Raw genomic sequence first — 57,671 nt, 5'->3', positions numbered from 1 at the left:
CTCTCCAACCCTAATGTCCTTTGGTGTATGTATGCCAGGATCTTGTTCAAACGTTCCTTTCTCAAATAACAATACAACCGTAGATCCGAAACTAAAATAAGCCATTTCCTCACCCTTATGAAGGGTCATTCCTTTATGTGTCTTCTCAATGGAATTGACAAACATGGCTCCAACTTTCACGATGGCGATATGCCCTCTCGCTGTTTTAACTTCTGTAATCATTCGGTAGTTTTTAGCTAATGTTCTAACACCATACTTTAAGCCCATTTTATTAACAGGATATGATTTCCTTCCCAGCGTCCATTGTTTAACAATGGTACCTTCAACCGGACTATGTATACGATGGTAATGGCTGGGACTTAAATAAAGAATCATATAGGTCCCCTGTACATATTTATCTACTGACTCCTGACTGCCTAACATTTCTTGTACGGAATAGGTCTTACCCTTAACAATCATTTCGCTTATCTGACTAATAGGTCCGATATCCTCAATCACTGCATCTACAGGGCTTACCACTGAGTCTTCTATCGAGTCAATGACCCGTGCTTCACCTTTTAGCGTTCGTATAAATAAATCATGAAGTGTTGGATACTCATGCAGCGGCTTTTCCATTTCTTCCTGATTTAGTTTATACATTTTCGCGAACGAAGGGACAACAAACTTGCTGATTCTAGATCGGGCAAAACGGTGGAGCAAGACTGATGTCCACTTCCCATTTGTAAGTTCTATCATAAGACGGTATACGTGCTTAAACATTACATGACCCCCAAAAAGTGTAAAAATACTCTTTACGAAACTGCTTAAAAAGCTTAATATTAAATATAATAGATTAACGAAAAAAAATTAAAGTTCTCTTCCGGCTTTGTTGAAAAGGAGTGGTGGAGCAAAATGTTTTTATTAGACGTTTTTGATTCTACAATTAAGAAGCTTAAGTCCCAAACAGCAAACGTTATTACCTTAACCAACCTGTCTTTTGGTGGATTTGCGATTATTTTTGCCATGGAAGGAAATCTGCGATTAAGTTTGTTATTAATTTTTATCGCCGCATTAGCCGATCGTTTTGATGGCATGGCTGCTAGAAAATTTAATATTGAATCAGAGCTGGGCAAACAATTAGATTCCATGAGTGATATTATATCATTTGGAGTGGCGCCTGCACTATTACTATATCAAGGAATCTTAAATGAATTTGGGGGACCTGGATCCTTCTTTACCGTTTTTTACATTGGATGCGGCGCTTTTAGATTAGCACGCTTTAATATCACTGAAAGTAATGGCTACTTTACCGGTCTTCCGATTACTGCAGCAGGGTGCCTGGCAACGTTAAGCTTCTTAGCGATTCCATATCTGCCGGCACAGACTTTTCTTTTCATCATCATCATTCTATCATTCCTAATGGTCAGCCCATTTAAACTTAAAAAGATGTAACATAGAAAAGCGGAAGCGCCTTGAAGGCTGGTTATGACCCCTCGACGCTAAAGCTACATCAGTAAAGCCCAGCAGGTATCTGCTGGGCTCCATTTTTTATTTATTTTCTGTTAATTGAAGGAACTCCACAATATCATCAATACAGATTTTGACTGCCTTTTCCCAGAAATCTTTTTGAACTAAGTCCACTTGTAAATGTTTAGCTGCCAAATCCTCAACCGTCATGGAAGCTGTATCTCTTAATAAGGCAATATACTTTTCTTCATACCCTTTACCTTCCTCAAGTGCCTGAGCATAGATGCCCAGTGAGAATAAATAGCCAAAGGTATACGGGAAATTATAAAACGGTACTCCTGTGATAAAGAAATGAAGCTTAGATGCCCAAAATAATGGATGATATTCATCCAATGCCTCACAATATGCTTCCCTCTGAGCCCCTTCCATGAGTTCATTTAAGGTATCAACCGATACTGGACCACCTTTTCTCTCCTCATAGAATCGAGTCTCGAATAGAAAGCGTGCATGGATATTCATTAACAGTGCAACGGTCCTCTGAATTTTATCATCTAAGAGGGCGAGCTTTTCTTCTTCATCCTTAGCATTCTTTACTGCTGCGTCAGCTACAATCATTTCCGCAAAGGTAGAAGCGGTTTCCGCAACATTCATCGCATATCCCCGGTTAAGATAATGTACACCTTTCATTGCATAGGAGTGGAAGCCATGTCCCAGCTCATGAGCCAAGGTAGAAACATTGGAAGGTGTGCCTGAATAGGTCATGAAAATACGGGATTCTTCACTTTCAGGAAATCCTGTACAGAAACCGCCGGGTGCTTTACCAGGCCGGTCTTCGGCTTCAATCCATTGATTCTCAAATGCCATCTTAGAAAATGCTGCCATTTTCTCACCAAATAGGGCAAAATTTTGTTCAATAAATTCCGCACCCTCTTGGTAGGAAACTTTTGACTCAGTTTTTCCATATGGAGCGTCTAAGTCAAACCAGCTTAACTTTTCAATACCTAGAAGTTTAGCTTTACGGTTCAAATATTCTACAAGGGGCTGCTTGTTTTCCGCGATCACGGACCACATTGTTTCTAATGTTTCTTTTTTCATTCGATTAATATCTAACGGTTCTTTTAATACATCTTCCCAGCCCCGTTTCTTATAAACATTTAAACGGAATCCAGATAGATGATTTAATGTTTTGGATAAGTAATCACTTTGTTCATTCCATGATTTTTCCCAGCTTTTAAAAACGGCTTTCCGCACTTCCCTGTCAGAACTTGAAAATCTATTAGACGCCTGCCCAACGGACAGCTGTTTTACTTCGCCATTCTCTTCAACCGGAACCTTTATTTTGCTGACAATTAGATCATACAATTGACCCCAGCTATGGTAACCATCTACACCTAGTGCACTAATGAGAGCTTCTTCCTCAATCGATAGCTTTTCTTTTGCTCTGCTTCTGAGCTCGGTAAGAGAAAATGACAATTCTTTTAGGTACTCATCCTCTAACACTTGAGCCCAAACATCATCAGTGATGGATGATAGCAAGCTGTTAAATGCACTAAGTGCAGATTGAAAAGTTGCACTTAGCCCAGTTACTGTTGCTTCAAGTGTATATGCCTTTTTATCTTCGGTATTTTGTGCTTGAAGGCACCCTACAAATGCGCCAGCCTGACGAAGCTTTTTACCAGCATGTTCAAAGTCTGATAGTAATTCTTTTAATAAGATTTTATCCTCAGCAGTATTGAGCGGGGACCAGTTTTTTACTTTGGTTTCAAATAACTCAATTAAATCCTTTGTTACCTTTAAGTGTTCCGCTAATTGTGCAGAATCGCTTCCACCTTGAAAAAATACTTCCAGATTCCAAACATCTGAATATGTAATCGCTGTCATTTTTTTACCCCCTTAACTATGTACCTTACCATTATAAGTATATAATCTGAAAAATTCTATTATTTACCTTTATGATAAAAAAATAGCTTGTGCAGGAATGGCACAAGCATAAACTATTCTTAACAGCAGGACGTATAATACCACCAGCCGCCGAAGATTAAGACTAGTATTAATAACACAATGAACAGTGCGTACCATCCGCCTCCTCCAGTTGCATAAGGTACAGGATAAACTGGATAAGGGGCTGGATAGCAACATGGATTTGGGTAGCCATATGACACAAAAATACCCCCTTTTCCTCTTTTTATTAGGGTATGTGCCTGTTTATTTTTTTGTATAGGCATCTGCACTTTTAAATAAAAACAGAGACGGAAAAATTCCGGCTCTGCCCTCTAATTCTTTTTCTTCCGCTCTTTTTCAGCACGATAAAACTCATGAAACATTTTCATCAGTGCACGTTTTTCAATTCTAGAAACATAGCTTCTTGAGATCCCCAATTCCTTTGCAATTTCTCGCTGTGTCTTTTCCTTTTGAAGGTCAAGGCCAAAACGCCCGACTATTACTTCTTTTTCTCTGTCATCAAGGACATCAATATATTTCCGGATTTTTTCAAGCTCCATGTTTAACTGAATTGTATCAATTACATCTTCTGATTCCGATTTGAGGACATCAATGAGGGAAATTTCATTTCCTTCTTTATCCTGTCCAATTGGGTCATGTAAGGAGACATCCTTTTTCGTCTTCTTCAGTGCCCGAAGATGCATGAGGATCTCGTTTTCAATACAGCGGGCTGCATACGTCGCCAGCTTTGTTCCTTTCCCTTCTGAATAGCTCTCAATCGCTTTTATGAGACCGATTGTTCCAATGGAGATTAAATCCTCTGAATCCTCACCAGTATTTTCAAACTTTTTTACAATATGTGCTACAAGCCGTAAATTATGTTCAATTAACATATTACGGGCATGCGGGTCCCCTTCCGCCATCAACCGTAAATATTTTCTTTCATCTGCAGCAGATAGGGGCTGCGGAAAAGCATTGTTTTTAACATAAGAGACAAGAAATAAAAATTCCTTAATGAGATAACCAAGTGCTGTAAGAATCCCTGCCATGCACATCCACCCCCGTGCTTTTTTAGGGCTTTGCCTATAACTAATTCCTATGTTACAAACAGGATGATTGTGTCTGTCCAAAAGATTTTATTTGAAAATAATGGCTTTTATCATGCCTATAAAAATAAGCATTGACCACGAATGGGTCAATGCTTTTTAGTTATTCTACGCTCAGCTCCGCTGTAATAACACAGCTAATCGCCCCGGTAAGGACCAAAGCCATCACAACCATGAACATATTCATCCACCCCTTTAAGATAGATCCTTTTATCTACTTCGAATTTATCATATTTTCACAGTATCTACCTTAAGGGGATGTGAACAATTTGTTAACATTCATCTATCCTTATTTACAGTTTCATTTTTATTTTTCTTTTTTGCTTTTATGAAAAGAAACAATAAAAAGTTATGCACCGGCATTTTTCAACTACCTCCTCAAAAAATTAACTAGGTGGTATCTTTCATACTCCATAAGCTTGCTCCACGTCTTTGAATTAAATATATCATTGTTAACCCACCTTTCTTGTTTTTGTCTTAGTACCTTAATACATAATGTGATGAATCGATATTTGACGATCTTTCGTTTCTTCATATATCTTTTTAATTTGTTCCTGGTGTGCTGCTTCTTCAATACTAATCTCACGTTTGTTGATGGTAATGGATAAGAATAAAATATTTAAGGTCATAACTATCACCTCCCTTAGGGGGTTTACTACATTAAATGGTACGCCGCAGCTTGACGGTCTTTGTGCTGGTCGTACAGCTTATCAACCTGCTCATTTCGAATGGCTTCCTGCAGACTTTCCTTATGTTTCTTAACTGTAATTGAAAAAAACAAAATATTAAGAGTCATTTAAGTACACTTCCTTTTTTTAAGGTTAATTTATAGTAAATGATAAACAGACAATTGACGTGCTTTATTTTGCTCAAATAGTTATTCAATCTTTTCATTTCGTTCTGCCTGTTCTAGACTTTCTTGACGTTTTTTTAACGTAATCGAGATAAAAAATACATTTAATGTCATGACCATCACCTCTCTTCCCTTTATAACCAAATTTACCAATAATATCCATAATTTCAGCACAAAAAAGCCGCAAGAAATTACTCCCTTGCGGCCTTAATTTTAGGCACAAAAATACCGCAGGGCAGCATTCACCCTGCGGCATGGATATGTTAGGTAACTAAAAAATTAGTTAAGCAATCCATTCCTGTCGGTCGAATGCAAATTTATTTTCATGTGCAGTTGTCATCCAAATAACATTACCTGTTGTAACAGCCATTAATCTCATCATCATTTTCTTCGACCTCCTTAGGAATTTTTTACTAACTACGGTAATTATATCCATCAACACACCCTTTGTAAACCACTTTATTTAAATTTTTTTAAAATTAATTATATCGCCTGGTTGATGTACAAAAAAAATAAACGTCCCTGGGGACGTTTATTTATGGTTTTCTTCCATATCCATAAGTTTAAGCTGGCACTGTTTCGATTGAATAAAAAGTAAAATCGATACTGCTAAAAAGGACATAGAGGAGATCATCATTATATTTACATCCATCTCACTCTTAGAGTCAAACGGAATAATCACACCTAAAAAGAAAAATACACCGACAGCGAGTAATACGACAGCAAATTGTTTTAAATCAACCATTTTTTCATAAAGACTTTTTGTTTGTTTATCCACTGTTGGTCACCTGCTTTTCTTAAAATCTACTAAGCTACTTTAACATAAAATACAGCTTAAAAGTGTATGTAAATTTTAGAAAAACAAAAAGCCCGGATTTTCTCCGGACTACTTTATCTGCTCATTACTCTATTGCGGCGACAATTTTCATAACTAATGTTGCAGAATGGGTGGCTGCTTTATCAATAAATTGATCAAAGGATATTTCTGATTCCTTCCCTGCAATATCAGATAAGGAGCGAATGATAACAAAAGGGACACCAAATCGATGTGCTACTTGTGCAATCGCGGCTGCTTCCATTTCAACTGCCTGCAATTGATCAAATTTTGATTGGACAAATTTAACGCGCTCAGGATCTTCCATAAATGAATCTCCAGTCACAATAAGCCCTTTTACCACTTGAAATTTATCTAGCTCCTTTGCGGCAACTTCAGCTATCTGTACTAACTTTTCATCAGCCATAAAAGCTGCTGGAAGCTGTGGTACCTGTCCATACTCATAGCCGAAGGCAGTTACATCGACATCATGATGACGTACTTCCGTAGAGATTACCGCATCGCCCACATTTAAATCAGGATTAAAGCCTCCTGCAGAACCCGTATTAATAATGTAATCCGGCTTATACTTCTCAAGCAGAATCGTCGTTGACATGGCAGCATTTACTTTACCAATTCCTGAACGCAGTAAAATGACCTCTGTCCCTTTCATTTTTCCAAAAGTAAATTCACATCCAGCAACTGTTTCCTGTGTTTGTCCTTCAATATTATCTCTTAACAACTTTACTTCTTCTTCCATTGCTCCAATTATCGCAATTTTCATTTCTAAACCTCTTTCTATATGTTTTACTTCTTTCATAATCTTCCTCGGATTGGACCATCATATCCGCAAACACTATTCTACCACCATTCGACAGAATTCTTCCATTGTGAGTAGTTCAACTCATTTTAATTACTATGAAGTTGTTATTTATTCGTTTGATTCACCAGCAGGATTTGACTAGAATGTACTTAGGGAAAGGGTGAATAAAATGATGAATTTTCAAATTGATTTTATTGAGGATAAAGTAGAATTCTTTGATGCCACAGATCTTAAAGTGTTAGAAAAGAAAATTGAAGCAAAAATCGAGGAAAACAAAGCGATACTATTAGGAGTCCATTCAGTCTCCCATCAAATGTACGTTACGGAGAAAGGGCAGACCTTTTACACTGCGGTTGTTCACTTTAAACGACAAAAATAGGATGGATTCCCCATCCTATTTTTTATTATTGTATTGCAGAAAGCTCTTCAACCTTAGTTGGTTTCCAGCCTTCTCCATCAACCCAATCAATGTAGACATTGTATTTTTGCTGTTTGTCTTTTGAGGCAACAGTACTGAATGATCCAGTACCAGTTGTTTTATCTCGACCTAACCAATATACAGTCATATTACTTTCATCTAGACCTGTTGCATACGAGATTGCCTTTAGCATTTCCTGCCAATCAACATGTGAACTATCATATACAGGAGCATGTTCACCTGTTTGCACAGTACCTACAGGCTTCCAAGCAGGGTTCTCAATCGTTCTAATTACATTAGTAGTACCGTCACCCTCGGTGATTACTGCTTGTGAATCATCCTCCTGTTCAGGTACAGAAGCTTCTTCACTTTCTTCATCCGTATTTTCTTGTGTATCACTATCTTTTTCAGTATCCTTTGCCGCATCATTTTTATCTGTATCTTTATCCTCTTTTTCTGAGGTTTGATTTGCTGTCGTTTTGGTATCTGCCTTTTCGGGAGCTGCCTTATCGTCACCAGCTAAAAAGATATTATAGGCTACAAACAAAATGAGTGCCAGTACAATGGCAATAAGACTATTCAAGATAATATTCGTTTTCTTCCTTTTTGCCCGATAACCAGATCGTGAGCCAGATTGGAAATCGTTACTCATAAAAATCCCTCCAAATAGAAAAGCGAAAGCGCGCTAAACATTTATTATGGCTGTCAACATTCTAACATGAAATGATTAGAACTTGAAGGATTTTCCCTTAAGTTAATGGTTTTGTAATCCTTTGTCATATTCATATAACATTTTTACCATATCGGCAAATAATAAATTTACACCGCCTTCTGTATCAAGAACATCTAAATTAACCGCGACAAGTGCATATTTGGGATTTTGATAAGGAAAATACCCAGCAAACCACTTGTTATGCAATTGCTTTTCATTCTGATATTTCCCTGTCTCCGCAGTTCCTGATTTCCCTGCAACCTCATAGGGAAGGTCTTGGAACCACTTTCCAGTTCCATTCGGATTTACAACGACTTCTCTTAATAATTTCTGAAGCTTCATGGCTGTGTATGGTGAAATAGTATCGCCAGATAATGGTTTTTTATCGAAAGTAACCATCGTAGTACCATTTTTATACTCAATTTTCGAGGCTGTACGGACCATTTCTTTTTTGCCGCCCCTTGCAATCGCGGCCATCATATTTGCAACGGCGAGCGGTGTCGCCCGAACCTCATGCTGGCCAATCCCAGACATGGCTGCAAAGTTTTGATCTTTCTTAGCTTCCTCAGATAAGAACACCCTGCCTTTATCTTCATCCACCAATTGTTTAAAGTTATCGGTATGATAAACTTCACCGCGCCAGCCTGCTGTACCAGTTAAAGACAATTTCTCAGCATAGTCCTCTAACATATTTTTATCCTTTTTTTGAAGTTCCTTTGCCAGTTCTCCAAAGGTTCGGTTACAGCTTCTTGCAAAACTGTCCGTAAACGAAAGCATTCCATAATTATATTTAAGTTCAGGATCTCCATTAATTTTTTTACTGCAATTAAATAACCTTGTTGGGTCATCCAGATTATTATCAATTGCAGCTGCAGCTACCACGGTTTTAAAAATTGAGCCCATTATTTCCTGTTTAAGCATACGGTTAGTAATCCCCGAACCGCTATAAGGGTCATCTTGGTTAATTGCCGGACGTGAAACGGATGCCAGGACACTATTGCTCGCAATATCCAGCAGTACTAACCCGCCCTTATTTATTCCATGCTTGTCCACTAAGTCCTCCGATTTCTGCTGTAAGTTCTTATCAATCGTGGTTCTCACATTTACGGGATAAAATGGATTAGCTGGATCGACATATTTCACATTAATTCCAAATAACGGAGCACCGTCACCATCAACGTGATAGACTAGTTTTGACTTTCCTTCTGGAAGTAAAAATTCATCAAAACTTTCTTCAAGACCAGAAACACCAATTAGTGTTTTATCAGATAGCTCCTTACTTGGATAACGCTTTTTTAGTTCTTCAGCATTTTCTCCTGTTAAACCAATTAATTGCTCCGCTAGTATTTCGGAGCGTTCAAATTTCTTTTCAATTGCAAACACACCCGGTATTTCGAGTTTATTAATTTGCTCCATTTGGGATGGTGTTAATTCCATTGGCTGTGGTTCACCATAGGCAAATGGTTTATCTGAATTCTCTAAGGAGTTCCTTAACCTAATTTCAGAAATACCAGAAATAGATGATACGGCTTCAATGTCCCAATCCATATTTTTCAAAAAAGGGAACAGAACAAGAACAGACACTTTCTTATGGGTGAGCAGCTCTCCATTTCGATCAAGAAAATTACCACGCCCGTTATCAATGACTAATTCCTGTGTTCTTTGTTTCACACTTTCTTCCAATAAATTCACATTGTGTTTTGAAAAAGTCTCCGTTTGAAACAGTTGTATCTGAACTAATCGTCCAGTGAGTACCAATAACCCCGCTATACAAATGACGAGTAATCCTATAATTCGTCTGCGTATCATAAAAAAACACCTCGTCAAAAGTTTTGACGAGGTGCCACTATTTCAAACATCAAGTTAAAAAATCAATTACTTTATAGATACAATACGGACGCTCATTTCACCGCCTGGTGTTTGAACGGAAACTTGATCGCCTACTTTTTTACCAATCAAGCTCTTTGCTATTGGAGAATCGTTCGAGATTTTTCCTTCGAACGGATCTGCCTCTGCACTGCCGACGATGGTATACGTTTCTTCATCCCCATCCGGAAGTTCAACAAATGTAACAGATCTTCCTAAAGTAACAGAATCACTAGCCGTATCGCCTTCTTCAATAATCTTCGCGTTGCGGATCATATTTTCTAACGTAGTAATACGGCCTTCTACAAATGCTTGTTCTTCTTTCGCGGAATCATATTCAGAGTTTTCAGATAAATCTCCGAAACTTCTTGCGATTTTAATTCTTTCTACTACTTCTTTACGCTTTACAGATTTTAAATGTTCAAGCTCTTGGATAAGTTTATCCTTACCCGCCTGTGTCATTGGAAATACTTTTTCAATCGCCAAAACTTCTCACTCCTTCTAGTCTTCACAATCCCCCATAGATTGTGTTTGTTATGGTTATGTAGGTATTACTTAAATACATAGGAGCGCGTCCTCTTGGAAAGGGCGCGCAGCTTGTATTCATCCAATATGGACATTTTACCTAATCTTTAGGCTATTGTTTCATAAAAATGACTTTTGTTCAAGAATTGTTTGAATTTTTGTGACCATTAAATCAATCGCCACATGATTTTGACCGCCCTCAGGGATGATAACATCCGCATATCTCTTGGTTGGTTCGATAAATTGGTTGTGCATAGGGCGTACAACATTCGTATATTGATCAATCACAGAATCCAATGTTCGCCCACGCTCTTTAATATCGCGTGATAACCTACGAATAATTCGAATATCTGCATCTGTATCAACATATAACTTGATGTCCATCAAATTTCTCAATCGCTCATCTTCAAGAACAAGGATACCTTCTAAAATAATAACATCTTTCGGCTCAACTTCAATAACATCTTTTGAGCGGGTATGCAGGGAATAATCATAAACTGGTTTCTCTATACTCTCATACCGCAGCAGCTTTTCAATATGTTCGATAAGCAAGTCATTATCAAAGGCCAGCGGATGGTCATAATTTGTCTTTAACCGTTCCTCGAAGGGTACATCACTTTGGTCTTTATAATAAAAGTCCTGTTGAAGCATGGTTATGGAATGGCCTTTAAAGCTTTCATAGATTGCCTTTGTTACACTAGTTTTTCCTGAGCCGGAACCTCCGGCAACACCAATAACAACCGGTTTGCGCATCAACCTAGTTCTCCTTTCGCATCATGTTGTTAGGGTAAACCGGTTTGTCCAATTTAAATTGTACAATTTGAAGTGGATGTCTTGCTGCGTCCAATTCATTACCTTTTTCATCCCAAATTTTATCAATAACATGTGTAAAGTTTTGAATTTCCGGACCGAAGAATTCAACTTCCTGACCCGGTTTAAAGTGGTTTCGCTGTTGAAGTGTAACCATTTGCGTTTCTTCGTTGTAATCCAGCACTAGACCGACAAATTCAAACTTTGTCTTGTTGCTATGATTACCAAACATTTGCTCTTTATACCCCGGAACTCCTTCAAAAAATGCAGGTGCTGTTTCACGATTCGCACATTTGTCCAGCTCCTCTAACCACTCACGCTTAATGACAAAGTTATCAGGGTCAGCACAATAAGCGTCAATTACTTTACGGTATACACTTACTACTGTTGCGATATAGTGAATCGACTTCATACGTCCTTCAATTTTCAAGCTGTCAATACCAAGCTCGATCATTTGAGGAATACCTTGAATCAGGTTTAGGTCTTTGGGACTCATAGCAAATGGTGCATCATTCTCACCATAAAGTGGTACTTCAGTTGAACTGCCTTCTAACTGATATAAATCATAATCCCAACGGCAGGACTGACAGCAGCCGCCCCGGTTTGAATCCCTGGCAGTCATGTGATTACTCAAGGTACAACGACCTGAATAAGCGATACACATTGCACCATGAATAAAGATCTCAATCTCAACATCGACCTTTTCTTTCATTTCTCGTATTTCTTCTGCACTCGTTTCACGAGCTAAAACGACACGTTCCGCACCGCTTTCTTTCCAGAATTGAGCTGTTTTCCAGTTTGAAATGGACTGCTGGGTGCTGATATGAATTTCGATTTCTGGTGCCAGTCTGCGGCAAGTTTCAATAATTAACGGGTCTGCAACGATAATCCCCGTAATCCCTGTTTCCTTTAATCCAAGGATATAGTCCTCTAACCCGTCTATATTCTCGTTGTGAGCAAAAATATTGGTTGTTACATATATTTTCGCTCCAAATTTTTTGGCGAATTCAACGCCTTCTTTCATTTCTTCAAATGTAAAGTTATCCGCGTTTGAACGCAGCCCATATTCCTGTCCGCCAATAAATACGGCATCTGCCCCATATTGAACGGCAATTTTTAATTTTTCAAGATTTCCTGCCGGCGCAAGGAGTTCTGGCTTCTTCACAATCACTCGTTTTCCATCAATGATTTCAGAAATATTTTGTTTAACTGTATCCATTTGTGAACTCCTCCTTTTTAATAAACTGTTTCCTTGAAAAAGAAACCAGTATCTAATTTCCGATTTGCTGGCTGTACTGCTTCGATAGCTTCTAATAGCTCGTCTTTTTTGTCTTCGTATAAATCTGGTTCTTCGAAGTACAAGTCGATTGCTTCACGATAGGCTTTTGTTACTGAAATTAAATATTCAGTAGTCTTTAGAATTCCATCGATTTTGAAAGAGTCTACACCGGCTTCTAACATTTCCTGAAGCTCATCGATAATGCAAATATCATTAGGGCTCATTATATGAGTACCATTCTCGTCTTCGAAGATTGGATACTTGTTTTCTCTTTCTTTATCATGTAAGAACATATTTTTTTCCATTTTACGATTTTCAATTTCCATTACTTTTCCTTGGTACTCATAATAGTTACCAAGAAGAGATCGTTTCGATTGGAACATACAGCTCATACCATGAACCTGTACTTCAATTTCCACTTCGGCGTTTTCTTTTGTTTCTACTATCGCATCCATATTAATTTCTCGTGCTAGAACAGCTCTCTTTGCACCCTTCTTACCCCAATAGTTACATGAGAACCAATTGGTCCCAAGCGTTTCCGTACTCCAATGAAGCTTCATATCAGGTGCTGCTTCACGTGCAGTCATTAATACAGCAGGGTCACCAAAAACAATAGCATCCGCTTTTGCTTCGTGAACAAATTTAATATAGTCACTTAATTCATCTATTTTTTCATTATGAAAAATAGCATTCATCGCAACATAAACTTTTTTCCCTCTAGAATGTGCTAATTCTATTGCTTCTTTTACCTGTTCACGATTGAATTCACCTGCTAATCGCAATCCGTATCTCTGTTCTCCGACAATAAATGCATCTGCTCCAGCATCAGCCAGCGGCAGGATATCGTTTACGGAAAGTGGAGTTACCAATAATTCCGTTTTTTTCATTCTAGTCACCTCTTCTTTTTACTAATCGCGATTCCATCTCCAACAGGAAGAATCACTGTATGATAGTCAGAATGATTCATCAGCCATCGATTAAAGCCGTCTATTTTTTTAACAAGATTTCGAATCCTTTTTGATTCAATCTCTGATTGTGTAACAAGACCTTTAAAAAGGACATTATCCGTTATAATAATGCCATCATCACTTAAGTATTTTGAATAGATTTCGAAGAATTTTTGATATTGACCCTTTGCGGCATCGACAAAAATTGCGTCATAGGGGGCTCGCTCCCGTACAAGCTCCTCAACTTCAAGTGCATCGCCTTTTATCAGGAAAATCTGTTCGCCGTACTTTGTACGATTCATAAATTCCTCTGCTGCCTGAATTCGTTCCAAGTCTCTTTCTATCGTTACAACGGACGCCTTTGGGAGTGCCTCAGCCATCCGTAGTGCTGAATATCCAATTGCAGTACCTACCTCAAGAATCTTTTTAGAGTCATGCATTCTTAAAAATTGAAGCAGAGCTTCAATTCCTACAAGCTCCATAATCGGTACTTTATTTTCTTTTGCATAGTTTTCCATCTCGATAAACAATGGTTCACGCTCTGAAATTAGTTCTTCAATATAAGAATGCAGTTTATCATTTAACAAACTGCCGTCACCTGCCTCTTTAAAGCATTGTTGCCACAATATAGTTCTTTAGACATGAAAAAATAGCGTTCAAAGAAACGCTATTGTCTGCTCATAAAACACTTGAACTATTTTAACACAAACAAGGAGGAAAGAAAACCATTCCCCCCTGTATCTTTACTAATTATTATTGGTAATATGCTCAGCTTTTGCCGCATTATGTTCTTCAAGTGTATTTGTGAAAATAACATTTCCTTCTGGTGTAGCAAGGAAATATAAATACTTCGTATCAGATGGGCTGATAGCGGCCTCAAGTGAATCTTTACCTGCATTGGCAATAGGACCAGGAGGAAGCCCCTTATGTTTATAAGTATTATAAGGAGAATCTACTTCTAAATCCTCATATAGAACTCTTTCCTTGTGTTTCCCCTGTGCATAAAGAACAGTTGGGTCAGTTTGCAGCGGCATATCTTGATCTATTCGATTATAAAAGACACTCGATATATCTTTACGATCCGCCTTTTCCGTTGCTTCTTCTTCAATTAAAGATGACATAGTCAATAACTGATGGGCCGTAAACTCTTCTTCACTAAGTTCTGCTAAATAAGGTGTAATCACCTTTTTAGTCTGTTCGAGCATCGTAACAACCATTTCTTCTACAGTTGGATTTGGCTTGTAGAATGGATAGGTTGCCGGAAACAAATAGCCCTCAAGTGGATATTTAATATTAGGATTCAGAATATCTGTTGTTAATAGATCAGGAAATTTCCCCATCATCTTTTGGATGAATGTTCGGTCATTCAGTTGATTAAACACTTCTTCTTCCGGTAAATTTACAGTTTTCGCAATGATTTGGGCGATTTCCTTTAACTGTTTACCTTCTGGAATGGTCAGCTGGAATGCCGCTTTTTGCAATACTTTTCCGGTTTTCAGGCGATTAATAATTTCTGGTATCTCCATAGAAGGACTAAGTTCATATTCCCCAGCCATAAAACCAGCTTCATTTTTAAATTTCACATAGTATTTAAAAACCTTAGCATTTTTAATAATTCCATTTGCTTCTAATCTCTCAGAAATTCCTGTTACTGACGATCCAATTGGTATTTCTACCTTCTTTTGAACCTTACTATCTTTGTCAACAGGCTGCAGTGCTGACTTGATGTAGAGGTAACCTCCACCGCCGATAAAGACGAGGATACAAACCGCCAAGATTGTAATAATTAACACAATCCTCCGAACAATTCTCGCTTCGCTCTGACGCTCCATCATTTTCTTTCGAATTACCTCTTTTTTCGAGTTTGTCTTTTCTGTTGACATCTAATTGCTCCTCCCATAAGCCCGTTAAACATATATCTTTCAAACTCTTTTTTCTAAGTAAGGAATAGCGTATCAGATATTATTTCAGCATATTTAGCGAAAAATGTCAATTTTTCTCGAAAAGCGGAAGCGCCTTGAACAGGGGCGACAGGCATAAGACAAGCCGGCGGGAAGGTTGCTTTTTAACCTTTCCGACGGATTGGCTTATGACCCGAGCCCCTAGGCGCTGGAGCTGGACAGCACGAAAAGCGGAAGCGCCTGCATAAATAGAATAAAAACAAGCGACCCCTCATTAGGATCGCTTTTTTATCTCTTATTCTTCGTCTTCTTGTTCGTCAAAGAAGGTATTAAGCATTTCTTCGACCATATCCCATTCTTCTTCTGTTTCGATAGGGATTAACTCACCTTCGCCATCCTCATCATTAGGATTGAAGGCATATGCATGAATCTCAGGACCCTCTTCATCATCTTCCACTCCGCCTACTTGTTGAAACAATACATATGACTTGCCAAAATCCTCTGATTCAAATGTAAAAAGTACTTCACATAATTGTTCGTTACCTTTTTCATCTACTATTGTAATTTGATTTTCTCCGTGTTCCATTTCTTCACCTCATTAATTTTTGCTATCAAGATAGCCTTGTAATATCATAACAGCTGCCATTTTATCAATCACTTTTTTTCGCTTTTTACGGCTGACATCCGCTTCAAGCAAAACTCGTTCTGCTGCCATAGTTGTTAAACGCTCGTCCCATAAAATGGTTGAAACTGAAAACTGGTTTTCAATTTGCTCTGCGTAACGCTTGATGGCTTCACCACGAGGTCCAATGGAACCATTCATATTCTTTGGCAGCCCAATAACCACTTTGCTGATTCCATACTCTTCTATTAATTGACCAATTTCTTCAAAACCAAACTTATTTTTTTCTTCGTCGATTTTGAGGGTTTTGAGGCCCTGTGCAGTCCAGCCAAGTTCATCGCTAATCGCTATCCCAACTGTCTTAGAGCCTACATCTAATCCCATAATCCGCATTTCTTAACCCTCACGTCGTTGTTTTAAATAGGATTTAACCAATTCCTCAATAATTTCATCCCGTTCGAGTTTACGAATGATATTCCTAGCGTCGCGATGACGGGGAATATACGCAGGATCTCCGGACAGTAAATATCCGACGATTTGATTAATTGGGTTATACCCTTTTTCCTGCAGCGCATCATAGACTTGAAGGAGAACATCATTCACGTCATGTTCAAAAGGCTCTTCAGGAAAATTAAATCTCATCGTTTTATCAAATGAGCTCATTACTTGCACCTCGCATTTTTAGTAGAGGAAACTTCTACCGCGTTGCTAATTTTAGCCTTAGTTACCTATATATTACACTATCTTGTCTCATTATCAAATTGATTTTACCCATTCGTCTACGAATTGGAGTGCTGAGTCTAGTTTTTCTGGGTCTTTTCCGCCAGCCTGGGCCATATCAGGGCGTCCGCCGCCTCCTCCGCCGCAGCGTGTGGCAACCTCTTTGATTAATTTACCTGCATGGTATCCTTTGTCAATTAAATCCTTTGTGACAGCAGCAATCAAATTAACTTTGCCTTCATTTACACTTCCGAGAAGGATTACAGCAGATCCGACTTTTTGCTTCAAATCATCTGCCATATTACGCAAGTTATTCATATCAGATGCTTGAACCTTTGCAGCCAGCACCGTTACACCGTCAATTTCCTTTGCCTTCGATACCAGGCTTCCAGCTTCAATATTTCCTAATTTCGCTGCAAGCGATTCATTTTCTCTTTGAAGCTGCTTGATTTCAGCCATTAACACTTCAATCCGATTAACCACTTCCTTCGGATTAGTTTTTAATTTATCCGCTGCATCCTTTAATAAACTTACTTGATCATTCATCAATTGGTAAGCAGCTTCTCCTGTAACAGCTTCAATTCTCCTCGTACCCGCACCAATTCCGCCTTCAGAAACGATTTTAAATAATCCAATCACAGAAGTGTTCGGAACATGACAGCCGCCGCAAAGCTCTAAGCTATAATCGCCCACTTTAACAACTCGCACGATATCGCCATACTTTTCACCGAAAAGAGCCATTGCTCCCATTTCTTTTGCTTCAGCAATTGGTTTAAGGCTGATATTTACTTCAATATTTCTCCAGATTTGCTCGTTAACGATTCTCTCAATTTCCTCTAGTTCTTCAGGCTTCACTTGACCGAAATGTGAGAAGTCAAATCGCAGGCGATCTGGTTCCACTAACGAACCTGCTTGGTTTACATGCGTTCCAAGTACATCCTTTAATGCTTGGTGCAGCAAGTGGGTAGCTGTGTGATTTTTAATAATTTGTACACGATTTTCTTGATTTACACTTGCTTTTACGTTTTGGTCAGCCTTTAATATTCCTGATTCAACTACAGCTTTTTGAAGATTTTGACCATTTGGAGCTTTTTGTACATCCTTTACAGCCACTGCAACACCTTCTGCATAAATCATTCCACGGTCTGCAATCTGACCGCCGCTTTCTGCGTAGAATGGTGTGACATCAAGAATTAATTGAACCTCATCGCCACTAAATGCTTCATCAATCAATTCGCCATTTTTAATGATTGCAACAACAGTGGAGTCAGTTTGCAGCTGGTCATAACCAACAAATTCACTTTTAACTTTAATTTCTCCAAGTACACCGCCTTGAACCTGCATACTATCGACATCCTGACGAGCTGCACGTGCCCGCTCACGCTGTAATTCCATTTCTGTTTCAAAACCAGCATGGTCAACCTTCATGCCCTCTTCTTCTGCATATTCTTCGGTTAATTCAACTGGAAAACCATAAGTGTCATACAATCGGAAAATATCACTGCCGGAGATCGTGTCACTGCCTTTTTCCTTTTCTTTTTTAATGACATTGCCTAGAATCGCTAAGCCTTCATGCAGAGTTTCATGGAAGCGTTCTTCTTCATTTTTAATTACTTTTTGGATAAAGTCAGTCTTGTCTTTTACCTCTGGGTAGAAATCATGCATGATTTCGCCTACCACTGGAACCAGTTCATACATAAAAGGACGATTGATGTTAATTTGTTTTGCATATCGAACTGCCCGGCGAAGTAAGCGTCTTAGTACATATCCGCGTCCTTCGTTTGACGGCAATGCCCCGTCTCCTACAGCAAAGGCAACCGTACGAATGTGGTCAGCGACTACTTTAAAGGCCGTATCCTTTTCCTTATCCTCACCATACTTCACACCAGAGATCTCTTCTGTTGCTCTGATAATAGGGATAAACAAATCGGTATCAAAGTTAGTTGGCACATTTTGAACAACGGACGCCATTCTTTCTAAGCCCATGCCTGTATCAATGTTTTTCTTTGGAAGCGGTGTATAACTGCCGTCTGGATTATGATTAAACTGAGAAAATACAAGATTCCAAACCTCAAGATAGCGTTCATTCTCGCCGCCTGGGTACAACTCAGGGTCAGTTGGGTCATCACCATACTCTGGACCGCGGTCATAGAAAATTTCGGTATTCGGACCACTTGGACCTTCACCAATATCCCAGAAGTTCCCTTCTAGACGGATGATTCGCTCCTCAGGGATTCCAATTTTCTGATTCCAAAGCTCAAAAGCTTCATGGTCTTCAGGGTGGATCGTAACCGAAAGAAGTTCCGGATCCCAGCCGATCCATTTTTTATCGGTTAAAAACTCCCATGCCCATTCAATTGCTTCCTCTTTAAAATATTCGCCGATTGAAAAGTTACCAAGCATCTCGAAAAAGGTATGATGGCGTGCCGTCTTCCCCACGTTTTCAATATCGTTGGTACGGATTGATTTTTGAGCATTTGTAATCCTTGGATTAGCTGGAATAACACGTCCATCAAAGTATTTTTTTAATGTGGCAACACCACTATTAATCCATAATAATGTTGGATCTTCATGAGGAACAAGTGACGCACTTGGCTCCACACTATGCCCTTTCTCCTGGAAAAAATCTAAATACATCTTACGAATTTCTGAACCAGTCAAGTATTTCATATCATTACCTCCTCTAGTTTAAAAAAGAACACAAAAAAGCCCTCATCCCATGGTGAAGTTTCTTTTTGCGGAACTTCACCGGAACAGGGACGAGAGCTCTACTCGCGGTACCACCCTGATTATGAACACAGAAGCTTTGGTGTTCATCTCTCAAATAATGCCTTAACGCGGCAAAGACGGCAGTGGTTAGCTGCACTCCGGACTAGCTTCTGTTATCCTTCATCTAGAGCTTCTCACAGCCAAGGAAGCTCCTCTCTTTTAGATGGACTACAAACATACTCGGGTCCTTCAACATGTTAATTCTAAATATTCTATAATGGGATTATAGCCACACAAAAAACGTTTGTCAATCTGATGGGGCGGGTTCTTTCACTTTTTCGTGCATGAAATGATTTTTAGCATGGATGATGCTTACTTTCAGAACAACTAGTACAGGTACAGCAACAATCATCCCCAGGATTCCGCCTATTTCTCCACCTGCTGTTAAGGCAATCATAATCATCAACGGGTGCATATGGAGACTTTTTCCCACGATATAGGGTGACAAAATATTTCCCTCTAAAAATTGGAGCCCAAAAACAATCACAACTGTGATCAGCACTAATTTAACCGAGGTCGTGGCAGCAATAATGACTGCAGGAACAGCACCAATAATGGGACCAAAATAAGGGATAACATTTGTGACCCCAATAATGATTCCTAATAACAGCGGGTATTTCAAATCAAAAATCCAAAATAATAAAGCGGACAGACTACCGATGATAAGACAAACGAGGAGTTGACCTCTTATATAGCTGCCCAGCGATTCATCGATATCCTTAAGAAATCTTGTTCCTTTCCGCCGCCATCTTTTTGGTGTAATGTACCAGACAGCTCGTTTAATGAGTGTGAAATCCTTTAGCATATAAAAAGCAATAAAAGGAATGATCATAATTGCAAAAGCAAAATTCAAAAAGCTGAGTAAGGAATCAACAATTAGGTTGAGCATAGTGTCTAATCTTTTTTCAAATCCTAGAATTCCTTCATTGATCTGCTCTTGCAGGCCGTCGGGCCATTCACGTGTATGTGATTGAAGATCTCTTATCCAGTTTCGATATTGCTCAGCCAGAATGGGAGCACTCTCAGCAAGATCTCTTACTTGTGATATAAATGCAGGTATACCTTTGTAAAGGGCTAATCCAATACCGCCAAAAAACAGAAAATAAATAAGAAAAATAGCAATCCCGCGATGTAAGCCTTTTTCATGAAGCTTCTCAACAATAGGGTGGAGCAAATATGTAATGAATCCGCCAATAAAGAAAGGCAGGATAATCACTAACGCCACTCTTAAAATCGGCAGCCAAACAAAGCGAATTTTTAAAAACACGTAAAGGGCAATTAGTAAAAGAAGCAAAAAACCGATACGATAAAACCATTTAACCCGAATTTCCACCGATACTGTGCCTCCTTATCACCATTATTCTTAGAGACAAATACCGGATTTATACATTCAGCAAAAATCCCCCTCTGATTAGAGGGGGATGGATGTTAGAATAAAGCTCGTTTTACCTTTCTTGACATTCGTTTCATTTGACGGCCAGACATCATGTTGTTACGCTGTGCAAGATTATAGGCTGCCATACCGACTCCAAATGCAACAACGGAAGTCATCACTTTATTCATACGTCTCACCTCTTCTATAGTTTGACAGTGCACTTTCATTTTGAAAACTGTCTTCTCATCACTACTTAAGTGAAGCACTTCTATATGGTGTATCGACGCTCTTCTTCTTCAAACAAGTCATCTAAGGAGCTGAGTGTACCATCTTCTTCGACTTGATGGGTATTGATAATACCTTTGGCAAGTGACAATTCAATAAAACAACTCCAGCAATAATATTGGTTTATTCCGATTTTGCCGATATCCTTGCTCTGACAATTAGGGCATTTGAACATGAAAGAACACCTCACGTATGATTAACGTCTACGATGATGGCATCCTTTCCGATCGCAGGGGGCTTTTCGGAATGTATAATCTGTTTCCCATCTGTAATATCTGAAAAGAAACCATCCGTAATTTCGTACCCTACGATTGTGCCCAATTCTTCATGAAAATATACATCCTGTAACAATCCAAGTGACTCTCCACTTTTGGAAATCATCATTTTCCCGTTAAGAGAGTGTTGATGGTTAAGGGTATATTCAGGAGTTGTTTTTAATCTTTCAAGGCTGTTATCATCTTCAATCATAACCCCATCCCAGCCAAAAGATGATACATCTTGAATGTCCAGAAAATAGGTTTGTTTGAAGAATACGCCTTTCTTAACCATAAGGCCTTTTACGACCCCATCGTTGGTGATACACAAATCAGTAACTTCGCCAATTTTTGCTCCTGTATTGGATTCAAATACCGGCTGTCCTTTTAATAAAGAAAATGTTCGCAGAGTGTCCCACCTCCTGTGAACATTTATAGTGTTAGTCATTAACCATGAAATCATAAGGTGAAGTGTTTTCCATGCCAATCATTGGGTTAACCTGCATTAATCTTTCCTCAGCTGAAAGACTCGGCTCCTCTTCGATTTCCTCATTTTCAGGAGAATTTATAACGGTAATCATTCCCTGAAGCTTTTCGGATAATGTGGTTTGCCTGCTTTGTTCATCTGCTCTTTCCACACCCATCCTTAACGCTTCCTCTTCACCACAAAGGATTAATGACTGTTTACTCCTTGTGATCGCTGTGTAAATCAGATTCCTTTGTAACATTCTGTAATAGCTTCTAGTAATCGGAAGAATAACAATCGGGAATTCGCTGCCTTGGGATTTATGTACCGAACAACAATAGGCATGGGTGATTTGATTCAGGTCCTGTCTTGTATATTCCACTTCATTTCCTTCAAAGGAAACATAAATCATATCTTGTTTTTCCGTATTTTCCTTTGCATAGATAATCGAAATAATTTCTCCAATATCACCATTAAACACATTACTTTCTGGCTGATTTACAAGCTGGAGAACCTTATCGCCGATGCGGTACTTCACTTCCCCAAACAGAATTTCCTTTCTGGTACCATCAGGGTTCGGATTGAAAATTTTCTGTAATAAAACATTTAACCGGTCAATCCCTGCAGGTCCTCTATACATCGGTGCGAGGATTTGGATGTCCTTCGCTGTATATCCCTTACTTTTGGCATTAAGAGCAACCTTTTCAATTACTTGAGGAATCTGAGCCGTTGAACATTTGATAAACGAACGGTCAGGCTGCTTCATGGTCACATTCGGAGGTAAATACCCTTTCTTGATATCATGAGCTAATTCTATTATGGACGAACCTTCCGCCTGCCGGTAAATATCTGTTAATCTGACAGTTGGGACAACCTCTGACCGCAATAAATCCTTAAGCACTTGACCTGGCCCCACAGAAGGGAGCTGGTCTTCATCTCCCACAAGAATTACCTGGATAGTATCCGGCAGTGCTTTAAATAATTGATTGGCTAACCAGATATCGAGCATCGAAGTTTCATCAACAATTAAAATTTTCCCTTCAAGTTCAGGAACATCGTCACGCTCCATTCCTTCTGATCCATTAAAACCAAGCAGCCGATGAATGGTCACCGCTGGCAGACCGGTGGATTCACTCATTCTTTTCGCTGCCCTTCCGGTTGGTGCTGCAAGTAAAAATGGAAAAGGTTCACCTTTTTTATGATAATCACCAGGCTCTAAAGAACAGCCGTGAAGTTCACCATACAGCTCAACAATCCCTTTAATAACGGTTGTTTTCCCCGTTCCAGGACCTCCAGTTAAAATTAACATTGGAGACATTAATGCTGTTTGAATCGCTTCTCGCTGCGTGGGTGCATATTGCACCTTCAGCCTTTCTTCGAGTTCACCTAACGCAAGCAGAAATTCAGATTCAGGAAATTGCTCCTTGTATTGTGTCTGCTCAAGGATTTTTTTTATACTGGTTACTAATCCTTTTTCAGCAAAATATAAAGAAGGTAAATAGACACGCCTCTCTTCACCAACTATTTTTCCCTCTTCTCCGAGTTTCAATATCTCGGTTGAAATATCGGAGAATTCTATCTGGTCGCGTTTATTTTCTTCTAACAAGTTTTTAACCTGGACCAGTAAATCCTCTAAATGAACATAAACATGCCCAGTCTGCATGCTTTCGTTTTCAAGCGTATAAAGACAGGCCGCTTTTATTCTGTCAGGATGATTCCCCGAGATCCCCAGCTGATAGCCCAGTTCGTCAGCACGGCCAAAGCCAATGCCTTCGATATCCTCTACAAGCTTATAGGGGTTTTTTTGGATAATATTGAGGGTCTCGTCCTTATAAGTTTGATACATTCTCATGGAAAGCTGCGGGCCAAAGCCATATTGATTTAACGCAACCATCACCTGTTCTAGCCCTTGGTGTTCCATTAACGTGTCATATAACATTTTCGCTTTATCCGGAGGAAGCTTTGGAACAGAATCAAGTAAGGAGGGCTGATTTAATATTTTTGAAATCGCGTTTTCCCCTAGTGTTTCAACAATATTTTCTGCAGTTTTCTTCCCAATCCCTTTGAACATCTCACTTGATAAATATGCGGTAACGCCTTGCTTGGTTTGCGGAATATCCTTGCGAAAATGCTTGGTTTGAAATTGCATTCCAAACTTCGGATGGTCTTTGAACTCACCAAAGAAAATATAGGTTTCCTGCTCATGAATCTTTGGAAAATATCCGGTGATTACCGCTTCTTTGTCATCATATTCATGATTGGTTTCTTCTACACGAATCCTTAATACGGTGTAAAGATTTTGCTCATTATGAAAAATGGTCACAAGGTGTTTTCCCTTTACGAATTTTCCTTGCTCGGCAAATAAATCAAGTGAGCTTTGCTTTTCCAAAGGTGCTTCCTCCTTTCAGATTTTTTATGGATTATCTTGCTGATTCAATCAACTTTTTCGCGTGTCCTGCTAATAGATGGTCTGGTTGAATCTCAAGTGCTTTATCAAACATGGACAGTGCTTTGTCTGCTTCCTCTTTAAAAGCATAAGACACACCCAAATTGTAATAAGCATCGGTATGTTCTGGATCTAATTCAATGCATTTTTCTAGTTGAACAATTGCCTCATCAATTAATTCTAATTGCGCAAGACACAAACCATATTGGAATCTTGCTTCCGAGTCCTCTTCATTCAGTTCTACACTTCTTTGGAGGTAAGGTAATGCGAATTTTCCTTGATCCAGCTGCATGAGGGTTAGACCGAGCATGAAATAATTATCGCTGTTATGAAGTCCTTTTTTCATTGCGGTTTCAAACATTTTTTTTGCTTGTTCAAATTTGTCGTTACTAAAATATATGTTACCAGCACTATAATAGGCTGCTGCTGAATTTTCATCTAATTGAATGGCTTTTTCGTAAAATTTCAATGCTTTTTCGTCGTCGCCGACAGCGGAAAGTACATTTCCAAAGTTTATGTAGGCAATTGGATCTTGTGGGTTTTCTTCGATGACCTCATTAAAGACCTTGGCGGCTTCCTCCCACTTTCCTTCTTGCATGTATTGTACACCTAATTGGTTTTTATCCATGTTATATCACTCCGTTCTAATTTTAGAGTATACCATAAAACTTTATTTTTTCCTTGTTTAGGGATATTAGTGGCGGGTGCGTTGAAATAATGGCGGATAGCCAGTTTTTACTGGCGGATGCGCGGAGATAATGTCTTATAGTCGTATTTTACTGGCGGATAAGCCGAATTACTGGCGGGTGACCAGTCTTTACTGGCGGTTAGCCAGATTTACTGGCGGTTAGCCAGGGTTTACTGGCGGTTAGCCAGATTTACTGGCGGTTAGCCAGATTTACTGGTGGGTAGCCAGAATTTACTCGCGGATAACCAGCTTTACTCGCGGATAGCCAGTCTTTACTCGCGGATAACCAGATTTACTCGCGGATAGCCAGCCTTACTCGCGGATAGCCAGATTTACTCGCGGATAGCCAGCCTTTACTCGCGGATAGCCAGCCTTACTCGCGGATAGCCAGATTTACTCGCGGATAGCCAGCCTTTACTCGCGGATAACCCGACTTTACTCGCGGATAGCCAGCCTTACTCGCGGATAGCCAGGCTTTACTCGCGGATAGCCAGATTTACTCGCGGATAACCCAACTTTACTCGCGGATAACCCGACTTTACTCGCGGATAACCAGTCTTTACTCGCAGATAACCCGACACAAACACCATCACAAATTGCCATCAAAAAACCCCGATTCCAGCATGGAATCAGGGCTCATTCTTATCCTACATATGTTAAACGTTCTCCATCTTTATAAACCACATCAATCGTACCGCCGCCGAGACACTCATCACCATTGTAAAATACAACAGCCTGTCCAGGAGTAACGGCACGGATGGGCTCATCAAAGATGACTTTGACTTTATTATCATCCATAAGCTGCACCGTCACTTTACTATCTTCCTGACGGTATCTGAATTTAGCTGTGCAGGCAAATTCTGCAGGCTTTTCCCGGTTCGATACCCAGCTGACGTTATCAGCAATAATGGAGTCAGAATACAGCTTTTCGTTATGGAAGCCTTGGCCGACGTAAAGAACATTGCGCTTTAAATCCTTGCCAATCGCAAACCATGGCTCACCTGAACCGCCGATTCCTAATCCGTGGCGCTGTCCGATGGTATGGTACATCAAGCCTTCATGTCTTCCTTTAACTTCGCCATCCATTGTTTCCATGTTTCCTGGCTGTGCTGGAAGGTATTGACCAAGAAACTCCTTAAAGTTACGTTCGCCAATAAAGCAGATTCCCGTACTATCTTTTTTCGTCGCGGTTGCTAGGTTTGCTTCTTTCGCAATTTCACGAACTCTCGATTTCTCAAGATTACCAATTGGAAACATAACTTTACTAAGCTGATCTTGAGATAATTGATTTAAGAAATAGGTTTGGTCCTTATTTTCATCTCTGCCACGGAGCATTTTGTATTCTCCGTCCCGGTATTCCACTTGAGCGTAATGCCCTGTTGCCAGATAATCAGCCCCCAGGTTCACCGCATGTTCAAGGAAGGCTTTGAATTTAATTTCTTTATTACACATTACATCCGGGTTTGGCGTTCTACCCGCCTTATATTCTTCTAGGAAATAGGTGAATACCTTATCCCAGTATTGTTTTTCAAAGTTTACCGCGTAATAAGGAATACCGATTTGATTGCAGACACGAATGACGTCATTGTAATCCTCCGTCGCCGTGCAGAATCCAGTATCATCGGTGTCATCCCAGTTTTTCATAAAAATTCCGATAACATCATAGCCCTGCTGTTTTAACAACAATGCCGCTACAGAGGAGTCAACGCCTCCTGACATACCGACTACTACGCGGATATCCTTTGGTTCTCTTTTTTCCATCGTTCTCACCTCTCTTACCTAAAAAATAGCACTCATTTATTTTTTCAGACGCGACACAATTCTTGCCGTTTCTTCCGCAGCCTTGATAATTTGTTCCTCTGTTGTATTAAAGCCAAAGCTAAAACGGATCGAATTAATCAATACATCTGATTCTTTACCATACATGGCGACCAGGACGTGTGAAGGCTCTATGGAACCCGCTGTGCAGGCAGAACCACTTGATACGGCGATCCCAGCTAGATCGAGATTCACCAGCATCGCTTCCACGTTCGTTCCCGGAAAGCTTAAGTTTAATACATGAGGCATTGAATTATCAAGCAATCCGTTTATGGAAAAATCTATATGATTTTCTGTTAAGTGATTGATAAACGTTTTCTTAAACCCCTGAAACTTATCTCGTTTCACTGAGCGCTCTTCTGCAGCGGCAATGGCCGCTTCTTGAAAACCGACAATAGCAGCAACATTTTCGGTACCAGCACGTCTTTTCCGTTCCTGCTCACCGCCATAGGCACGTGGAACCAACTTTACCTTGTCACGTACAAATAGAAAACCAGTTCCCTTCGGGCCATTGATTTTATGAGCGGACACGGAAAGTAAATCTACATGGAGTTCATCCACATTAATTTCTTCTATCCCATATGCCTGAACTGCATCACTGTGAAATAATGCTTGATGAGATTGAAGCAGCTGACCAATTTCCTTAATCGGTTGAAGTGATCCTATTTCATTATTTCCATACATGATAGAAACCAAGATTGTATCTTCCCGGAGCGCCTTCTTAAAGTCATCAACCGAGATAATCCCTGTATCATTAACTGGCAGATATGTTACCTCAAAGCCCATTTTCTCTAAGCGCTGGCATGCATGGAGGACAGCATGGTGTTCGATTTGCGTCGTGATGATGTGTTTCCCTTTATGCTGATAGCTTTCAGCAGCACCAAATAAAGCCATGTTATCAGCTTCAGTTCCGCCGCTAGTAAAAATAATCTCATTTTCCTTTGCACCAATACTCTTAGCTAATGTTTCTCGGGCCAAGTCTATATAATGCCGCGCTTCTCTTCCGAAAGAATGGATACTGGATGGATTACCAAAGTTTTGGCTCATCACATCCATCATCTTTTGTATAACCCTTGGGTGCATCGGAGTAGCAGCAGCATGGTCAAGATAAATTCTTTCCATCATTACACCTTCAATCAAAAATAATTCTCTATTCTACTTTTAACATTAAATATAAAACATATAACCGTCTACTTCCTCATCGTTACTATGACTAGCTAAATCTTCTAGTGTTGTATGGTCGAGAACAGATTTAATCGCATCACGAATACGAATCCAAAGCTCACGCTGTGCCGGCTCCTCATCCTCGATTCCTTCAACTAAAGTGATAGGTCCTTCAAGGACACGAATGACATCACCGGCGGTAATTTTAGAAGAAGCATCAGCAAGAACATATCCGCCATAAGCACCGCGGATACTTTTCACTAGTCCAGCATTTCTTAAGGGAGCAATCAGCTGCTCTAGATAATGCTCTGATAATTGGTTTGCTTGTGCAATTGATTTAAGCGAGGTAGGTCCCTCACCCTGATTCTTTGCTAGTTCGATCATGATGGTTAATCCATATCGTCCTTTTGTTGAAATCCTCATTTATAACACCTCTATATTATTAATTTCATTTAAATACACAGTAATTTGATAGGCATTAGCAATTATATCATATTGTACTTTATTATGCTTTTCCCCCGCGAAAATGGTAGAGTTAAGGGGAACTCATTTATATAGTTGGAGAGATGGAATATGCAGCAAAAGCCGCTAGCATTTCGAATGCGACCTAGAACAATTGAAGAAGTCGTTGGCCAGCAGCATCTAGTGGCAGATGATAAAATTATTGCCAGAATGGTGAAAGCCAAACAGCTGACATCGATGATTTTATATGGACCGCCTGGAATCGGTAAAACTTCGATAGCCAGTGCGATTGCCGGCAGTACGAAATATGCCTTTCGGACACTTAACGCCGTCACCAGTAATAAAAAAGACATGGAAATCGTGGCTGCCGAAGCAAAAATGTCTGGAAAAGTGATTCTGCTTCTGGATGAAGTCCACAGACTTGATAAAGGAAAACAGGATTTCCTGCTTCCTTTTTTAGAAAATGGTATGATCACGCTTATTGGTGCTACTACGAGTAACCCTTATCATGCTATTAACCCTGCGATCCGGAGCAGATGTCAAATTTTCGAACTCAAACCGCTAACACCTGATGAAGTGAAACACGCCTTAATACGTGCGATTGAGGACGAAGAGCGCGGTTTTGGCAAACTTAAGATTGATATTACGGAAGAAGCTTTAACTCATTTTGCCACAGCCTCAAATGGTGATGTCCGCAGTTCCCTTAATGCGCTGGAACTAGCTGTCCTCTCAACCGACAAGGATGCTGACGAAGGTATTCATATTGATTTAAAAACAGCAGAAGAATGTATGCAAAAGAAAAGCTATGGCTCCGATAAAGACGGAGATGGGCACTATGATGTGCTTTCTGCCTTCCAAAAATCAATTCGCGGAAGTGATGTAAATGCAGCACTGCATTACCTTGGAAGATTAATTGAAGCTGGAGACCTGCAAAGTATTAGCAGAAGACTATTGGTCATTGCCTATGAAGATGTTGGTCTAGCAAGCCCGCAGGCAGGTGCACGTACATTAGCTGCGATTGAAACTTGTGAAAGAATTGGTTTTCCTGAAGCTAGAATCCCCCTGGCTAATGCTGTCATCGAATTATGCTTGTCACCTAAATCCAATTCAGCTGTGATCGCAATCAGTGAAGCCTTAGCAGATATCCAAAAAGGAAACATTGGGGAAGTGCCGGACCATTTACGTGACGCACACTATAAAGGTGCAAAAGAGCTGGGACGGGGAATTGACTACTTATACCCGCATGATTATGAATCCGGGTGGGTTCAACAGCAATATCTGCCGAATAAATTAAAGAATAAACAATACTACCACCCGAAGAAAACAGGGAAATTTGAGCAGGCACTGGCAATGGTCTATGAAAAACTATTACGAAAAAAGTAACCTCTGGGGGAGACCCAGAGGTTTTCTTTTATGCTGCAACATCTCTCTTTTTGAACACGAAAAAAGCCAAAAATTGAAAAATAACAAAGTAGATAATGAGCATCATGATCGAGAAGGACATGGTCATCCCCTCTAACAACGGAGTTCCCTCAATGTACTGCATTAGATTTGTATTAGCAAATAGAATATATTTCGCCCAATCAAACTTCATAGAAATAAGAGCAGTAAATTGACTGCCTGTAAACATTAAAAATAGAGATAATCCAATTGCTAGTGAGCTGTTTCGGAACACAGATGAAATCATGAAAGCCATAGTCGTCAGCATTATCATTTCAATTGAGCCTAACCCATAGTAAACAATTAAGTGAACGATAATGTGCTGCTCTGTTACTCTTCCGTTAAAATAATTCAAATATGGCAATGTCTGCTCTGGGAATCCGAATAGTATAGCCCCAAGAATAGCTGAAAAACCAAATAAGATTACAATCATCACCAATGCAAACAATAAAACTGTCAGATACTTTGATAGTAAGATCTTACTGCGATTAATCGGTCGGATTAATAGGAGTTTAATCGTTCCCCAATTAAATTCACTCGCTACAATTCCCGCAGACACCACAATAGTAAATAATCCTGCTAAGAGAATAAGCTCTGAATTGTCTTTTACAAACGACCAGGTATTATACTTTTCTCTAAAAGGAATATCATGCTCTAACCTATAATCGTTGATCGCAATTTGTTTCTTATAGTAATCCTGTTCTAATTTTACCTGACTAGATTCCAGTTGGTTTTTGAGTGCTTCATTTTCCTGCTGTAACACCGGTTTCCACTCTTCTATTGCATTCGGTTCTTCTTCAATCAAGTTATACTTCATAAAAATACCTGTGACCGAAACAATCAGTACCAGAATTCCAATCATGACATAGGTTCCTGGTCTTCTGAAAATCTTCATTAACTCATTGCGAATTAAATTAATCATGCTCACTAGCCCCCTTATCTGCTGTCACTTCAAGGAAGCGGTCCTCTAATGTTTTCGCTACTTCTCGAATCCCAAACACTTGAATATCCTCTTCTACGAATGCCTTTACCATTTGTGGCACTTCACTCTTTGCCAGCTCAAGGGTAATGCCGTCCCGTGAATGAGTTACTGGGATATGAGAGAAATTCGCATTCAGAAAGGTTAATGCTTTTTCACTAGGAATTACCTCAAACTCAAAACTTGCACTGCTTCCGTGTACAAATTCCTGTATTAATTGAACATCAATAAGAACGCCATTTTGAATAATCCCAATACGGTCACACATCATTTCCATCTCTGATAGGATATGACTCGAAACAATCACAGCCATATTTCTCTCTCTTGCCAAGCGGCGTATGTAATCACGGATTTCTCTTATACCTGCAGGATCTAGCCCGTTTGTCGGCTCATCCAAAATCAAAACTTTTGGATCATGCAATAGACATTGAGCCAAGCCTAACCGCTGCCGCATGCCAAGGGAATAGGTCTTCACTTTGTCATGAATGCGATCCGATAACCCCACAAGCTTTACCGTTTCATCGATCTTTTCCTTTGTTATCCCCTTTACCATCCTCGCGTAATGAATGAGGTTTTGGTAACCGCTTAGAAATTTGTACATTTCCGGATTCTCAACAATGGCTCCAACATGTCTTACTGCTTCTTCAAATTTTGATTTAATGCTATACCCATCGATCGTGATATCCCCTGAAGTAATGTCCATTAAGCCGACAATCATTCGAATCGTCGTGGTTTTACCCGCGCCATTAGGACCAAGAAACCCGAAGACTTCCCCTTTATTTACTTCAAAACTGATATTATCTATGATTGTTCGTCCTTTAATTACTTTGGTAACCTCTTTTAAAACTACAATGGATTCCAAATAACTTCCCCCTCTCTCTCATCAAGTTTAACGTATAATTTATATTTTTCCCATTTTTTGTTTTGTGAAGCTATCAATAGCTCTGTTAGTGACCTTTTTATTGGGTTCTGTCACCTTATGAGTGACCGTTTGTTTACTTTTTATCAGGTTACAGGCTCTTATCAACTTTATGAGTGACCATTCCCTCACTATTTATGAGGTTACGGACTCTCATCAATCTTATGAGTGACCATTCCCTCACTATTTATCCGGTTACGGGCTCTCATCAACCTTATGAGTGACCATTCCCTCACTATTTATCAGGCTACGGGCTCTCATCAGTCTTATGAGTGACCGTTTCATCATTTTTTATCCGGTTACGGGCTCTCATCAACTTTATGAGTGACCATTCCCTCACTATTTATCAGGTTACGGGCTCTCATTAACCTTATGAGTGACCATTCCCTCACTATTTATCAGGTTACGGGCTCTCATCAACCTTATGAGTGTCCATTTCTGCTCTCTTTAAAGCATAACGGGCTCTCATCGACATCATTAGTTTTAATAAAAAGCCCCGAACATTTTTGTTCGGGGTTACTAATTATTTTTCATCAGCGACTCTTGTTATTTTGATATCCTTTAATAATTGCTGAACCACGTAGCTTGCCATAATCAATCCACAAGCAGATGGAACGAAAGCATTTGAAGCTGGAGGCATTTGCGCCTTACGAATTGGCGCGTTCGCGTTTCCTACTTCTTTCTTGACGTCTTCCCGAATAACAATTGGGCTTTCGTCAGAAAAAACCACTGGGATGCCTTTGTGGATTCTTTCCTTACGGAGCTTCGTGCGGATTACTTTTGCAATGGGATCTGTGTGTGTTTTAGAAATATCGGCAATTTTAAATCGGGTAGGGTCCATTTTGTTAGCGGCACCCATGCTTGAGATAATTGGTATATTTCTTTTGAGACACTCTTTCATGAGATGGATTTTATAGATAATGGTGTCAGAAGCATCAACAACAAAATCCAAGCCATATTTAAAAAATTCCTCATAAGTCTCTTCTGTATAAAACATTTTTAAGGCGATAACTTCACAATCAGGATTAATATCTTTAATCCGTTCTTTCATTAAATCAGCTTTAGGCTGCCCGATTGTTGATAATAGAGCGATAAGCTGACGGTTCACGTTAGTAATATCAACGGTATCTTTGTCGACAAGGATTAATCGGCCTACACCAGAGCGGGCAAGCGCTTCCGCGGCAAAAGAGCCGACACCGCCGATGCCTAGTACAGCAACCGTACTGTTCTTCATGATATCTAGGCCTTCTTTGCCAATGGCAAGTTCATTACGAGAAAATTGATGCAGCATGTGGATCCTCCAGAAATTAAATTAGACTTATCTATATCTTTTACCCTAAAAAAATATAACATACTCCCCTATAAATTCAAGTATTTCTATAGGGAGTAGAAAACGAAGTGGGGATTGTTTCTGAAATTTTAGTAACATTGCTTTTTCGGCCATAATCAGGGGGTGATTTTTACCCAACTATCGGCAGCACCGTTGTTTCGTGCACAATCAGGGTTTGATTGTTACCCAATCCCCGACAGCACCACTGTTTCGGGCTCAATCCTGGCACGATTGTTACCCATTTCCCTACAGCACCGCTGTTTCGGGCTCAATCCTGGCACGATTGTTACCCAATCCCCGACAGCACCGCTGTTTCGGGCACAATCACCCCATGATTGTTACCCAATTCCCATTAACACAACTATTTCAGGCACAATCACAATCCGTGCTTACTTGCTCTCCCCCTAAAAAAAGCAATAAAAATAGCCCCCTGCATATGCAGGAGACTATTTTTATAAGGGTCCCAATGGTGCCGTCGCGCTAGTTCCTTCTTTTGATCCCGCCACTCTCGCAGGTGGGTGTCTTGTTCCAAGTTTTTGTAAGTCCCTTTAACCGTATAGGTTGAGGCTTTTACGCTGCTTGAAGACTTCAGACTCCCGAAGAAATAATGTTGGTCAAAAGTTAGGTAATACAACGAACATTTCAGGACACTTATTTGATTGACTTTATAATACCACAGATTAAAAAACCATTCAAGGGATTATGAAAGCGTTTTATTCGCCTTTGTTAGTAACATTTAGTGACAAATGCAGTTCTTTTAATTGGGCTTCCGAAACTTCTCCTGGTGCATCTGTTAACAAATCGCTGGCACTTGCCGTTTTTGGAAAAGCAATGGTGTCACGCAGATTTGTACTGCCTGAGAGAAGCATCACCAAACGGTCCAAACCTAGAGCAATCCCGCCATGCGGAGGAGTACCGTATTCGAAAGCATTTAACAAGAAGCCAAATTGCTCTTGTGACTCTTCAGGAGTAAATCCAAGAACCTTAAACATCTTTTCTTGAACTTCACGCTCAAAGATCCGTAATGACCCGCCTCCGAGTTCGTAACCATTTAATACAAGGTCATAGGCCTGTGCACGGACTCTAGCAGGATCTGTATCTAAGTATGGCAGGTCTTCTCTGACCGGCATCGTGAATGGATGATGGGCTGCATAATAACGGCCTTCCTCTTCACCATACTCAAGAAGCGGCCAATCGGTAATCCATAAAAAGTTAAACTTACTTTGGTCGATTAACCCTAGTTCTTTTCCAAGCTTCAAGCGGAGTGCACCTAATGCGTCGGCAACAACATTTTTCTTATCAGCAACGAATAAAAGCAGGTCACCCTCATTTGCATTTAATACAGATCTTAGTGCACTAGCATCTTCCTCAGCAAAGAACTTTGCAATCGGACCTTTTAACCCCTCGCCATCTACCTTCAGCCAAGCAAGACCTTTTGCACCATAAACACTTACAAATTCAGTCAGGGCATCAATATCCTTACGAGAATATTTTTCTGCAGCTCCACTTACATTAATAGCCTTAACCTGGCCCCCGTTTGCAACAGCAGCGGCAAATACTTTAAAGCCTGAATCCTTAACGACCTCAGAAAGATCCACTAGTTCTAGTCCAAAACGAGTATCTGGTTTATCGGAACCAAAGCGGCTCATCGCTTCATCATAGGTCATCCGTGGGAATGGAGCAGGAATTTCTAGTCCTTTTACTTCCTTCATCAGCCCCGTCATCATGTTTTCCATTAAGCCAAGGATATCCTCTTGACCAAGGAAACTTGTTTCAATATCAATTTGAGTAAACTCTGGCTGACGGTCAGCACGTAAGTCTTCATCACGGAAACAGCGTGCGATTTGATAATAACGCTCAATTCCGCCAAGCATTAATAGCTGCTTGAACAATTGCGGTGATTGCGGCAGTGCATAGAACTCACCAGGATGTACACGGCTCGGAACAAGATAATCGCGTGCTCCCTCAGGAGTGCTCTTGGTTAAAATAGGTGTTTCAATATCCAAGAACCCTTCGGAATCAAGGAAATCTCTAATTTGCTTTGTTACCTGATGACGCATTTTCAATGTTTCAAAAATAACCGGACGGCGGAAATCTAGATAGCGGTATTTAAGACGAATATCTTCTGATGCATCCGTGTTATCTGAAATAGTAAACGGCGGAGTCTTCGCTTCGTTAATAATCGTTACACTTTCAGCTTGTACCTCAATTTTTCCAGTTTTTAAATTAGGGTTGATCGTTCCTTCCTCACGGGCAATAACTGTTCCTTGAATATCTAGAACATACTCACTGCGGATCTTTTCCGCCGTTTGCAGTGCTTCTTTTGATAAATCCGGATTGAATACAACCTGGACAATCCCTGATCGGTCGCGTAAATCGATAAAAATTAATCCGCCTAAGTCACGGCGCTTTGCGACCCAGCCTTTAAGTGTTACTTTTTCACCAATGGCTGACTCTGGAACCTCGCCACAAAAATACGTTCTCCCATACATAAATATCCTCTCCTTATCTCTTTAATTGTTGAAAATACTCTACAAACTGTGTTAACGGTACTTCTTCCTGCTCGCCTGTAGCCATATTTTTTAGGTTAATTTTATTGTTAGAAAGCTCATCATCACCGAGAACGGCAACATATTTTGCGTTCAGACGGTCTGCTGCTTTAAATTGCGCTTTGATTTTTCGATTTAAATAATCTCTTTCGGCTGAAACACCACTAAGTCGTAACTTTTGCAAGAGACCTACTGTATAATCCTTTGCTTCTTCTCCCAGTGAGGCGATATAGCAATCAATGCCTTGATTCACTTCAAGCTCAATCCCTTCAGCATTCAGTGCTGCTAGGAAACGCTCAATACTCATGGCAAAACCGATTCCCGGGGTTTCTGGTCCGCCCATTTCTTCCGCTAAACCATTGTAACGGCCCCCGCCGCATAATGTTGTAATCGCACCAAAGCCCTCTGCGTCACTCATGATTTCAAATGCAGTGTGGTTGTAATAATCCAAGCCGCGAACCAGGTTCGGGTCAACGACAAATTCGATATCTAATTGTGTTAAATACTTCTGCAATTTTTCAAAATATGCCTTAGATTCATCATTCAGATAATTAATAATCGACGGTGCCGATTTCATTAATTCATGGTTGTGATCCTGCTTGCAATCAAGGATCCGTAATGGATTTTTTTCCAAACGATTCTGACAATCATGACAAAACTCTCCGATTCTCGGCTGGAAGTGATTCACAAGAGCATTGCGGTGAGCATTTCTGCTTTCCTTATCTCCCAGACTATTGATGACAAGTTTTAGCTTTCTCAAGCCCATTTCCTTGTATAAATTGATAGCTAATGAGATAACTTCTGCATCAATTGCCGGATCATTACTGCCTAATGCTTCAATTCCAAATTGTACAAACTGACGGAAGCGTCCAGCCTGCGGGCGTTCATATCGAAACATCGGTCCCATATAATAAAGCTTTACAGGCTGATTTGGATAACCGAACATTTTTTTCTCAACAAAAGACCTTACCACTGCTGCTGTCCCTTCAGGTCGGAGCGTAAGGCTGCGGCCGCCGCGGTCATCAAATGTGTACATTTCTTTCTGTACAATATCCGTGGTATCACCAACACCTCTAGCAAATAAATCTGTATGTTCAAAGATTGGAGTCCGAATTTCTTGATATTGATATTTCTCGCAAAGCTCTCTCGCTTTTGCCTCAATCAGCTGCCACTTTTCTACCTCTCCTGGCAGAATGTCCTGTGTGCCTCTAGGAATGCTAATAGACATAACAGTTTCCTCCTAACAAAGTCTCATTTATGTAAAATCTTTATAAAAAACAAAAAACTCCCGTCCCTTGTATAAATAACATACAAGGGACGAGAGTTATATCCCGCGGTGCCACCCTAGTTGAAGGCATAGTATTTCATGCACTTCCTCTTTTACAGTTAACGCCTGCTCACGTTCTTCTCCTAGTAGAGGAACTAGAGTCGGAATGGTTCCAACTTCTAATAATCCTTTTTCAGAGAGAAGCCTACGGAGTGTTCATTCATTAAGAATCATGCAGAAATGCTTTCAGCCCAGGGCATTTCCTCTCTAGTCATGTTTAACCTTAATTACTATGCTCCATCATTGGTTATCGTCATGTTTATTATTTATATAATATTACGGAGCATTGAATCCAATGTCAAGAAGGATTTAGGATCTTTCCAAATGTTTTTTCAACTTTCTAACATCACCGATTGTAAGACCAAATTCGGATGCAAGCTCAAACGTGGTATTATTGTGTTCCTTTTGAATAAAATCATGAAAATCTACACCAAAAAGCCTGCTGTCCATTGATTGGATACTATTTGCCTTATCGCTAGATCTCACCGGAAAACCACCTCTTTTATCATCACTATAGTTCTATTATTTCCAATCATTTTTAAAAACTTACATGGCAGACAAGATTTCCGAAAAAAGGCGAAATTTAGCAAATAAGGAATGATTTTCACAATGCTTTACGTTAAAATTATGATAGATGAAGGGAGAGAGAGGATGATAAGGAGATTTATACTTTTGTTCGTATGCTTCACGTTAATTTTTGCTGTATTCCTTCCAGAAGATAAAGGTGCAGCGGCAAACGATTCGGTTACCATTGCGGAAAGTACGGTTAACATCCGTAATGGTCCAGGTTTAAGCTACCAGCTTGTAAAACAAGTAAAAAAAGGCGAAAAGTTTACGGTTTTAAAAGAAAAAGGGGATTGGATTCAAATTCAGCTTTCAGCCGCGAAAACAGGCTGGGTTGCAAATTGGGTGGTAACCAAATCCTCTAATGGAACCACTACGACAAGCTCGGGTAATTCAAAAGGCAGAAGTGCTGAAGCCAATACCAATCAATTACGAGTGCGATCTGGCCCTGGTACGAGCTTCCGTATTATAAGCTCTCTAAATAAAGGACAAATTGTCAGTGTTGTTGATGAGAATGAAAACTGGTTAAAAATCTCTGCTTCATTTGGAGAAGGCTGGGTTGCTAGAGAATACATGGATTTAAAAAGCAATAGCACTAATTCTAAAGATGATAATACTAATAAATCCATAGATAAAGGTATTGTTACTGATACATTGAATATCAGAAAAGAGCCTTCTACCAAAGGAAGTATTATTGGTAAACTAGCAAAAGGCACTACGGTAAGCATTTATTCGAAAAAGAATAATTGGCTGGAAATCAAGTACTCTGGACAAAGTGCATGGGTAAGCAGTGAATTTGTTCAAATAGGGAATCAGAGTACGCCGTCTAAATCTACTGGAGTCATAGGGACAGTTACGGCCAGCAGTCTTAGTATCCGTGATGGTTCTTCTTTAAATGCCAGGATTATTGGCTCCGTTTCAAAGGGACAAAAATTTGCCATTTTAGATGAGGTAAATAATTGGGTCAAAATTGAATACAAGTCAGGTAAGACAGGCTGGGCTGCCGGCTGGTATTTTAGCAAGGATCAAGCAAAATCGAGCGAAGTGGCCAAGGACAGCAAAGTAACAATTCTACATAATGGGACCAATATCAGAAAGGATCCAACTGTTCAATCAACTGTCCTCCAGCGGGCAAATGAAGGAGATTCCTTTCACATTGTTAGTATCGAGAATGATTGGTATCAGATCAAATTATCGAATGGTAAGAATGGTTATATTGCCGGATGGCTTGTCACAACCAATGGCACAGGACCTGGAATTGATAAACAGGGGGCTGGAGGTTATCTCAAATACAAAACCATCGTCATTGATCCTGGTCACGGCGGGATTGATACTGGGGCGACAGGGTCGAGAGGAACGCTTGAAAAAGAATTAACACTAAGGACTGCCCAGCTTTTATCTGATAAGTTAAAGGCAGCAGGCGCTAATGTATTTCTGACAAGAAACAACGATTCGTATCTTCCGCTTCCATCAAGGGTAAGACTCGCGAGTGTTCATCAGGCAGATGCCTTTCTCAGCTTACATTATGATAGTAACCTAGACCGAAGTGCCCGGGGGATGACTGCCTATTACTATCATTCGTATCAAAAGAAACTCGCAGAATATGTTTATAACTCAACGAATACACAAACCAGATTAAAAAGCCGCGGTGTCCGCTCCGGTGATTATCATGTCGTTCGTGAAAACCAAAGAAAAGCCGTTCTTATGGAACTGGGGTACCTAAGTAACTCTGCAGAAGAAATGACGCTGACCTCCAGCCATTTTCAAGAAAGTGCAGCAACCGGTATCTATAATGGCTTAGCAAAATATTTTAAAGAACAATAGAATGCAGCTAGACAAAAAAAAGGCTTGGCAGCTATTAAGTGCCAAGCCTTTTTTATCCTTTACTTTCTACAATTAATGTCACAGGGCCGTCATTGATTAATTCAACATCCATCATCGCTCCAAAGATTCCTGTTTCAACCTTGATACCTTTTTCACGTAACAAACCATTGAATACTTCATAAAGCTGATTTGCCTGCTCGGGTCTTGCAGCTTCCATGAAATTTGGTCTTCTTCCTTTACGGCAATCGCCATATAAAGTGAATTGAGATACAGAAAGGATCTCACCGCCAACATCCAGTAAAGATAAATTCATTTTTCCAGCTTCATCTTCAAAAATCCTTAGATTGACGATTTTTTCCGCCAAGTAAGCAGCATCTTCTTCTGAATCTAGATGAGTTACTCCTACAAGCAGAACAAGACCTTTAGAAATCTGACCTGTAATTTTTTCGTTCACACTTACCTTTGCATTTTTACTGCGCTGTACCACAACTCGCATTTCATAAACTCCTTAATTCATAATCCTGCGGACAGAATATATATCTGGTATCTGTTTAATACGATCCACAACCCTTTGCAGGTGGCTGACGTTATGAATAGCAATAGACATAATAATCGTCGCCATTTTATTGCGGTCCGATCGGCCAGATACAGCTGAAATATTGGTTTTCGTCTCGTTTACTGCCTGCAGTACCTCATTCAATAGGCCGCGGCGGTCATAACCGCTAATTTCAATATCAACATTATATTCTTTCCGGTCATTTAAGGAGGATTCCCACTCAACTGGAATCAACCTGGTTTGTGCATCATTAGAGTCAATATTTGTACAATCTGCCCTGTGTACAGAAACACCGCGGCCCTTCGTAATAAAGCCGACGATTTCATCACCTGGAACAGGATTACAGCATCTGGATAAGCGGATTAACAAATTATCGATCCCGGCAACACGAACACCAGATTCTCTCTTTTTCGTTGAAGGAAATGACTTCATATCTGAAATGGCATTTGTAATGGTTGCAGACTGCTCTTGGTCTCGCTTCTTGCGCCATTTTTCCGTTAGGCGGTTAGCTACCTGCAGTGCGGTTACACCATTATAGCCAACAGCTGCATACATATCGTCTTCATTGGCAAAATTAAACTTTTCGGCTACCTTTTTCAGATTATCGGCTGTTAAAATTTCTTTTAAATCAAACTCCATCGCACGGATTTCTTTTTCAACAAGCTCTTTGCCTTTATCGACATTTTCATCCCGGCGCTGCTTCTTAAAGAAGGCTCGGATTTTGTTCTTCGCTTGAGACGTTTGCGCAAGCTTTAACCAATCCTGACTTGGTCCATAAGAATGTTTGGAGGTAAGAATTTCGATAATGTCACCTGTCTTAAGCCGGTAATCCAGTGTAACCATTTTACCGTTAACTTTGGCCCCTATTGTTTTATTACCGATTTCAGAGTGAATCCGGTAAGCAAAATCAATCGGTACGGAACCAGATGGTAATTCTATTACATCACCTTTTGGTGTAAATACAAAAACCATATCAGAAAATAAATCAATTTTCAGTGACTCCATAAATTCTTCGGCATTAGCCGTGTCATTTTGGAATTCAAGGATTTCTCTAAACCAAGTCAGCTTCTCTTCATAAGAAGTGGTATCACTAAGTGCTTTGCCTTCTTTATACGCCCAGTGGGCCGCAATACCAAATTCAGCAATCCTATGCATTTCAGATGTCCGAATTTGAACCTCCAGCGGGTCGCCCTTAGGACCAATGACTGTAGTGTGAAGAGATTGATACATATTAGGCTTCGGCATTGCAATATAGTCTTTAAATCGCCCAGGCATAGGCTTCCAGCATGTATGAATGATACCTAATACCGCATAGCAATCCTTTATACTATTCACAACAATTCGTACGGCCAATAGATCATAAATTTCACTGAATTGTTTATTCTGCTGAACCATTTTACGATAAATGCTATAAATATGCTTTGGCCTTCCAGATAGCTCTGCATTAATGGACACTTCTTTCATTCTATTGCGAACTTCATCCATTACATCGACCAAATATTGTTCCCGTTCCGCCCGTTTCTTTTTCATCAGGTTAACAATACGGTAATATTGCTGTGGATTTAAGTATCTTAATGCAGTATCTTCGAGCTCCCACTTAATCTTAGAAATACCAAGACGATGGGCCAGAGGTGCAAAGATTTCAAGGGTTTCATTTGAAATCCGGCGCTGCTTCTCAACGGGAAGGTGCTTAAGTGTCCTCATATTATGCAGACGGTCAGCAAGCTTGATTAAAATAACGCGGATATCCTGAGCCATTGCCACAAACATTTTCCTGTGGTTTTCTGCCTGCTGTTCCTCGTGTGATTTATATTTAATTTTTCCTAATTTCGTAACCCCGTCGACAAGCATGGCCACTTCGTCATTAAATTCAGTCTCGATGTCCATTAAGGTGACATCCGTGTCTTCAACAACGTCATGAAGAAAACCAGCGGCAACCGTTGCAGGATCCATCTCCAAGTCCGCTAGAATTCCAGCAACCTGAATGGGATGGATAATGTAAGGCTCTCCCGACTTTCTATATTGTTCACGATGAGAATGTTTTGCAAATTCATATGCTCTTCTTACAAATTCACAATGCTCTTCGTTTAAATAGACCCTCGTCTTGTCGATGACTTGTTCGGCGGTTAGCACTTGGTCGTTCGCCATAAAATCACCTTATTTTTCGTCTCATTTTTTATTATTAAATGTATTACTACCTAAACTAGTTACTAATGAATGTTACTATTATCGAAAAAAAAAACTCAGATGTAAAGGGTTTGATACCTATTTTACTGTATTTTGCGAAAAAAGTGTCGAAATCTAAGAAAAAAAATAGGTCTCCTCTTATAACAAGAGAGCACTCAGTTACGAGTGCCCTCAAACTATTAATAATTCATCAATGTCATGATGTCATAGCCTTCAAGCTTTTTACGGCCTTCGAGGTAGGATAATTCTACAAGAAAAGCAATTCCAGCAACCACACCGCCAAGCTGCTCAACTAATTGAATGGTGGCATCAATCGTTCCACCTGTTGCTAACAGGTCATCCGTGATTAGAACTCGCTGACCCGGCTGAATCGCGTCCTTATGAATGGTTAGAACATCACTTCCATATTCTAGTCCATAGCTGACTTTAACTGTTTCACGAGGAAGTTTCCCTTCCTTACGAACAGGTGCAAAGCCGATACCTAGTGCATAGGATACTGGGCAGCCGATGATAAACCCTCTTGCCTCAGGACCAACGATTAAATCAATTTGTTTGTCTTTTGCGTATTCAACAATCTGGTCCGTAGCGTACTTATACGCTGCTCCATTGTTCATTAATGGAGTAATATCCTTGAATGTAATTCCTGGTTTCGGGTAATCCGGTACGATTGCGATAAATTGCTTTAAGTCCATTACTTAATTGCCTCCTCAATATGAACTGATCCTTCTATAACCTCGTCAAACCAGCTCTTCAACGCTTGAAAGGATGAAAATAATAGATCTCTTTCAAGTGCATATTGAGACTGTTTCGTTTGATAGGTAATCGAATCAGTTAGGTCACGCTTTTGTGATTGTTTATTCAAAGTAATAAATCCATTGTTTATTGTAACAAAATCTAATTCAGAAAACACCTTTGACATAAAGGTAATGGTTTCTGTCGACCAGCCCCGGTGTTTGGCAATTTCATCTCCATGACGCCTTAAATCAATCGGACCCTTTTTTAATAGCAGAGCATAAAACCACTTAAAATGGTCCCTTGTAGGCAGAGTACTAAAGAAATCACTCGATTCTTTTTGAAAATAGGCATAAATTCGAGCTGGCTGTTTTCCATTAAATAAGTGCCAAATGATGTCCTTTGACGGCGGAAGGTCAACGAGTACCACATTGGCTTGATGTGTGTCAAAGGCTTTCGCATCATCTTCATTTTGAATCAGGATTGCCTCATCTTTTAGTGAGTAATCCATGTTATCATGCTGTTCCTTATTAAAAATAACAAATGTCCGCTTTTCCTTTGGGATAGTATTCACCATAGAGTGAATCTTTTTCACCCCGCGATGATCAAATAATTGCCATGATTCAACGGCAGCATCCTGGATAAAAATTTGTGGTTTACGGATATTATTCCACTCATTAACAGCTAATTCACCTATCAGTGAAATTTTCGAAGCTGGTGAAATATGGTCGGCCAACTGACCCAGTCCGAAACCAATCCCATCCAAGTTTGCTCCGTTATCGTTGACCATTACTTTTAAATGGTTTTGTTCAGATCCAATCTTTCTCATAGCAGCGACTTGGACATTACGAATTAACACCTTCGGCTTAGGGTTGTCCATACCAAAAGGAGCCAGCAGATTTAATTCATCTAATGAAGATAAATTAATTTCTTCAACATTTATTTGATGATCAAGTAAAGTTACAGGGATAAAATCTTCCTTTGTTAACTGTTCCTCTGCCAAAAGATTCAATCTTTGACGAAGATCTGGAACATCTTCTAGATTTAGCGTCATTCCGGCAGCCATTGGATGTCCGCCAAAGTGTGGAAGGATATCACGGCACGTTGATAGATTTTTAAATAAATCAAATCCTTCAATACTCCGAGCTGATCCTTTAGCCAAGCCTTTTTCAGAATCATAACTAAGGACAATGGTCGGCCGGTAAAACTTTTCAACTAATCTAGAGGCAACGATGCCAATTACACCTGCATTCCAGCCTTCTTTACCAATCACAAGGACTGAATTAGATTCAATAGGGTAGTTCTTCTCCACCTCTTCAATCGCTTCAAGTGTAATGGAATTAACAATTGACTGCCTTGTTTTGTTTAACTCGTCCATTTCTTGTGCTAAGCTTTCTGCTTCAAAAGGGTCATCGGTTAGTAGAAGGTCTACAGCCATATCAGCATTTTCTAATCTGCCGACTGCATTAATTCTTGGCGCAAGTGTAAAGCCGATTGTCTCTTCGTTAATATTCTGCGGGTTGACACCTGCTGTTTTTAAAATAGCTTTAAGACCTTTATTCTTCGTGACTTTAAGCATTTCCAAACCTTTTTTGGCAATAAGGCGGTTTTCGTCTTTTAACGAAACCAAATCAGCGATGGTACCAATAACCGCAATTTCAAGCAAGTGCTCTGGAAGTTTACCATATAGAGCATGAGCTAATTTAAACGCCACACCTACCCCAGCAAGTTCACGAAAAGGATAAATACTATCTGGAAGTTTGGGATGTATAATCGCCAATGCTTCCGGCAGGATCGGACCTGGCTCATGGTGATCCGTGATAATTAAGTCGAGGCCTAGTTCCTTTGCAACACCTGCTTCATGCAGAGCAGAAATACCTGTATCTACCGTAATAATTAATTTTATTCCAGATTCAGCTGCACTTCGAAAGGCAGGCTCATTCGGACCATACCCTTCTGTAAAGCGATTAGGTATATAAAATTGGACATTGGCTCCCAGATCCTTGAGCGTGAGCATTAATACTGTTGTACTGCTCACTCCATCTGCATCGTAATCTCCAAATATTAATATAGGTTCTTGATTTTCAATTGCCTGCCGAATTCTGTTGACGGCAGCATCCATACCTTTTAATAGATAAGGGTCATGAAATTGCTCATTTCCATATAAAAAAGACCGTGCAGATTCGGCGGTATCTAATCCGCGGTTGATAAGCAGCGACGCAACAAGCGGCGTAATTTTCAATTCATTTTCGAGAGTTTTTACTAGTTGTTGATCGGATTTACGAACAATCCATCTAGTTTTTGACTTTAACATGCGTTCACCCCTCAGACTTTACTATTATACAGGAGCGAAGTTTAGCTTTCAATCATTGATATTTTCCACTTGAAAATAAAAATAACCGCAGAATAGTCTGCGGTTATTAAAAGGATTATACCTGCGGTTCATCCGAGTTTTTTCGCTTTTCTTTAACTGTCTTAATGGTTCCCTTCTTTTTCAGTTCTTTTGCTTTTAAAACAACCCAAAGGTTGGTCGCAATAAAGACAGATGAGTATACACCAGAAATTAATCCTACAAACATCGCAATTGAGAAATTGCGGATGGACTCACTTCCGAAGAATATTAAAGCGATAATCGTAACCATAACAGTAAGGACGGTGTTAAAGGAACGTGTTAAAGTTTGGCGTAAGCTGACATTAACAACCTCGGCTATATCATCAAAGGTTTTAAGACGCTTTTTCTTAATCAAGTTCTCACGCATACGGTCAAAAGTAACAATGGTATCATTGATTGAGTAACCAACAATGGTTAATACCGCAGCAATGAACGTCAAATCTACTTCCAATCTAGTAATACTGAAGAACACAATCATAAAGAAAGCATCATGCAGTAATGAAACAATCGCCGCTACAGCCATCGCCATTTCAAATCGAACGGTTACATAGATAATAATCCCAATGGACGCGATGATGAGAGCAATTACAGCATTTTTGGCAATCTCCTTCCCTACTGTAGGAGAAACCGTACTAACATTTGGCTCTGCACCAAATTCTTTACTGAACTTTTCCTTTAAATCTGCAATTTCGTCTTTCGATAGCACACCTTTGAGTCTAGCAGAAGCAATTTCTTTATTCTCGCCAGAAATAAGGATATCGTCTGTTTTGATATTCACTTCATCAAAAGCATTTTCTACTTGTTCAGTTGTTAATGGTTTATCAGATAATACTTCAATCCGGGTTCCACTCGAGAAATCAATAGAAAGATTCAAACGGAACACTAGGAGTATAATCAAACCAATTCCTAATAATGCACCTGAGATCATGAAGAATAGTTTTCTAACCTTTACGAAATCAAATCTATCCCATCTGGTTGGGAGGTCTAATGTATCATAATTCTCGGCAATATCCTTAATATCTGCCTTTTTGACACCAAACCATCCTGGCTTTTTATTTAGGAATCCACTGTTAACCCACATTCCTAAGAAAATACGCGAACCAAATACTGCGGTAACAAAACTCATTAAAATACTGACAATTAATGTTGTTGCAAACCCTTTAACAGAGCTTGTCCCGTAAAAGAACAGCACTGCAGCCGTCAGAATGGTAGTTAAGTTTGCGTCGATAATGGAAGAAAAGGAACTCTTACTCCCTGCTTGGAATGCAGATTTAATGGACTTTCCTACCTTGATTTCTTCTCTTATCCGTTCATATGTGATGATATTGGCATCCACTGCCATACCAACCCCAAGGATAAGGGCAGCAATACCTGGAAGTGTTAATACCGCATTCATCCAGTCAAATACTAATAAAACGAGATAGATGTAGATCGATAATGTCACTGTCGCAATGAATCCTGGGAAACGATAGTAAACTAACATAAATAAATAAACAAGTGCAATTCCGATGATGCCGGCAAAGACTGTTTCATTTAATGCCTGTTCACCAAATTTAGCTCCAACTGATGTTGAATATACTTCCTTCAACTTCACAGGAAGTGCTCCTGCATTTAGAAGTGAAGCAAGCTCTTGAGCCTCCTCAGCTGTGAAGCTGCCTACGATTGAAACGGTATTTTGATTAAAAATTTCTCTTACTGTAGGTGCTGATAAAAATTTAGGATTTTCTTTTGTAATTTCTGTTTTAAAGGAATCTTTTCCTTCTTCAAAATCAAGCCAAATGACAAGATAATTGTTTGGTGTCATTTTGACAATTTCTTCGGTAACTTTTCTGAATGTATCGGCACTTTTTAACTTTAATGAAACACTTGGTGCTCCATTTTCATCAAAAGTCTGACTCGCACCATTCTCGGCTAAATCCGCTCCATCCATCATCACTCGGTCATTGGCGTCACGGAAGGTAAGATTGGCTTGGGTAGATAGTATCTCACGCGCTTCATTTTGATCTGTTACCCCGGCGAGCTGAACACGAATCCTATTTTCACCTTCAATTTGGATATTTGGTTCACTAACACCGAGAACATTGATCCTCTTATCTAGTGCTTCTGCTGTACTCGCTAATACTTCCTTGTTAATTTCCTGACCCTTTTTTGCAGGTTGTACTTCATATAAAACTTCGAATCCACCCTGCAGGTCCAAACCAAGCTTAATGTCTTTTAAAATACCAGTCGAGGTAACCCCCATAGTGCTTCCAATTAGTATAACGACTAAAAGGAAAGCAATAATTCTACTGCGCTTAACCATTATGTATTGTTCCTCCTTAGGGCTAAAAGCCAAAGCACTGCCAGTCACAGCCTTATGTAAAAATATAAAAAAATCATTGCTTTTATTATGAAATAGTTTAGAAATACTGTCAATTTATTCTAGTAAACCCCAAATTTATTTTAATAATTCCTTCATTTCATCTTCATCATCTAGATTAACTTCATTGTGCTTATAAGCTTCGATAGTCGTAAAGCTGATGTAATCACTTATCTTTACCGAAAGGATATCATCAATAATTTCATAAATTCTTATTTCTTCTTTAACTCTCTTCCATTTCTTTCTTGTCAGGTAATCCCAAAGTTCCCCTTCTGAGACTTCTTTGTAGCCTAATAGGCGAAACTCTTCTAGTTTGCTTATTAGTGCTGGTTCTACTTGAGAACGAAAATGATTGTAAGCATGTATTTTCTCCAATGATGCTGCCCCCTCCGGACATTTTAGTCTCTCTCTTGCCATTAAAATAGTGGCTGTGTTACACAGGCCTGTTGATTTACGCTCCACTTAGGAATGCTTCTTCGAATTATCACCGCAGGGACAGGCGCACTATGCCTGTCCCGAGGCACTTCGCTTTCCGCGGGCGGAACGGGGAGCCTCCTCGGCACTTAGAGATAAGCGGGGTCTCCCCTGCCCCGTCCTCCCGCAGGAGTCTTCGTGCCTTCCGCGAAAATCAACAGGGTGCAATACCAACATTTACCTTTTACACAGCCAAAATAAAAAAACACCTTGTCATGCTTTGTCCACCCTTATGCATATAGATTAATTGTATATGAATTCTTCTTTTTTGAGAAGGTGGGAAGTAGTATGTCAAAGTTTTTAAAAGGGACCTTTATCCTATTATTAGCGGGATTAATAACGAGGGTTCTTGGATTTATTAACAGAATTGTCATAGCTCGAAGTATTGGTGAAGAAGGGGTCGGACTCTATATGATGGCGTTTCCCACCTTTATCCTTGTTGTGACCTTAACACAAATGGGACTGCCTGTTGCCATTTCAAAAAATATTGCCGAAGCAGAAGCAAGAGGAAATCATCAAGAAATAAAAAAAATTCTTGTCGTTTCTCTAGCGATAACGATCTCGCTTTCGCTGATTTTTACACCCGCTCTCATTTTGTTAGCACCCATTTTGTCTACCACACTCTTTACAGACCCAAGAACGTTTTATCCTTTAATCGCGATTGCACCTGTTGTCCCTGTTATCGCCGTTTCCTCTGTTTTGAGAGGTTATTTCCAGGGCAGACAAAACATGCGCCCTTCAGCTGTATCGCAGATTTTAGAGCAACTTGTTAGAATTACCTTAATTGCGGTTATGACTAAAGCTTTTCTGCCTTATGGAATTGAATATGCGGCAGCAGCAGCTATGGTAGCTGCTATTATTGGTGAAGTGGCATCCTTAATCTATTTATTAACTGCCTTTAAATTAAAGAAACGATTCAAGTTAAGAAAAAACTTTTTCCAATTCGTCCATTCTGGCAAGAAAACCTTTAAAGATTTAATGGAAATCGCCCTGCCAACAATGGGAAGCAGAATGATTGGGTCAGTATCCTGGTTTTTTGAACCGATCGTCGTCGCTCATAGCTTAGCACTTGCCGGTGTAGTTGCGATTGAGGCAACGAAACAATACGGATCACTGACTGGGTTTGCGATGCCATTATTAATGCTGCCATCGTTCATTACCTTTTCACTGGCAACTTCGCTAGTTCCTGCAATTAGTGAAGCCAACTCCCAAAATAATCATCAATTGATTGAACACCGGCTGCAGCAGGCACTTCGTTTTGCTTTTTTAAGCGGCGGCTTGTCTGTGATTGTCCTGTATGTACTGGCAGACCCATTGATGGAGCTTATGTATGGGTCTACAAAAGGCTCTTACTTTATTCGCATCATGGCACCATTCTTTTTATTTTATTATTACCAAGGCCCTCTCCAAGCTGTCTTACAGGCACTTAACCTTGCCAGGGCTGCAATGATCAATAGCTTAATTGGAGCTGTTATTAAAACAGCTGTTATTTTCTTGCTCGCTTCACAGCCGGCCTTTGGGATAACAGGGGTGGCACTCGGCATTATAGTTGGTTTCGTGTTAGTAACGATGCTGCATTTTGCCACAGTGCTAAAGAAAATTTCGTTTAGCTTTCACATTCGAGATTACCTAAAAGGCGGCATCATTATGGCAATCTCTGCTTGGATAGGCTATTGGTTATTTAACCACATCCTTCTCGGCGAGCATTTAGCCATTAGGGTATTGTCGGCTGCTTCTGGAATGTCGATCCTCTACATTTTCCTGTTAATATTAGCCGGCCTCATCAAAAAAGAAGAACTCAGAAGAATACCGATCATTCGCAATATAATCCCAACTTGATGAAAAGGAAAAAGACACGCATGCACCGTGTCTTTTTCACTCTTCGTCCATAATATCTACAAAGAACTTGCCATTTTCAAAACTGCAAAAAGAGATTTTTCTAACATCACGGTATCCCATTTTCTTTAATTCCTGGCGGAGCCATAGGTTGGTTTTATTAATCCGGGTTAAATTTTCTTCTTCAATATTGCCATCAATGATTAACGGAATGGTAATATCTCCATCCTTAGGCTTTCCGTCACTATTATTCATTCTTTCGATAACAGAAAGACTGCCAGAGGACTCTAATATGGCAAACTCAACGTCTGCAATGCTGCGGATATCTTTTTCCCTTAGCTGGGTAAGTAAATCATCAAAGTTGTATCGTTGTTTTCTCATTGCTTCTTCATCAATTTTCCCACGATTGATGATTATGGTTGGCTTACCGTCAACAAGATCACGAAATCTTTTACTCTTTAGTGAAAGCTTTGCCAAAATTATCTGGATAACCATTAATAAAACCATAGGGATAGCAACTTGGATGGAAGATTCCTTGGGATTTTCGATCCCGACAATAGCCAATTCACCAATCATGACAAAAACCACGAGATCAAGAATACTTAATTCCCCAATTTCTCTTTTACCCATAACACGGAAAATAATGAGAATAAGTACGTAAAATAATATTGTCCTAATTACGATCGTTGTGTATATCTCCACCACTGTCGCCCCTTTTTTACCACTCAATTCTATTATTAGCTTTTTCCCCTTAATCATTTGAGGAATAAAATACCAATCACAATAAAAACGGGTAAATTTTTATTCTACTTTTAAAATAGGCGAATATGCTTGTACTAGGTAAGAATCTGTTTTTCTGATTCAAAAAGATAACATAAAGGGGGAGAGTCAAATCGAATCAAAAAGCTTTGGTACAGCTATTTTGTACGGGTTAATTTTTATTTTCGTATTTGCGATTGTCAGCAGTCTCATTTTCGCATCTATTCTTAGATTTACTTCAGTCCGGGAAGTCTCACTTCAATACATTATTACTGCCGTTTCCTTTATAGGGCTGTTTGGAGGAGGATTTCTCTCGGGTGGAAAGCGAAAGCAAAAGGGCTGGCTGATTGGAGGATTAACAGGATTAATTTACAGCATTATTGTCTTCCTGTTCCAATATTTAGGCTATGACCGCCTGTTTGATGTAGAACAGGTTATCTACTATATTTGCTATACGCTAATTGCCATGATGGGTGGAATCCTCGGAGTAAATATAGCAACAAATAACCAAAGAACCGCATAGAAAAAGGAAGCCAGAAATTTGGCTTCCTTTTTTCAATCTTACTTTTCTAAAGAAACTTCTGCTGTTGTAGAAGTTTTTGCTGATTCAGTTACTTCACGAATCGCATTTCGGTCATATGTTAGACGGCTGCCGTCTCCACATTTGATCACGACTTTGCTTTCATCGATTGAATCGACAAAACCATGTAAACCGCCAATCGTGACAATTTTATCACCTTTTTTCAACTCGTTTTGCATTTGTTGTACAGCTTTTGTACGTTTTTGCTGTGGACGAATTAATAGGAAATAAAATAATACAAACATTAATATTAAAGGAATAATTGAACCTAATCCTCCTGCCATGCTTTTCCCTCCTTTCAATAATCATCTATTAGAAATTTTTCGCGTTTGGTTTGTTAAAACCATAACGTTCAAAAAACTCTTCTCGGAAATCACCAAGCCTGTCCTCTCGGATTGCTTGTCTGACCTTCTCCATTAATCTTAACAGAAAATAGAGATTATGGTAACTAGTTAATCTAATTCCAAATGTTTCATCACATTTAATTAGGTGACGAATGTAAGCCCTGCTGTAATTTCGGCATGTGTAGCAATCACAATCTGGATCGAGCGGGCCGAAATCTTTTGCAAATTGAGCATTTTTCACAACGAGACGGCCAGTACTCGTCATCAATGTACCATTTCTTGCAATTCGCGTTGGCAGAACGCAGTCAAACATATCAATCCCGCGAATCGCCCCATCTATCAAGGAATCCGGTGACCCTACTCCCATAAGATAACGTGGTTTATTTGTTGGTAATAATGGCGTTGTAAACTCAAGAACTCGATTCATAACGTCCTTGGGCTCACCAACAGACAATCCGCCTACTGCATAACCTGGAAAATCAAGAGAAACAAGGTCCTTCGCGCTTTGTTTACGAAGCTCTTCAAATTCTCCACCTTGAACAATTCCAAAGAGTCCTTGATCATTTGGCCGCTGATGAGCATTCAAACAGCGCTCTGCCCAACGAGAAGTTCTCTCTACCGATTTTTGCATATATTCATATGTAGCAGGGTATGGCGGACATTCATCAAATGCCATCATAATATCAGAACCAAGGTCATTCTGAATTTCCATTGCCTTTTCAGGTGATAAAAATAATTTCTCACCGCTCATATGATTACGGAAATGAACGCCTTCTTCCTCAATTTTACGAAACTCACTCAAACTGAAAACCTGAAAGCCGCCGGAATCTGTTAAAATCGCCCGGTCCCAGTTCATAAATTTATGAAGACCGCCAGCTTCCCTGATAATTTCATTCCCTGGACGCAGCCATAGGTGGTAGGTATTACTCAAAATGATCCCTGCACCCATTTCCTTTAGGTCCTCTGGAGACATCGTTTTTACTGTTGCAAGTGTTCCTACCGGCATAAATGCAGGTGTGTCAAAAGAACCATGCGGTGTATGTACCCTCCCTAAACGGGCACCAGTTTGCTTACATGTTTTAATAAATTCATATCGAATTGCAGTCAAATATATTTCTCCTTCCTAACGTTAGATGATGAGCATTGCGTCGCCAAAACTGAAGAAGCGATAGCGTTCATTTACAGCAGTATTATAGGCATGCAATATATTTTCTCTCCCCGCTAACGCGCTGACAAGCATGATCAATGTTGATTTTGGCAGATGAAAATTGGTAATCATTCCATCTATCGCCTTAAATTCGTAACCTGGATAAATAAAAATATTTGTCCATCCACTGCTTTCAATAAATGTTCCATTGTTTTCTGAAGCGATGGTTTCCAGTGTCCGGGTTGATGTCGTCCCAACTGTAACAATTCGGCCGCCATTCTGACGTACTTCATTAAGCAATCGTGCTGTTCCCTCGGTTATCATATAAAACTCAGCATGCATATCATGCTCGAGAACATCCTCCACACTTACAGGCCTGAAGGTCCCCAGTCCAACATGAAGCGTAATAAACGCAACATGAACACCTTTTTCCCTTACCTCATTCAGCAGTTCCTCGGTAAAATGGAGCCCGGCAGTCGGGGCAGCAGCAGACCCAGGTTCGCGGGCAAACACCGTTTGATATCGGTCTCTATCATCAAGCTGTTCTTTAATATAAGGCGGTAACGGCATTTCTCCTAATTGATCAAGGATTTCGTAGAAAATACCGTCATACTGAAACTCTAATATTCTTCCGCCATGCTCGGAGGTTCCGGTACAAACACCTGTAAGTAAACCATCGCCAAAATCAATTTCTGTACCTTCTTTTACACGCTTAGCAGGCTTAACAAGTGTTTCCCATTTATCCCCTTCAAGCTGTTTCAAAAGTAAAACTTCAATTTTAGCACCAGTATCTTTTTTCACACCAAAAAGGCGTGCAGGAAGTACCTTTGTATCATTTAAGACAAGGCAATCCCCTTCACGCAAATATTCACTAATATTTTTAAAGATTTCATGCTTCAATCCGCCTGTTTCCTTATTCACTACCATCAGCCTGCTATCAGTCCGGTTTTGAAGCGGAACCTGGGCAATCAGCTCTTCAGGCAAATGAAAATCAAATAAATCTACCTTCATAAAATACATCCCTACTTATCAAAAATTACTGTTTTGGGTGTTCCATGCCGAAATGGCGATAGACTAAATCGGTTACCACTCTTCCTCTAGGTGTTCGCTGCAGGAAGCCAATTTGCAGTAAATACGGTTCATAAACATCTTCAATGGTTTCAGATTCTTCTCCAATCGATGCTGCAATCGTATCAAGGCCAACTGGACCGCCGCGGAATCTTTCAATGATTCCTTTTAGCAGCTTATGGTCAATATGGTCTAGGCCGAGTTTGTCTACTTGGAGCATCTCTAAAGACTCCCGAGCCAGATCAATATTAATTTCACCATTGCCTTTTACCTGTGCAAAGTCTCTTACCCTGCGCAGCAGGCGATTGGCAATCCTCGGGGTTCCCCTCGCACGTCTCGCAATCTCAGCAGCAGACTGTTCGTCAATTTTCGTTTCAAATAACTCTGCTGTTCGTAAGACAATATTTTTCAATTGGTCTTCCTTATAATACTCGAGTCTGCTTAAAACTCCAAATCTGTCGCGCAGCGGAGCGGACAACGATCCGGCTCTTGTTGTAGCGCCAACAAGTGTAAACGGAGGAAGATCTAATCTTACGGAACGTGCACTTGGACCTTTACCAATCACGATATCCAGACAAAAGTCCTCCATAGCAGGATACAGCACCTCTTCAATCTGTCTTGGAAGCCGGTGTATTTCATCAATAAATAAAACATCACCAGGTTCGAGTGCGGTTAGAATGGCTGCTAAATCACCAGGCCTTTCAATAGCTGGCCCAGAGGTTGTCCGGATGTTTACATCCATTTCATTGGCAATAATCACAGCAAGCGTCGTTTTACCTAATCCAGGAGGTCCATAAAGAAGCACATGATCTAATGTTTCCTTCCGCAGTCTTGCCGCCTCAATAAAAATCTCAAGACTTTTCTTCACTTGATCTTGACCAATGTATTGTTGTAACGTTTGCGGCCTAAGGCTTTGCTCTAAGGAGATTTCGTTCTCATTTACTTCACTCGAAATAATTCTTTCATCCATGAATAATCACCTTATTTTAAAAGCCGCTGCAGGGCTTTTTTAATATATTGGTCCGTTGACAGCTGTTCTTTTCTTAACTCAGGTGAAATCTTTTTCACTTCCTTGTCAGAATAGCCCAGTGCCTTTAAGGCAAGGACGGCCTCTTCAAAAGCAGTATTGGCCGGGTCAGCAGCCGCCGGGAATGTATCTGCATTAAATAAGTTTGGAAAATAATCTGGAACAATATCCTGTAATTTTCCCTTTAAATCAAGAATCATTTGCCTTGCTGTTTTCTTCCCGACCCCTGGGAACTTGACTAAGAAGCTCTCATCTTCATTTTCAATGGCTGAAACAACCTGCTGGACTTCACCGGAGGCCAAAATGGCAAGCGCCCCTTTTGGGCCAATCCCTGAAACATTTAATAATTTCGTAAACAGCTTTTTTTCTTCTCTCGACTCGAAGCCATATAACGCCATTAAATCTTCTCGGACATAATGATATGTATAGACAGTAACATTAGTATTCATTTTACCAGAATAAATAAACGGATTTGGCGTTGATATTTGGTAGCCTATCCCATTATTTTCTATCACAATATACTCAGGACCAACAAACTCTAGTGACCCTCTAATAAATTCGTACACTCGCTTTCTCTCCCTCAGTGTTTCATGTACTCCATTCTATCACATTAAATTAAAGGATAAGAAAAAGAAGTCTGCGAAGAAAAGAATAAAAATATTCTGTACTTTATTACTCCACAAGTTGATTTTTAACAGCAAAAAGAGCCGCCTGGGTTCGGTCTGCTAATTCGAGTTTGGCTAATAGATTAGAAACATGTGTTTTCACGGTTTTTTCGGTAATGAAGAGCGAAGAAGCGATCTCCTTATTGCTTTTCCCTCTTGCAATCTCCTTAAGAACATCTAATTCTCTCTTCGTTAACTCTGAAATGTACTTCTTATCATCGGTTTTATCTTTATTGGATAAATTGGCGAGCAGGTGTGACGTTGCCTTCGGGTGAAGCTGATTTTCACCAGCCATTATTTTTTTAATGCACGTAATTAACTCATCAGGTTCGATGTCCTTTAACTGATAGCCCGAGGCACCTGCTTCTAGTGCCGGAATTACGTGGTCCTGGTCAGAAAAACTCGTCAGCATCATAATCTTTATTTCCGGCATTTCACTTTTAATGATTTTCGTTGCCTCTATTCCATCCATCTCAGGCATCACCAAATCCATGAGAATTAGGTCCGGCATTAATGTGCGTGCGAGTTCCACCGCTTCTCTGCCATTGCCCGCTTCCCCAATAATTTCAATATCTTTTTGTGTTTTCAGAAAAAATGCTAATCCCCTCCTGACCACATGATGGTCGTCTGCGATCATGATCTTAATTCCCATTGCCGCTCCCCCTAGATTGGAATTTGAACCTTAATCTCCGTCCCTTTTCCAAGCTCACTTTTTAAGTGAAAGTTTCCATTTAACGCCTCTGTGCGGGCCTTCATATTCTTAAGTCCGAACGATGGCAGTTCAATGCTCTCATCATAAAAGAAACCACAGCCCTGATCTTGAATGATCATAGTTACAGAATCACTTTTTCTATTTAAAACTAAGGATACATTTGTGGACTGTGCATGTTTCTTACAATTGCCGAGTGCTTCCTGACCAATTCTCCACAGCGTTTCCTCTACTTTTTCAGGAAAGCTTGAGATTCCAGTCAGCTTGGTGTCCATAGTTAACCCAAGCATCTCTGCATAACTTCTTAATGCACTAATAATTCCATTTTCGAGCCCCTGCGGTTTTAACTGCCAAATGAGCGCCCTCATTTCACCCAGCGCTTCCTGTGAGAGATCCTGTATATAGGCAAAGGTTTGTTTAACCTCTTCGTTTTCAGTCATTTCCCTGCCTGCTCTTGCTGTCAAACTTAATGAAAAAAGTAACTGATTAACAGAATCATGCAGATCACGTGCAAGCCGATTCCGCTCGGAAATAAGAGCGGTCTCCTGCTCTCTTTGCGTTAATTTGATTCTTTTCAGTGCAGTCCCAATTTGAAAGGCAACTGCCTCTAGCAGTGCTAGTTCATCCTTTTGGAAATGTGTTTTATGAGGTGACCCGACATTTAGCAATCCAAATCGCTCATTCCCCGCTCGTAACGGGACAGTCGCATGATGGGTCAGACCACCGGTGTCACCCGCTTTTTCGAGAATCACATTCTCTATGCGCTGGCATTCGATAATGTTTACGGCCTTGTTCAATTTACCGTTGTTGTAGCGGCTGACACACCAGCAATCCCCCTTACACATTCTTTGGTAATCATGCTGTACCAATGGTTCAGGCAGTGACTCTTTGGCTGCCAGTTGATGCTGCCCTTTTTCATCTATTAAAAAAATCCAGCCGGTTTGCAGTCCGGTCAGATGCAAAAGTTTTCGCAGTACCCCTGCTAACACAGTCTTTGAATCTGCGCCTTCGTTTAAAAGTTCAGCGATTTCCTTTAAAATGCCGATTTCTTCATTTCTGGACATGCCTTCACCTCCTGGTATCTCTTAATCTATTTGATTAAATCATAGTCGTATCACAAGGATTGTTGCAAGTGAGAAACAGAGCTGTCGGGGATTTTTAAAGTAAGATCCTCTTATCGGGCGGCCAGCACAAGGTCGTGGTAAAATAGGCGGAGATATTCCGGTTATTTGTAGAATGGAGCTCGTTTTGGTGTAAATAAGGGGAGGTTTTCCGCTTATGGCGTGCAAACCTTATCTTTTTCACGTTTTTTGAGGCAATAGGCGGAATAGCTCCGCCTATATAAGCTAATTTTGATACCTTTTGATAAATAGGCGGAATTTCTCCTTCTATCG

General features: G+C 40.0%; 58 protein-coding genes, 1 other RNA gene and 2 other annotated features (1 of these 61 running past the window's edge). Of the genes, 6 read left to right on the top strand and 53 right to left on the bottom strand.

Annotated features, from left to right (window positions below):
• On the bottom strand, positions 1 to 759 hold the 5' portion of the coding sequence (locus SFC47_RS10065) for a phosphatidylserine decarboxylase (RefSeq protein ID WP_411254157.1). The gene continues 42 nt to the left of window position 1, outside the view; 759 of the gene's 801 nt are visible here — the first part of the coding sequence; the start codon lies at positions 757 to 759; the stop codon falls past the left edge of the window.
• Positions 760 to 891: 132 nt separating this feature from the next.
• On the opposite strand from SFC47_RS10065, the gene pssA reads away from it, so the two are divergent.
• Positions 892 to 1,431 carry a CDP-diacylglycerol--serine O-phosphatidyltransferase gene (gene pssA / locus SFC47_RS10060; protein ID WP_095250100.1) on the top strand — a complete coding sequence of 180 codons (540 nt, stop codon included), beginning with the start codon at positions 892 to 894 and terminating at the stop codon, positions 1,429 to 1,431.
• Between the two features lie 96 nt (positions 1,432 to 1,527).
• Here the strand turns inward: pssA and SFC47_RS10055 are convergent, their stop codons facing one another.
• From SFC47_RS10055 to mtnN, 8 genes are all read right to left on the bottom strand, one after another.
• Positions 1,528 to 3,327 (bottom strand): M3 family oligoendopeptidase, encoded by a 1,800-nt coding sequence (locus SFC47_RS10055; RefSeq protein WP_411254156.1) that lies wholly within the window; start codon positions 3,325 to 3,327, stop codon positions 1,528 to 1,530.
• A gap of 119 nt (positions 3,328 to 3,446) precedes the next feature.
• Positions 3,447 to 3,608, bottom strand: coding sequence for a hypothetical protein (locus SFC47_RS10050; RefSeq protein ID WP_411254155.1), 162 nt, complete (start codon positions 3,606 to 3,608; stop codon positions 3,447 to 3,449).
• Between the two features lie 111 nt (positions 3,609 to 3,719).
• Entirely contained in the window at positions 3,720 to 4,436 is a 717-nt protein-coding gene (gene sigK, locus SFC47_RS10045) for an RNA polymerase sporulation sigma factor SigK (protein ID WP_411254154.1), read from the bottom strand.
• 542 nt (positions 4,437 to 4,978) lie between these two features.
• Positions 4,979 to 5,122 (bottom strand): YrzI family small protein, encoded by a 144-nt coding sequence (locus tag SFC47_RS10040; protein ID WP_411254153.1) that lies wholly within the window; start codon positions 5,120 to 5,122, stop codon positions 4,979 to 4,981.
• A gap of 26 nt (positions 5,123 to 5,148) precedes the next feature.
• Complete coding sequence (locus SFC47_RS10035) at positions 5,149 to 5,289, bottom strand: YrzI family small protein (protein ID WP_411254152.1); 141 nt, start codon at positions 5,287 to 5,289, stop codon at positions 5,149 to 5,151.
• 81 nt (positions 5,290 to 5,370) lie between these two features.
• Entirely contained in the window at positions 5,371 to 5,520 is a 150-nt protein-coding gene (locus tag SFC47_RS10030) for a YrzI family small protein (protein WP_411254151.1), read from the bottom strand.
• Positions 5,521 to 5,878: 358 nt separating this feature from the next.
• A complete protein-coding gene (locus SFC47_RS10025; RefSeq protein ID WP_411254150.1) occupies positions 5,879 to 6,124 on the bottom strand; it encodes a YrhC family protein in 246 nt (81 codons plus the stop codon).
• A 124-nt stretch (positions 6,125 to 6,248) separates the two neighbouring features.
• A complete protein-coding gene (gene mtnN, locus SFC47_RS10020) occupies positions 6,249 to 6,944 on the bottom strand; it encodes a 5'-methylthioadenosine/S-adenosylhomocysteine nucleosidase (RefSeq protein WP_411254149.1) in 696 nt (231 codons plus the stop codon).
• Positions 6,945 to 7,155: 211 nt separating this feature from the next.
• On the opposite strand from mtnN, the gene SFC47_RS10015 reads away from it, so the two are divergent.
• The gene (locus tag SFC47_RS10015) at positions 7,156 to 7,362 is read left to right on the top strand and encodes a DUF2536 family protein (protein ID WP_411254552.1); all 207 of its coding nucleotides are present in this window, start codon (positions 7,156 to 7,158) and stop codon (positions 7,360 to 7,362) included.
• 25 nt (positions 7,363 to 7,387) lie between these two features.
• Here the strand turns inward: SFC47_RS10015 and SFC47_RS10010 are convergent, their stop codons facing one another.
• The 22 genes from SFC47_RS10010 to cymR all read right to left on the bottom strand — a co-directional run bounded on the left by SFC47_RS10010 (position 7,388) and on the right by cymR (position 28,471).
• Positions 7,388 to 8,053, bottom strand: coding sequence for a YrrS family protein (locus tag SFC47_RS10010; RefSeq protein ID WP_411254148.1), 666 nt, complete (start codon positions 8,051 to 8,053; stop codon positions 7,388 to 7,390).
• Between the two features lie 102 nt (positions 8,054 to 8,155).
• Positions 8,156 to 9,922: a peptidoglycan D,D-transpeptidase FtsI family protein gene (locus tag SFC47_RS10005; protein ID WP_411254147.1), complete on the bottom strand. Its 1,767-nt coding sequence runs from the start codon at positions 9,920 to 9,922 to the stop codon at positions 8,156 to 8,158.
• A 66-nt stretch (positions 9,923 to 9,988) separates the two neighbouring features.
• Complete coding sequence (gene greA, locus SFC47_RS10000) at positions 9,989 to 10,465, bottom strand: transcription elongation factor GreA (RefSeq protein ID WP_411254146.1); 477 nt, start codon at positions 10,463 to 10,465, stop codon at positions 9,989 to 9,991.
• Between the two features lie 159 nt (positions 10,466 to 10,624).
• Positions 10,625 to 11,260 (bottom strand): uridine kinase, encoded by a 636-nt coding sequence (gene udk / locus SFC47_RS09995; RefSeq protein ID WP_411254145.1) that lies wholly within the window; start codon positions 11,258 to 11,260, stop codon positions 10,625 to 10,627.
• 1 nt (position 11,261) lies between these two features.
• A complete protein-coding gene (locus tag SFC47_RS09990) occupies positions 11,262 to 12,533 on the bottom strand; it encodes a peptidase U32 family protein (protein ID WP_411254144.1) in 1,272 nt (423 codons plus the stop codon).
• Positions 12,534 to 12,550: 17 nt separating this feature from the next.
• Positions 12,551 to 13,480 (bottom strand): peptidase U32 family protein, encoded by a 930-nt coding sequence (locus tag SFC47_RS09985; RefSeq protein WP_411254143.1) that lies wholly within the window; start codon positions 13,478 to 13,480, stop codon positions 12,551 to 12,553.
• A 5-nt stretch (positions 13,481 to 13,485) separates the two neighbouring features.
• On the bottom strand, positions 13,486 to 14,127 hold the full coding sequence (locus SFC47_RS09980; RefSeq protein WP_411254142.1) for an O-methyltransferase: 642 nt from the start codon (positions 14,125 to 14,127) through the stop codon (positions 13,486 to 13,488).
• A gap of 159 nt (positions 14,128 to 14,286) precedes the next feature.
• The gene (mltG, locus tag SFC47_RS09975; protein WP_411254141.1) at positions 14,287 to 15,423 is read right to left on the bottom strand and encodes an endolytic transglycosylase MltG; all 1,137 of its coding nucleotides are present in this window, start codon (positions 15,421 to 15,423) and stop codon (positions 14,287 to 14,289) included.
• Between the two features lie 313 nt (positions 15,424 to 15,736).
• Complete coding sequence (locus tag SFC47_RS09970; RefSeq protein ID WP_045517819.1) at positions 15,737 to 16,027, bottom strand: DUF1292 domain-containing protein; 291 nt, start codon at positions 16,025 to 16,027, stop codon at positions 15,737 to 15,739.
• Positions 16,028 to 16,039: 12 nt separating this feature from the next.
• Positions 16,040 to 16,456, bottom strand: a complete 417-nt coding sequence (gene ruvX, locus SFC47_RS09965; protein ID WP_411254140.1) for a Holliday junction resolvase RuvX — start codon at positions 16,454 to 16,456, stop codon at positions 16,040 to 16,042.
• Between the two features lie 3 nt (positions 16,457 to 16,459).
• Positions 16,460 to 16,726: an IreB family regulatory phosphoprotein gene (locus SFC47_RS09960; protein WP_411254139.1), complete on the bottom strand. Its 267-nt coding sequence runs from the start codon at positions 16,724 to 16,726 to the stop codon at positions 16,460 to 16,462.
• 93 nt (positions 16,727 to 16,819) lie between these two features.
• A complete protein-coding gene (gene alaS / locus SFC47_RS09955) occupies positions 16,820 to 19,453 on the bottom strand; it encodes an alanine--tRNA ligase (RefSeq protein WP_411254138.1) in 2,634 nt (877 codons plus the stop codon).
• A gap of 82 nt (positions 19,454 to 19,535) precedes the next feature.
• Positions 19,536 to 19,754 (bottom strand) — a binding site (T-box leader).
• Between the two features lie 45 nt (positions 19,755 to 19,799).
• A complete protein-coding gene (locus tag SFC47_RS09950; RefSeq protein ID WP_411254137.1) occupies positions 19,800 to 20,885 on the bottom strand; it encodes an AI-2E family transporter in 1,086 nt (361 codons plus the stop codon).
• 95 nt (positions 20,886 to 20,980) lie between these two features.
• Positions 20,981 to 21,115 carry a YrzQ family protein gene (locus tag SFC47_RS09945; protein WP_283952156.1) on the bottom strand — a complete coding sequence of 45 codons (135 nt, stop codon included), beginning with the start codon at positions 21,113 to 21,115 and terminating at the stop codon, positions 20,981 to 20,983.
• An 80-nt stretch (positions 21,116 to 21,195) separates the two neighbouring features.
• On the bottom strand, positions 21,196 to 21,387 hold the full coding sequence (locus SFC47_RS09940; protein WP_045517826.1) for a hypothetical protein: 192 nt from the start codon (positions 21,385 to 21,387) through the stop codon (positions 21,196 to 21,198).
• 11 nt (positions 21,388 to 21,398) lie between these two features.
• Complete coding sequence (locus SFC47_RS09935; RefSeq protein ID WP_411254136.1) at positions 21,399 to 21,953, bottom strand: PRC-barrel domain-containing protein; 555 nt, start codon at positions 21,951 to 21,953, stop codon at positions 21,399 to 21,401.
• Positions 21,907 to 24,321, bottom strand: coding sequence for an SF1B family DNA helicase RecD2 (gene recD2 / locus SFC47_RS09930; RefSeq protein WP_411254135.1), 2,415 nt, complete (start codon positions 24,319 to 24,321; stop codon positions 21,907 to 21,909). Before recD2 ends, SFC47_RS09935 begins: the two co-directional genes overlap by 47 nt.
• 31 nt (positions 24,322 to 24,352) lie before the next feature.
• Positions 24,353 to 25,006 (bottom strand): tetratricopeptide repeat protein, encoded by a 654-nt coding sequence (locus SFC47_RS09925; protein ID WP_411254134.1) that lies wholly within the window; start codon positions 25,004 to 25,006, stop codon positions 24,353 to 24,355.
• Between the two features lie 495 nt (positions 25,007 to 25,501).
• Positions 25,502 to 25,669, bottom strand: coding sequence for a hypothetical protein (locus SFC47_RS09920; RefSeq protein WP_411254133.1), 168 nt, complete (start codon positions 25,667 to 25,669; stop codon positions 25,502 to 25,504).
• A 39-nt stretch (positions 25,670 to 25,708) separates the two neighbouring features.
• The gene (gene mnmA, locus SFC47_RS09915) at positions 25,709 to 26,827 is read right to left on the bottom strand and encodes a tRNA 2-thiouridine(34) synthase MnmA (RefSeq protein ID WP_411254132.1); all 1,119 of its coding nucleotides are present in this window, start codon (positions 26,825 to 26,827) and stop codon (positions 25,709 to 25,711) included.
• 36 nt (positions 26,828 to 26,863) lie between these two features.
• A complete protein-coding gene (locus SFC47_RS09910; protein ID WP_411254551.1) occupies positions 26,864 to 28,006 on the bottom strand; it encodes a cysteine desulfurase family protein in 1,143 nt (380 codons plus the stop codon).
• A 45-nt stretch (positions 28,007 to 28,051) separates the two neighbouring features.
• Positions 28,052 to 28,471: a cysteine metabolism transcriptional regulator CymR gene (cymR, locus tag SFC47_RS09905; RefSeq protein ID WP_411254131.1), complete on the bottom strand. Its 420-nt coding sequence runs from the start codon at positions 28,469 to 28,471 to the stop codon at positions 28,052 to 28,054.
• A 150-nt stretch (positions 28,472 to 28,621) separates the two neighbouring features.
• Here cymR and SFC47_RS09900 point away from each other — a divergent pair, with 150 nt between their 5' ends.
• Positions 28,622 to 29,893 (top strand): replication-associated recombination protein A, encoded by a 1,272-nt coding sequence (locus tag SFC47_RS09900; protein ID WP_411254130.1) that lies wholly within the window; start codon positions 28,622 to 28,624, stop codon positions 29,891 to 29,893.
• A 28-nt stretch (positions 29,894 to 29,921) separates the two neighbouring features.
• Here SFC47_RS09900 and SFC47_RS09895 read toward each other — a convergent pair whose 3' ends face one another.
• The 7 genes from SFC47_RS09895 to SFC47_RS09865 form a co-directional block, all read right to left on the bottom strand.
• Complete coding sequence (locus SFC47_RS09895; RefSeq protein WP_411254129.1) at positions 29,922 to 30,872, bottom strand: ABC transporter permease; 951 nt, start codon at positions 30,870 to 30,872, stop codon at positions 29,922 to 29,924.
• Positions 30,865 to 31,791: an ABC transporter ATP-binding protein gene (locus SFC47_RS09890; RefSeq protein ID WP_411254128.1), complete on the bottom strand. Its 927-nt coding sequence runs from the start codon at positions 31,789 to 31,791 to the stop codon at positions 30,865 to 30,867. The genes SFC47_RS09895 and SFC47_RS09890 overlap by 8 nt, the downstream gene beginning before the upstream one ends.
• A gap of 580 nt (positions 31,792 to 32,371) precedes the next feature.
• The gene (locus tag SFC47_RS09885; RefSeq protein WP_411254127.1) at positions 32,372 to 33,139 is read right to left on the bottom strand and encodes a tRNA threonylcarbamoyladenosine dehydratase; all 768 of its coding nucleotides are present in this window, start codon (positions 33,137 to 33,139) and stop codon (positions 32,372 to 32,374) included.
• Positions 33,140 to 33,634: 495 nt separating this feature from the next.
• Positions 33,635 to 33,830, bottom strand: a non-coding RNA gene (ssrS, locus tag SFC47_RS09880) — 6S RNA.
• A 61-nt stretch (positions 33,831 to 33,891) separates the two neighbouring features.
• Positions 33,892 to 35,670 carry an aspartate--tRNA ligase gene (aspS, locus tag SFC47_RS09875; protein WP_411254126.1) on the bottom strand — a complete coding sequence of 593 codons (1,779 nt, stop codon included), beginning with the start codon at positions 35,668 to 35,670 and terminating at the stop codon, positions 33,892 to 33,894.
• A 13-nt stretch (positions 35,671 to 35,683) separates the two neighbouring features.
• On the bottom strand, positions 35,684 to 36,955 hold the full coding sequence (hisS, locus tag SFC47_RS09870) for a histidine--tRNA ligase (RefSeq protein ID WP_411254125.1): 1,272 nt from the start codon (positions 36,953 to 36,955) through the stop codon (positions 35,684 to 35,686).
• Between the two features lie 82 nt (positions 36,956 to 37,037).
• Positions 37,038 to 37,307, bottom strand: a binding site (T-box leader).
• Between the two features lie 56 nt (positions 37,308 to 37,363).
• A complete protein-coding gene (locus SFC47_RS09865) occupies positions 37,364 to 37,540 on the bottom strand; it encodes a hypothetical protein (RefSeq protein ID WP_411254124.1) in 177 nt (58 codons plus the stop codon).
• 165 nt (positions 37,541 to 37,705) lie between these two features.
• Here SFC47_RS09865 and SFC47_RS09860 point away from each other — a divergent pair, with 165 nt between their 5' ends.
• The gene (locus tag SFC47_RS09860; protein ID WP_411254123.1) at positions 37,706 to 39,442 is read left to right on the top strand and encodes an N-acetylmuramoyl-L-alanine amidase family protein; all 1,737 of its coding nucleotides are present in this window, start codon (positions 37,706 to 37,708) and stop codon (positions 39,440 to 39,442) included.
• A 52-nt stretch (positions 39,443 to 39,494) separates the two neighbouring features.
• On the opposite strand, the gene dtd is transcribed toward SFC47_RS09860, so the two are convergent.
• The 6 genes from dtd to SFC47_RS09830 all read right to left on the bottom strand — a co-directional run bounded on the left by dtd (position 39,495) and on the right by SFC47_RS09830 (position 48,043).
• The gene (dtd, locus tag SFC47_RS09855; RefSeq protein WP_411254122.1) at positions 39,495 to 39,938 is read right to left on the bottom strand and encodes a D-aminoacyl-tRNA deacylase; all 444 of its coding nucleotides are present in this window, start codon (positions 39,936 to 39,938) and stop codon (positions 39,495 to 39,497) included.
• Between the two features lie 12 nt (positions 39,939 to 39,950).
• Entirely contained in the window at positions 39,951 to 42,146 is a 2,196-nt protein-coding gene (locus SFC47_RS09850; RefSeq protein ID WP_411254121.1) for a RelA/SpoT family protein, read from the bottom strand.
• A 218-nt stretch (positions 42,147 to 42,364) separates the two neighbouring features.
• Positions 42,365 to 42,877, bottom strand: coding sequence for an adenine phosphoribosyltransferase (locus SFC47_RS09845; protein WP_411254120.1), 513 nt, complete (start codon positions 42,875 to 42,877; stop codon positions 42,365 to 42,367).
• The gene (gene recJ, locus SFC47_RS09840; protein WP_411254119.1) at positions 42,877 to 45,231 is read right to left on the bottom strand and encodes a single-stranded-DNA-specific exonuclease RecJ; all 2,355 of its coding nucleotides are present in this window, start codon (positions 45,229 to 45,231) and stop codon (positions 42,877 to 42,879) included. The genes SFC47_RS09845 and recJ overlap by 1 nt, the downstream gene beginning before the upstream one ends.
• A 115-nt stretch (positions 45,232 to 45,346) precedes the next feature.
• The gene (gene secDF, locus SFC47_RS09835) at positions 45,347 to 47,611 is read right to left on the bottom strand and encodes a protein translocase subunit SecDF (protein ID WP_411254118.1); all 2,265 of its coding nucleotides are present in this window, start codon (positions 47,609 to 47,611) and stop codon (positions 45,347 to 45,349) included.
• Between the two features lie 135 nt (positions 47,612 to 47,746).
• Entirely contained in the window at positions 47,747 to 48,043 is a 297-nt protein-coding gene (locus tag SFC47_RS09830; protein ID WP_411254117.1) for a post-transcriptional regulator, read from the bottom strand.
• A 387-nt stretch (positions 48,044 to 48,430) separates the two neighbouring features.
• Between SFC47_RS09830 and spoVB the strand changes: the two genes are divergently transcribed.
• Positions 48,431 to 49,981: a stage V sporulation protein B gene (gene spoVB / locus SFC47_RS09825; RefSeq protein ID WP_411254116.1), complete on the top strand. Its 1,551-nt coding sequence runs from the start codon at positions 48,431 to 48,433 to the stop codon at positions 49,979 to 49,981.
• Positions 49,982 to 50,017: 36 nt separating this feature from the next.
• Here the strand turns inward: spoVB and SFC47_RS09820 are convergent, their stop codons facing one another.
• A complete protein-coding gene (locus SFC47_RS09820; RefSeq protein WP_411254115.1) occupies positions 50,018 to 50,680 on the bottom strand; it encodes a DUF421 domain-containing protein in 663 nt (220 codons plus the stop codon).
• 220 nt (positions 50,681 to 50,900) lie between these two features.
• Here SFC47_RS09820 and SFC47_RS09815 point away from each other — a divergent pair, with 220 nt between their 5' ends.
• The gene (locus SFC47_RS09815; protein ID WP_411254114.1) at positions 50,901 to 51,260 is read left to right on the top strand and encodes a TIGR04086 family membrane protein; all 360 of its coding nucleotides are present in this window, start codon (positions 50,901 to 50,903) and stop codon (positions 51,258 to 51,260) included.
• Positions 51,261 to 51,298: 38 nt separating this feature from the next.
• Here the strand turns inward: SFC47_RS09815 and yajC are convergent, their stop codons facing one another.
• From yajC to SFC47_RS09775, 8 genes are all read right to left on the bottom strand, one after another.
• Positions 51,299 to 51,601 (bottom strand): preprotein translocase subunit YajC, encoded by a 303-nt coding sequence (gene yajC / locus SFC47_RS09810; protein WP_411254113.1) that lies wholly within the window; start codon positions 51,599 to 51,601, stop codon positions 51,299 to 51,301.
• A gap of 28 nt (positions 51,602 to 51,629) precedes the next feature.
• On the bottom strand, positions 51,630 to 52,769 hold the full coding sequence (tgt, locus tag SFC47_RS09805) for a tRNA guanosine(34) transglycosylase Tgt (RefSeq protein ID WP_411254112.1): 1,140 nt from the start codon (positions 52,767 to 52,769) through the stop codon (positions 51,630 to 51,632).
• Between the two features lie 21 nt (positions 52,770 to 52,790).
• On the bottom strand, positions 52,791 to 53,819 hold the full coding sequence (queA, locus tag SFC47_RS09800; protein WP_411254111.1) for a tRNA preQ1(34) S-adenosylmethionine ribosyltransferase-isomerase QueA: 1,029 nt from the start codon (positions 53,817 to 53,819) through the stop codon (positions 52,791 to 52,793).
• A 25-nt stretch (positions 53,820 to 53,844) separates the two neighbouring features.
• A complete protein-coding gene (gene ruvB, locus SFC47_RS09795) occupies positions 53,845 to 54,846 on the bottom strand; it encodes a Holliday junction branch migration DNA helicase RuvB (protein WP_411254110.1) in 1,002 nt (333 codons plus the stop codon).
• 11 nt (positions 54,847 to 54,857) lie between these two features.
• Entirely contained in the window at positions 54,858 to 55,469 is a 612-nt protein-coding gene (gene ruvA, locus SFC47_RS09790) for a Holliday junction branch migration protein RuvA (RefSeq protein ID WP_411254109.1), read from the bottom strand.
• A gap of 106 nt (positions 55,470 to 55,575) precedes the next feature.
• Positions 55,576 to 56,220: a response regulator gene (locus SFC47_RS09785; protein WP_411254108.1), complete on the bottom strand. Its 645-nt coding sequence runs from the start codon at positions 56,218 to 56,220 to the stop codon at positions 55,576 to 55,578.
• Positions 56,221 to 56,231: 11 nt separating this feature from the next.
• Complete coding sequence (locus SFC47_RS09780; RefSeq protein ID WP_411254107.1) at positions 56,232 to 57,341, bottom strand: GAF domain-containing sensor histidine kinase; 1,110 nt, start codon at positions 57,339 to 57,341, stop codon at positions 56,232 to 56,234.
• 94 nt (positions 57,342 to 57,435) lie between these two features.
• On the bottom strand, positions 57,436 to 57,671 hold a 236-nt coding region (locus SFC47_RS09775; protein WP_411254106.1), incomplete at its 5' end, for a hypothetical protein.

The organism is Neobacillus niacini, from assembly GCF_046591715.1.
GTDB lineage: Bacteria > Bacillota > Bacilli > Bacillales > Cytobacillaceae > Neobacillus > Neobacillus niacini_L.
The sequence above is the reverse complement of the archived record's forward strand: the minus strand, read 5'-3'. Positions and strand labels throughout refer to the sequence as shown.

Excerpts from the sequence above, each read along its gene's own strand:
- pssA (WP_095250100.1), top strand. The coding sequence starts at position 892 with ATGTTTTTATTAGACGTTTTTGATTCTACAATTAAGAAGCTTAAGTCC.
- SFC47_RS10055 (WP_411254156.1), bottom strand. The coding sequence starts at position 3,327 with ATGACAGCGATTACATATTCAGATGTTTGGAATCTGGAAGTATTTTTT.
- sigK (WP_411254154.1), bottom strand. The coding sequence starts at position 4,436 with ATGGCAGGGATTCTTACAGCACTTGGTTATCTCATTAAGGAATTTTTA.
- SFC47_RS10040 (WP_411254153.1), bottom strand. The coding sequence starts at position 5,122 with ATGACCTTAAATATTTTATTCTTATCCATTACCATCAACAAACGTGAG.
- SFC47_RS10035 (WP_411254152.1), bottom strand. The coding sequence starts at position 5,289 with ATGACTCTTAATATTTTGTTTTTTTCAATTACAGTTAAGAAACATAAG.
- mtnN (WP_411254149.1), bottom strand. The coding sequence starts at position 6,944 with ATGAAAATTGCGATAATTGGAGCAATGGAAGAAGAAGTAAAGTTGTTA.
- SFC47_RS10015 (WP_411254552.1), top strand. The coding sequence starts at position 7,156 with ATGAATTTTCAAATTGATTTTATTGAGGATAAAGTAGAATTCTTTGAT.
- SFC47_RS10010 (WP_411254148.1), bottom strand. The coding sequence starts at position 8,053 with ATGAGTAACGATTTCCAATCTGGCTCACGATCTGGTTATCGGGCAAAA.
- SFC47_RS10005 (WP_411254147.1), bottom strand. The coding sequence starts at position 9,922 with ATGATACGCAGACGAATTATAGGATTACTCGTCATTTGTATAGCGGGG.
- SFC47_RS09990 (WP_411254144.1), bottom strand. The coding sequence starts at position 12,533 with ATGGATACAGTTAAACAAAATATTTCTGAAATCATTGATGGAAAACGA.
- SFC47_RS09985 (WP_411254143.1), bottom strand. The coding sequence starts at position 13,480 with ATGAAAAAAACGGAATTATTGGTAACTCCACTTTCCGTAAACGATATC.
- mltG (WP_411254141.1), bottom strand. The coding sequence starts at position 15,423 with ATGTCAACAGAAAAGACAAACTCGAAAAAAGAGGTAATTCGAAAGAAA.
- SFC47_RS09970 (WP_045517819.1), bottom strand. The coding sequence starts at position 16,027 with ATGGAACACGGAGAAAATCAAATTACAATAGTAGATGAAAAAGGTAAC.
- ruvX (WP_411254140.1), bottom strand. The coding sequence starts at position 16,456 with ATGCGGATTATGGGATTAGATGTAGGCTCTAAGACAGTTGGGATAGCG.
- SFC47_RS09960 (WP_411254139.1), bottom strand. The coding sequence starts at position 16,726 with ATGAGCTCATTTGATAAAACGATGAGATTTAATTTTCCTGAAGAGCCT.
- alaS (WP_411254138.1), bottom strand. The coding sequence starts at position 19,453 with ATGAAATACTTGACTGGTTCAGAAATTCGTAAGATGTATTTAGATTTT.
- SFC47_RS09945 (WP_283952156.1), bottom strand. The coding sequence starts at position 21,115 with ATGAATAAAGTGATGACTTCCGTTGTTGCATTTGGAGTCGGTATGGCA.
- SFC47_RS09940 (WP_045517826.1), bottom strand. The coding sequence starts at position 21,387 with ATGTTCAAATGCCCTAATTGTCAGAGCAAGGATATCGGCAAAATCGGA.
- SFC47_RS09925 (WP_411254134.1), bottom strand. The coding sequence starts at position 25,006 with ATGGATAAAAACCAATTAGGTGTACAATACATGCAAGAAGGAAAGTGG.
- SFC47_RS09920 (WP_411254133.1), bottom strand. The coding sequence starts at position 25,669 with ATGGCAATTTGTGATGGTGTTTGTGTCGGGTTATCTGCGAGTAAAGAC.
- mnmA (WP_411254132.1), bottom strand. The coding sequence starts at position 26,827 with ATGGAAAAAAGAGAACCAAAGGATATCCGCGTAGTAGTCGGTATGTCA.
- SFC47_RS09910 (WP_411254551.1), bottom strand. The coding sequence starts at position 28,006 with ATGGAAAGAATTTATCTTGACCATGCTGCTGCTACTCCGATGCACCCA.
- cymR (WP_411254131.1), bottom strand. The coding sequence starts at position 28,471 with ATGAGGATTTCAACAAAAGGACGATATGGATTAACCATCATGATCGAA.
- SFC47_RS09900 (WP_411254130.1), top strand. The coding sequence starts at position 28,622 with ATGCAGCAAAAGCCGCTAGCATTTCGAATGCGACCTAGAACAATTGAA.
- SFC47_RS09895 (WP_411254129.1), bottom strand. The coding sequence starts at position 30,872 with ATGATTAATTTAATTCGCAATGAGTTAATGAAGATTTTCAGAAGACCA.
- SFC47_RS09885 (WP_411254127.1), bottom strand. The coding sequence starts at position 33,139 with ATGCTGCATCAATTTTCTCGTAATGAACTTGCCATTGGCAAAGAAGGC.
- aspS (WP_411254126.1), bottom strand. The coding sequence starts at position 35,670 with ATGTATGGGAGAACGTATTTTTGTGGCGAGGTTCCAGAGTCAGCCATT.
- hisS (WP_411254125.1), bottom strand. The coding sequence starts at position 36,955 with ATGTCTATTAGCATTCCTAGAGGCACACAGGACATTCTGCCAGGAGAG.
- SFC47_RS09860 (WP_411254123.1), top strand. The coding sequence starts at position 37,706 with ATGATAAGGAGATTTATACTTTTGTTCGTATGCTTCACGTTAATTTTT.
- dtd (WP_411254122.1), bottom strand. The coding sequence starts at position 39,938 with ATGCGAGTTGTGGTACAGCGCAGTAAAAATGCAAAGGTAAGTGTGAAC.
- SFC47_RS09850 (WP_411254121.1), bottom strand. The coding sequence starts at position 42,146 with ATGGCGAACGACCAAGTGCTAACCGCCGAACAAGTCATCGACAAGACG.
- SFC47_RS09845 (WP_411254120.1), bottom strand. The coding sequence starts at position 42,877 with ATGGACTTAAAGCAATTTATCGCAATCGTACCGGATTACCCGAAACCA.
- recJ (WP_411254119.1), bottom strand. The coding sequence starts at position 45,231 with ATGTTAAAGTCAAAAACTAGATGGATTGTTCGTAAATCCGATCAACAA.
- secDF (WP_411254118.1), bottom strand. The coding sequence starts at position 47,611 with ATGGTTAAGCGCAGTAGAATTATTGCTTTCCTTTTAGTCGTTATACTA.
- spoVB (WP_411254116.1), top strand. The coding sequence starts at position 48,431 with ATGTCAAAGTTTTTAAAAGGGACCTTTATCCTATTATTAGCGGGATTA.
- yajC (WP_411254113.1), bottom strand. The coding sequence starts at position 51,601 with ATGGCAGGAGGATTAGGTTCAATTATTCCTTTAATATTAATGTTTGTA.
- queA (WP_411254111.1), bottom strand. The coding sequence starts at position 53,819 with ATGAAGGTAGATTTATTTGATTTTCATTTGCCTGAAGAGCTGATTGCC.
- ruvB (WP_411254110.1), bottom strand. The coding sequence starts at position 54,846 with ATGGATGAAAGAATTATTTCGAGTGAAGTAAATGAGAACGAAATCTCC.
- SFC47_RS09785 (WP_411254108.1), bottom strand. The coding sequence starts at position 56,220 with ATGGGAATTAAGATCATGATCGCAGACGACCATCATGTGGTCAGGAGG.
- SFC47_RS09780 (WP_411254107.1), bottom strand. The coding sequence starts at position 57,341 with ATGTCCAGAAATGAAGAAATCGGCATTTTAAAGGAAATCGCTGAACTT.